54 protein-coding genes, 1 other RNA gene, 2 riboswitches and 2 other annotated features (1 of these 59 running past the window's edge) are annotated in these 57,671 nt (G+C 37.2%); of the genes, 46 read left to right on the forward strand and 9 right to left on the reverse strand.

Features of this window, described 5'->3' with window-relative positions:
* Positions 1-644 precede the first annotated feature (644 nt).
* The 3 genes from B1B04_RS18155 (at position 645) to B1B04_RS26485 (ending at position 1,889) form a co-directional block, all read left to right on the forward strand.
* Positions 645-1,034, forward strand: a complete 390-nt coding sequence (locus tag B1B04_RS18155) for a GNAT family N-acetyltransferase (RefSeq protein ID WP_427483609.1) — start codon at positions 645-647, stop codon at positions 1,032-1,034.
* Positions 1,035-1,066: 32 nt separating this feature from the next.
* Positions 1,067-1,507: a PhzF family phenazine biosynthesis protein gene (locus B1B04_RS26480; RefSeq protein ID WP_254864984.1), complete on the forward strand. Its 441-nt coding sequence runs from the start codon at positions 1,067-1,069 to the stop codon at positions 1,505-1,507.
* 64 nt (positions 1,508-1,571) lie between these two features.
* A complete protein-coding gene (locus B1B04_RS26485; RefSeq protein ID WP_254864985.1) occupies positions 1,572-1,889 on the forward strand; it encodes a PhzF family phenazine biosynthesis protein in 318 nt (105 codons plus the stop codon).
* 386 nt (positions 1,890-2,275) lie between these two features.
* Here B1B04_RS26485 and B1B04_RS18165 read toward each other — a convergent pair whose 3' ends face one another.
* Complete coding sequence (locus B1B04_RS18165) at positions 2,276-2,722, reverse strand: MarR family winged helix-turn-helix transcriptional regulator (protein ID WP_079562815.1); 447 nt, start codon at positions 2,720-2,722, stop codon at positions 2,276-2,278.
* A 205-nt stretch (positions 2,723-2,927) separates the two neighbouring features.
* Here B1B04_RS18165 and B1B04_RS18170 point away from each other — a divergent pair, with 205 nt between their 5' ends.
* The 6 genes from B1B04_RS18170 to B1B04_RS18195 all read left to right on the forward strand — a co-directional run bounded on the left by B1B04_RS18170 (position 2,928) and on the right by B1B04_RS18195 (position 9,862).
* A complete protein-coding gene (locus B1B04_RS18170) occupies positions 2,928-4,184 on the forward strand; it encodes an MFS transporter (protein WP_079562816.1) in 1,257 nt (418 codons plus the stop codon).
* A 429-nt stretch (positions 4,185-4,613) separates the two neighbouring features.
* Positions 4,614-5,705: a carbohydrate kinase gene (locus B1B04_RS18175; protein WP_079562817.1), complete on the forward strand. Its 1,092-nt coding sequence runs from the start codon at positions 4,614-4,616 to the stop codon at positions 5,703-5,705.
* Positions 5,706-5,709: 4 nt separating this feature from the next.
* On the forward strand, positions 5,710-6,627 hold the full coding sequence (locus tag B1B04_RS18180; RefSeq protein ID WP_079562818.1) for a pseudouridine-5'-phosphate glycosidase: 918 nt from the start codon (positions 5,710-5,712) through the stop codon (positions 6,625-6,627).
* Between the two features lie 208 nt (positions 6,628-6,835).
* Positions 6,836-9,031 (forward strand): RelA/SpoT family protein, encoded by a 2,196-nt coding sequence (locus B1B04_RS18185; RefSeq protein ID WP_079562819.1) that lies wholly within the window; start codon positions 6,836-6,838, stop codon positions 9,029-9,031.
* A gap of 101 nt (positions 9,032-9,132) precedes the next feature.
* On the forward strand, positions 9,133-9,573 hold the full coding sequence (gene dtd / locus B1B04_RS18190; protein WP_079562820.1) for a D-aminoacyl-tRNA deacylase: 441 nt from the start codon (positions 9,133-9,135) through the stop codon (positions 9,571-9,573).
* 70 nt (positions 9,574-9,643) lie between these two features.
* Positions 9,644-9,862, forward strand: coding sequence for a DUF2642 domain-containing protein (locus B1B04_RS18195; protein WP_240518333.1), 219 nt, complete (start codon positions 9,644-9,646; stop codon positions 9,860-9,862).
* 306 nt (positions 9,863-10,168) lie between these two features.
* Here B1B04_RS18195 and B1B04_RS18200 read toward each other — a convergent pair whose 3' ends face one another.
* Positions 10,169-11,752 carry an N-acetylmuramoyl-L-alanine amidase family protein gene (locus B1B04_RS18200; protein ID WP_079562821.1) on the reverse strand — a complete coding sequence of 528 codons (1,584 nt, stop codon included), beginning with the start codon at positions 11,750-11,752 and terminating at the stop codon, positions 10,169-10,171.
* 164 nt (positions 11,753-11,916) lie between these two features.
* Positions 11,917-12,158, forward strand: a binding site (T-box leader).
* 116 nt (positions 12,159-12,274) lie between these two features.
* On the opposite strand from B1B04_RS18200, the gene hisS reads away from it, so the two are divergent.
* The 18 genes from hisS to B1B04_RS26250 all read left to right on the forward strand — a co-directional run bounded on the left by hisS (position 12,275) and on the right by B1B04_RS26250 (position 29,022).
* Positions 12,275-13,540: a histidine--tRNA ligase gene (gene hisS / locus B1B04_RS18205; RefSeq protein WP_079562822.1), complete on the forward strand. Its 1,266-nt coding sequence runs from the start codon at positions 12,275-12,277 to the stop codon at positions 13,538-13,540.
* A 332-nt stretch (positions 13,541-13,872) separates the two neighbouring features.
* Positions 13,873-15,642, forward strand: coding sequence for an aspartate--tRNA ligase (gene aspS / locus B1B04_RS18210; protein ID WP_079562823.1), 1,770 nt, complete (start codon positions 13,873-13,875; stop codon positions 15,640-15,642).
* A 138-nt stretch (positions 15,643-15,780) separates the two neighbouring features.
* A non-coding RNA gene (ssrS, locus tag B1B04_RS18215) (6S RNA) lies at positions 15,781-15,980 on the forward strand.
* A 320-nt stretch (positions 15,981-16,300) separates the two neighbouring features.
* Entirely contained in the window at positions 16,301-17,458 is a 1,158-nt protein-coding gene (gene nagA / locus B1B04_RS18220) for an N-acetylglucosamine-6-phosphate deacetylase (RefSeq protein ID WP_079562824.1), read from the forward strand.
* A 31-nt stretch (positions 17,459-17,489) separates the two neighbouring features.
* Entirely contained in the window at positions 17,490-18,212 is a 723-nt protein-coding gene (locus B1B04_RS18225) for a GntR family transcriptional regulator (RefSeq protein ID WP_079562891.1), read from the forward strand.
* Between the two features lie 4 nt (positions 18,213-18,216).
* On the forward strand, positions 18,217-18,936 hold the full coding sequence (locus B1B04_RS18230) for a sugar isomerase domain-containing protein (protein WP_079562825.1): 720 nt from the start codon (positions 18,217-18,219) through the stop codon (positions 18,934-18,936).
* 18 nt (positions 18,937-18,954) lie between these two features.
* Positions 18,955-19,224, forward strand: coding sequence for an HPr family phosphocarrier protein (locus tag B1B04_RS18235; RefSeq protein WP_079562826.1), 270 nt, complete (start codon positions 18,955-18,957; stop codon positions 19,222-19,224).
* Between the two features lie 110 nt (positions 19,225-19,334).
* Complete coding sequence (locus B1B04_RS18240) at positions 19,335-20,510, forward strand: GNAT family N-acetyltransferase (protein WP_079562827.1); 1,176 nt, start codon at positions 19,335-19,337, stop codon at positions 20,508-20,510.
* A gap of 458 nt (positions 20,511-20,968) precedes the next feature.
* Entirely contained in the window at positions 20,969-21,277 is a 309-nt protein-coding gene (locus B1B04_RS18245; RefSeq protein WP_079562828.1) for a PTS sugar transporter subunit IIB, read from the forward strand.
* Positions 21,278-21,290: 13 nt separating this feature from the next.
* Positions 21,291-21,611: a PTS lactose/cellobiose transporter subunit IIA gene (locus B1B04_RS18250; RefSeq protein ID WP_079562829.1), complete on the forward strand. Its 321-nt coding sequence runs from the start codon at positions 21,291-21,293 to the stop codon at positions 21,609-21,611.
* Positions 21,612-21,656: 45 nt separating this feature from the next.
* A complete protein-coding gene (locus B1B04_RS18255; RefSeq protein ID WP_079562830.1) occupies positions 21,657-22,985 on the forward strand; it encodes a PTS sugar transporter subunit IIC in 1,329 nt (442 codons plus the stop codon).
* A 26-nt stretch (positions 22,986-23,011) separates the two neighbouring features.
* The gene (locus B1B04_RS18260) at positions 23,012-24,094 is read left to right on the forward strand and encodes a DUF871 domain-containing protein (RefSeq protein ID WP_079562831.1); all 1,083 of its coding nucleotides are present in this window, start codon (positions 23,012-23,014) and stop codon (positions 24,092-24,094) included.
* A gap of 343 nt (positions 24,095-24,437) precedes the next feature.
* The gene (locus B1B04_RS18265) at positions 24,438-25,412 is read left to right on the forward strand and encodes an N-acetylglucosamine kinase (protein WP_079562832.1); all 975 of its coding nucleotides are present in this window, start codon (positions 24,438-24,440) and stop codon (positions 25,410-25,412) included.
* Positions 25,413-25,775: 363 nt separating this feature from the next.
* Positions 25,776-26,537, forward strand: a complete 762-nt coding sequence (locus B1B04_RS18270; RefSeq protein ID WP_079562833.1) for a tRNA threonylcarbamoyladenosine dehydratase — start codon at positions 25,776-25,778, stop codon at positions 26,535-26,537.
* Positions 26,538-26,879: 342 nt separating this feature from the next.
* The gene (locus tag B1B04_RS18275; protein WP_240518334.1) at positions 26,880-27,269 is read left to right on the forward strand and encodes a hypothetical protein; all 390 of its coding nucleotides are present in this window, start codon (positions 26,880-26,882) and stop codon (positions 27,267-27,269) included.
* Positions 27,270-27,483: 214 nt separating this feature from the next.
* Positions 27,484-28,002, forward strand: a complete 519-nt coding sequence (locus B1B04_RS18280) for a hypothetical protein (protein ID WP_079562834.1) — start codon at positions 27,484-27,486, stop codon at positions 28,000-28,002.
* 318 nt (positions 28,003-28,320) lie between these two features.
* Positions 28,321-28,692, forward strand: coding sequence for a hypothetical protein (locus tag B1B04_RS26245; RefSeq protein WP_240518335.1), 372 nt, complete (start codon positions 28,321-28,323; stop codon positions 28,690-28,692).
* A 30-nt stretch (positions 28,693-28,722) separates the two neighbouring features.
* On the forward strand, positions 28,723-29,022 hold the full coding sequence (locus B1B04_RS26250) for a hypothetical protein (protein WP_240518336.1): 300 nt from the start codon (positions 28,723-28,725) through the stop codon (positions 29,020-29,022).
* Positions 29,023-29,155: 133 nt separating this feature from the next.
* Here B1B04_RS26250 and B1B04_RS18290 read toward each other — a convergent pair whose 3' ends face one another.
* Complete coding sequence (locus B1B04_RS18290; protein ID WP_079562835.1) at positions 29,156-30,445, reverse strand: replication-associated recombination protein A; 1,290 nt, start codon at positions 30,443-30,445, stop codon at positions 29,156-29,158.
* A gap of 256 nt (positions 30,446-30,701) precedes the next feature.
* Between B1B04_RS18290 and cymR the strand changes: the two genes are divergently transcribed.
* The 4 genes from cymR (at position 30,702) to B1B04_RS18310 (ending at position 34,533) form a co-directional block, all read left to right on the forward strand.
* Positions 30,702-31,121: a cysteine metabolism transcriptional regulator CymR gene (gene cymR, locus B1B04_RS18295; RefSeq protein WP_053484768.1), complete on the forward strand. Its 420-nt coding sequence runs from the start codon at positions 30,702-30,704 to the stop codon at positions 31,119-31,121.
* A gap of 82 nt (positions 31,122-31,203) precedes the next feature.
* Positions 31,204-32,352, forward strand: a complete 1,149-nt coding sequence (locus B1B04_RS18300; protein WP_079562836.1) for a cysteine desulfurase family protein — start codon at positions 31,204-31,206, stop codon at positions 32,350-32,352.
* A gap of 313 nt (positions 32,353-32,665) precedes the next feature.
* Entirely contained in the window at positions 32,666-33,790 is a 1,125-nt protein-coding gene (gene mnmA, locus B1B04_RS18305; RefSeq protein ID WP_079562837.1) for a tRNA 2-thiouridine(34) synthase MnmA, read from the forward strand.
* Between the two features lie 83 nt (positions 33,791-33,873).
* A complete protein-coding gene (locus B1B04_RS18310) occupies positions 33,874-34,533 on the forward strand; it encodes a tetratricopeptide repeat protein (protein ID WP_079562838.1) in 660 nt (219 codons plus the stop codon).
* A gap of 137 nt (positions 34,534-34,670) precedes the next feature.
* Here B1B04_RS18310 and B1B04_RS18315 read toward each other — a convergent pair whose 3' ends face one another.
* From B1B04_RS18315 to hisA, 3 genes are all read right to left on the reverse strand, one after another.
* Positions 34,671-34,961, reverse strand: a complete 291-nt coding sequence (locus tag B1B04_RS18315) for a 3-isopropylmalate dehydrogenase (protein WP_079562839.1) — start codon at positions 34,959-34,961, stop codon at positions 34,671-34,673.
* Between the two features lie 165 nt (positions 34,962-35,126).
* Positions 35,127-35,870 carry a GTP pyrophosphokinase gene (locus tag B1B04_RS18320; RefSeq protein WP_079562840.1) on the reverse strand — a complete coding sequence of 248 codons (744 nt, stop codon included), beginning with the start codon at positions 35,868-35,870 and terminating at the stop codon, positions 35,127-35,129.
* 254 nt (positions 35,871-36,124) lie between these two features.
* Positions 36,125-36,892, reverse strand: coding sequence for a phosphoribosylformimino-5-aminoimidazole carboxamide ribotide isomerase (gene hisA / locus B1B04_RS18325; protein WP_079562893.1), 768 nt, complete (start codon positions 36,890-36,892; stop codon positions 36,125-36,127).
* 438 nt (positions 36,893-37,330) lie between these two features.
* Here hisA and recD2 point away from each other — a divergent pair, with 438 nt between their 5' ends.
* Positions 37,331-39,763 (forward strand): SF1B family DNA helicase RecD2, encoded by a 2,433-nt coding sequence (gene recD2, locus B1B04_RS18330; protein ID WP_079562841.1) that lies wholly within the window; start codon positions 37,331-37,333, stop codon positions 39,761-39,763.
* Positions 39,764-39,818: 55 nt separating this feature from the next.
* Here the strand turns inward: recD2 and B1B04_RS18335 are convergent, their stop codons facing one another.
* Complete coding sequence (locus B1B04_RS18335) at positions 39,819-40,007, reverse strand: hypothetical protein (RefSeq protein WP_079562842.1); 189 nt, start codon at positions 40,005-40,007, stop codon at positions 39,819-39,821.
* Between the two features lie 343 nt (positions 40,008-40,350).
* On the opposite strand from B1B04_RS18335, the gene hpaB reads away from it, so the two are divergent.
* Positions 40,351-41,787, forward strand: coding sequence for a 4-hydroxyphenylacetate 3-monooxygenase, oxygenase component (gene hpaB / locus B1B04_RS18340; RefSeq protein ID WP_079562843.1), 1,437 nt, complete (start codon positions 40,351-40,353; stop codon positions 41,785-41,787).
* Between the two features lie 89 nt (positions 41,788-41,876).
* On the opposite strand, the gene B1B04_RS18345 is transcribed toward hpaB, so the two are convergent.
* Positions 41,877-42,650 carry a magnesium transporter gene (locus B1B04_RS18345; RefSeq protein WP_079562844.1) on the reverse strand — a complete coding sequence of 258 codons (774 nt, stop codon included), beginning with the start codon at positions 42,648-42,650 and terminating at the stop codon, positions 41,877-41,879.
* 19 nt (positions 42,651-42,669) lie between these two features.
* Entirely contained in the window at positions 42,670-43,386 is a 717-nt protein-coding gene (locus tag B1B04_RS18350; protein ID WP_481817190.1) for an MgtC/SapB family protein, read from the reverse strand.
* Positions 43,387-43,738: 352 nt separating this feature from the next.
* A riboswitch (M-box (ykoK) riboswitch) is annotated at positions 43,739-43,914 on the reverse strand.
* Between the two features lie 679 nt (positions 43,915-44,593).
* Positions 44,594-44,768: riboswitch (M-box (ykoK) riboswitch) on the forward strand.
* Between the two features lie 251 nt (positions 44,769-45,019).
* Here B1B04_RS18350 and B1B04_RS18355 point away from each other — a divergent pair.
* The 13 genes from B1B04_RS18355 to B1B04_RS18415 form a co-directional block, all read left to right on the forward strand.
* Positions 45,020-45,946 carry a magnesium transporter CorA family protein gene (locus B1B04_RS18355; protein WP_079562845.1) on the forward strand — a complete coding sequence of 309 codons (927 nt, stop codon included), beginning with the start codon at positions 45,020-45,022 and terminating at the stop codon, positions 45,944-45,946.
* 21 nt (positions 45,947-45,967) lie between these two features.
* The gene (locus B1B04_RS18360; RefSeq protein ID WP_079562846.1) at positions 45,968-46,918 is read left to right on the forward strand and encodes a magnesium transporter CorA family protein; all 951 of its coding nucleotides are present in this window, start codon (positions 45,968-45,970) and stop codon (positions 46,916-46,918) included.
* A 38-nt stretch (positions 46,919-46,956) separates the two neighbouring features.
* Complete coding sequence (locus B1B04_RS18365; protein ID WP_079562847.1) at positions 46,957-47,910, forward strand: magnesium transporter CorA family protein; 954 nt, start codon at positions 46,957-46,959, stop codon at positions 47,908-47,910.
* Positions 47,911-48,024: 114 nt separating this feature from the next.
* Positions 48,025-48,239, forward strand: a binding site (T-box leader).
* A gap of 77 nt (positions 48,240-48,316) precedes the next feature.
* Entirely contained in the window at positions 48,317-50,977 is a 2,661-nt protein-coding gene (alaS, locus tag B1B04_RS18370) for an alanine--tRNA ligase (RefSeq protein ID WP_079562848.1), read from the forward strand.
* Positions 50,978-51,362: 385 nt separating this feature from the next.
* The gene (locus B1B04_RS18375) at positions 51,363-51,629 is read left to right on the forward strand and encodes an IreB family regulatory phosphoprotein (protein WP_004226839.1); all 267 of its coding nucleotides are present in this window, start codon (positions 51,363-51,365) and stop codon (positions 51,627-51,629) included.
* 2 nt (positions 51,630-51,631) lie between these two features.
* Positions 51,632-52,048 (forward strand): Holliday junction resolvase RuvX, encoded by a 417-nt coding sequence (ruvX, locus tag B1B04_RS18380; RefSeq protein WP_079562849.1) that lies wholly within the window; start codon positions 51,632-51,634, stop codon positions 52,046-52,048.
* A gap of 17 nt (positions 52,049-52,065) precedes the next feature.
* A complete protein-coding gene (locus B1B04_RS18385; RefSeq protein WP_049667728.1) occupies positions 52,066-52,374 on the forward strand; it encodes a DUF1292 domain-containing protein in 309 nt (102 codons plus the stop codon).
* 585 nt (positions 52,375-52,959) lie between these two features.
* Entirely contained in the window at positions 52,960-53,487 is a 528-nt protein-coding gene (locus B1B04_RS18390) for a DUF1292 domain-containing protein (RefSeq protein WP_079562850.1), read from the forward strand.
* A 320-nt stretch (positions 53,488-53,807) separates the two neighbouring features.
* Positions 53,808-54,617 (forward strand): MetQ/NlpA family ABC transporter substrate-binding protein, encoded by an 810-nt coding sequence (locus tag B1B04_RS18395; RefSeq protein WP_079562851.1) that lies wholly within the window; start codon positions 53,808-53,810, stop codon positions 54,615-54,617.
* Between the two features lie 47 nt (positions 54,618-54,664).
* Complete coding sequence (locus tag B1B04_RS18400; protein ID WP_079562852.1) at positions 54,665-55,744, forward strand: methionine ABC transporter ATP-binding protein; 1,080 nt, start codon at positions 54,665-54,667, stop codon at positions 55,742-55,744.
* Positions 55,686-56,339 carry a methionine ABC transporter permease gene (locus B1B04_RS18405; RefSeq protein ID WP_079562853.1) on the forward strand — a complete coding sequence of 218 codons (654 nt, stop codon included), beginning with the start codon at positions 55,686-55,688 and terminating at the stop codon, positions 56,337-56,339. The genes B1B04_RS18400 and B1B04_RS18405 overlap by 59 nt, the downstream gene beginning before the upstream one ends.
* A 12-nt stretch (positions 56,340-56,351) precedes the next feature.
* A complete protein-coding gene (locus B1B04_RS18410) occupies positions 56,352-57,188 on the forward strand; it encodes a MetQ/NlpA family ABC transporter substrate-binding protein (RefSeq protein ID WP_079562854.1) in 837 nt (278 codons plus the stop codon).
* A gap of 79 nt (positions 57,189-57,267) precedes the next feature.
* On the forward strand, positions 57,268-57,671 hold the 5' portion of the coding sequence (locus B1B04_RS18415) for an LLM class flavin-dependent oxidoreductase (protein WP_079562855.1). It continues 940 nt past the right edge of the window; the window shows 404 of its 1,344 coding nt (coding positions 1-404); its start codon is at positions 57,268-57,270; the stop codon falls past the right edge of the window.

Below are 57,671 nucleotides of genomic sequence, written 5' to 3' on the forward strand. Positions count from 1 at the left end.
AAGAGCTGCCCGACCTATTCTTCACCTCTACTATATAAAAAAATAGTAGTACGAACCAATGCCTTGGTCTGCACTACTAATCTTAGTATGTTTTTCTTTATTGAATTAATGGAGCAGGTTTGTTTAATAAGAAATTATTTGGATAATTGTGGTGATGTATGAATTAAGGAGGGATAGATACGGTGAATATATTTCCATTTCTCGGTTTAATTGTATTAGTATTAGTATTTGTATTAGCTAGCTTATTAAGCCCCAAAAATAAAATGAACTCCACTAAAAAGAAGTTATATCTTTTAAGTCTCATTTCAACTGTTATTTTTGCTTTCATACCTACGGGTGGCTATCAAGTCGATAGTAACGGGTATCTTTACTTCGGTTTTCCTGCTGAGAGTTTTGTATATCGTGGTGGATTGGTTTTCACATTTAGTTCTTTGGGATTATTGTTTAATTTTTTTCTATTTTATTGGTTTTTTAAGCTATTACTATATCTATGGAGAGTATTAAAGGTACGAGTAAAGATGTGAATTCAGACTTATATTTGTAAATCATCTTATTTAGCTAACGGAGCAGTTTAGTTGAAGAAGACAGCTCTATACTGTAAATGTAAAATCAATGAAAAGTCAAAGGGGGGATAACGAATGAATATGCAATTTTTAAGTTTTTCCGAAAGACCAATTAAAGGCACTGAACTTATGATGCTCTATAAAGACGCAGGTTGGTGGGAAGAAAGAAAAGAGAAAGATATTGAAAATATGTTAAAACAGGATATTTCAATTGGTGTGTGGATTGACGATAATCTTATAGGCTTCGCAAGAGCTGTTTCAGACGGTAAATTTAGGGCGTACATTGAAGATGTAGTTATACATAATGAATTTCAAAAGGCAGGAATAGGAACGAAACTTGTATCAAAATTGTTGGACGAACTTTCTCATATTGATGTAATTAGCTTATTTTGTGGAGAAGAATTAATTTCGTTTTACGAGAAAAATAACTTTAAGTTCAGTAAGTCTCAATATGTATTGCATAAAAAATGAAACATATCTTGTTAAACTAACAGATGCTTTAGTTGAATAAGATAGACAATCCAGCAGCAACAATCTTTGAGAAAACAGCCATTTATAAAGAGATTAATCGATATAGTAAGTATTACAAACATTTTAAATTCAGAAGTAAGGGAGAGTTGGCTTTGTCCTATTATGTAATTGATGCTTTTACTGACACAAAATTTGGCGGTAATCCAGCAGGTGTCGTAATCAATGAAAATTTAGATGAAGAGTTTATGCAGAAATTTGCTGAAGAAGTTCGTTTTTCAGAAACAGCATTTATTAAAAAAATAGACAGTAAAAATTTTGACATAAAATTTTTTACTCCGACTGCATATGTTGAACTTTGTGGACATGCAACTATTGCATCCTTCCAGGCATTATTCGATAGTGGTGCTATTGAAGATAATAATACATATTTTATGAAAACACTCGCCGGCACACTTGCTGTTGAAGTGAATTAATCCTTTATCATGATGGAGCAAGCTGAACCTCAGTTAGGAAAAATATTCGATTGATTATAATTGTTTGTCTGACCTTTTTAAAATTGATAAATGCCAAATAGGAGATATAAATTACAATTTAGTGCCTCAAGCTGCAAGTACAGGTCTTTGGGATATAATGCTTCCGATAAAAACAAAGGATGATTTGTATGCTTTAAATCCTGATTTTAAGGCACTTGCTGAATATACAAAAATCAATAAAGTGGGGGGCGTTCATGCATTTACGCTCGACACAAAAGAAGGGATAGCAGAGAGTAGAAATTTTTGCCCACTCTTTGGTATTGATGAAGAAGCTGCAACAGGTACTTCAAATGGGGCGCTTAACTTATTATCTTTTTCATAACCACATACTAAATGAATTTAATCAAGAGTACTTGTTCCTTCAAGGGCATAGTATGGGTAGACCATCAAACATTGTTACAAAATTAATTAAAAAGAATAATCCAAGAGTTATGGTAGGCGGGAAAGCAATCATTTTGTCAAAGGGGAACTATGCTAGGGGTATTTAAATGTTGAAGTGAAAGTGATTTCCGTTCCAGGCTACTCGCTTTTCTGTGGGCGAGCGTCGAGAAACTTCGCTTTCGCACAGAAAACATCGGCTCCGTGGAGGGTCTCGCTCTCACTGCTAGAGGCATTGCTCTGCGATGAAAGCGAAGCGACAGCAACAACAAAGCGCTCAGTCGGAACGGAAATCACCCCTCGTATTGCAAGGGGTAATTAATGTCTTTTTTATTCTTCATCATAAGATTGAATTATTTTTTGGATGGATTTCAGGGTTTCATAAAAATCCTCGTATTTCTCTAAGCCAATATCATTAATAATTCTTTCTTGAATATCTTCCCAGATGGGAGCAGCCTCGTTTAATTTTTCAACCCCTTTTTCAGTCAGAGTAATGACCTTCGTCCGAGCATCTTGCGGATCTTTCGTTATGTCTACATAGCCATTTTGCTTTAACAAGTTAATATTGCGTGTAATAGTTGTTTGATCGAGTAGCAAAATATCACCTAGTTGACTTATGGAAACTGATTGTTGATGATCGATATTTGCTAGCATGGAGTATTGTGTAACTTTTAAGCCAGTGGGCTGTAATAATTTATCATACAAGTGTGTCACGACTCTTGTTTTTTTTCGAAGGTTTGCACATACACATATTTGTGTGTAATCTATATTCTTCATTGCTCCGTACTCCTTTTTGAGTGAGTTCAATATTATAGTAGCCTTATTGGTTTATTTTGTTTAGATGGATAATGTTTCTTGACAGTGATAAAAGTAGTTATTTAGAATATATATGTATATACATATATTTTTGGGTTGTAAATGTAATTGTATCTTTCACATTAAAGAGTACACTAAAAATCTTCCAGGAAATGAAGGTGTTAAGATGAAGCGTATTCATTATAGCTGGTTTATTTTAATTATAACCTTTTTCTCAATTATTGTTGCAGGAATTACTATGTCATCATCAGGGGTGTTCATAGACTCCTTTGAAAAAGAATTTAATTGGGATCGATCTTTAATTGCTTTAGCGTTTGCAGTGAGTCTATTTTTATATGGATTTTCAGGCCCGTTTATGGCGGCGTTACTAGAAATAATTGGTTTAAAGAAAATGATGCTAGGTGCGATGGCTACATTATTCATAGGCATGTTGCTTACACTTTTCATGACACAATCATGGCAGTTAATCATTATATGGGGCGGTATTATTGGCTTAGGAGCAAGTCTTTTTTTAACTGTGTTAAGTCCTTATGTAGCTAATAATTGGTTTGTGAAAAGTAGAGGATTGGCAGTAGGAATATTAACGGCGAGTACTGCAACAGGGCAGTTAATTCTCCTCCCTATATTGGCAATTATTATTGAGCATTATTCTTGGCGATGGGCGATTGGACTAATTCTCATCCTAAGTTTTGGTATGTTCATCACTATTTCTATTTTTATTAAAAATAAACCACAAGATATTGGAATTCTTCCTTATGGAATGGAAGAAAATCTTGAAATCCAACAAGAGAATCATAAGAAAAATCCGATTAGTATTGCTTTTAATGGTTTACTTGAGGCTATAAAGAGGAAAGAATTTCGGTTATTAGCGGGGAGTTTTTTTATTTGTGGGCTTTCGACTAGTGGGTTAATTGGTACTCATTTTGTTTCTTACTGTATTAGTTTTGGTGTCCCGTTAGTAACTGCTGCATCTTTCCTTTCTTTTATGGGAGTGTTTAATCTTGTTGGCGCTACTTTATCAGGGTGGTTGTCTGACCGTTTTGATAATCGATGGTTATTGTTTTGGTATTACCTTTTAAGAGGAACGTCTTTGCTTTTACTCCCGTTTGCATTAATGCAAGGGTCGTTCACTTTACTGACAATCTTTACAATATTTTATGGATTAGATTGGATTGCTACAGTGCCTCCAACGATTAGTATTTCTAGACAAATTTTTGGTACAAATAAAAGTGGCATTATTTATGGGTGGATTTTCGCTTCTCATCAAGCAGGAGCCGCAGTTGCCGCTTATGGTGGAGGCCTGATCTACAAGTTCTTCAATTCATATACTTGGGCCTTTTTCCTAGCTGGGGTGTTCTGTGCATTGGCAAGCTTATTTGTCATCATCGTGAAAAAACAAACACCGCATCAAGCCAATATTTGATAATCTATAATTAGTTGAACTGATAATATTTATTGGTAGTAGGCTTTTCGGCATAAAGAAGTGGTTGATTTCCGTTCCGACTGAGCGCTTTGCCGCTGCCGCTTCGCTTTCGCATAGAGCAAAGCTTCCTGAGGGCGTCCGATGAGCCGCTTCACTCGCTCTGCTCGCTCTAGGGTCTCATCTGTGACGCTAATTCCCGTGGAGTCGCTCAGCCTCCACTCCAACCAGCCATTTCACTTAGTATGTATCTTCTGGCATATTACTCTAGTTTATCATGTTACCACAAAACTAATAGATCTAACAACATGAAGTTGAAGCCAATATTATAACAGCTTCAACTTTTTTGTTTAAATCTAAAATGGAAAAATTTTTTTGACATCATTCAAACAAAAGTTTATAATATAAACAAATATAACAAAAGGTGATGCTATGAATGAAAGAGAACAGGCGGTCCTTGCTTTAATTCGCCAGAATCCGTTTATGTCTCAGCAAGAGATGGCAGATAAGATGAAACTATCTCGACCAGTCCTTGCCAATTTAGTGTCGAGCTTAACGAAGCAGGGGAAAATTGTAGGTCGTGCATATATTTTGCCTGAGGAAAATGAAGTTATTTGTATCGGTGGAGCCAATCTCGACCGAAAGTTTCATGTCAAAGGGAATGTCCAATTCAGTACGTCCAATCCTGCAAGCTCTTCATTTAGTGTAGGTGGTGTTGGACGAAACATTGCTGAAAACTTAGGCAGATTAAATCATCAGGTAACATTGTTAACTACCGCTGGCAAAGATGCTGATTGGCAAGTAATCCAAGAAGCGTCAGAGCCATTTATGAATTTACGTTATGTAGAACAGTTACCGGATGTTTCGACGGGTTCCTATACCGCGATTATGGATGAGCAGGGTGAGCTGGCACTAGCAGTAGCGAACATGGATGTATACGAGCTTTTATTGCCAAGTTTGCTAAATAAACATGAGGCAATGCTGATGAATGCGGGCTGCTTTATTATGGATTTAAATTGTCCAAAGGAAACAGTGGCTTACATTCAGCAGGTGTCAATTGCCCGTGATATTCCATTTGTCATCGTGCCGGTATCTTCGCCGAAAATGAATCGATTACCAGATACGTTGCAAGGTGTAACATGGTTTATTTGTAACACAGATGAAGCAGAGACGATTGTTGGTCATACAATCGAAAACTCAACGCATTATGAAAAGGCTTTACAGCAACTTCTTACATTAGGTGCTGAGCATGTCATTATTACAGCTGGTAGTAAGGGTGTGTATGCAGCTTCCACTACAACGAAGCCAAGTCATTTCGTAGCTAAAGCTATAGAAAAAATTGAAGATGTGACAGGTGCAGGAGATGCCTTTGTCAGTGCTGTAATCCATAGCTGGCTTACTGGCCAATCTTTTGCAACATGTATTGATGCAGGCTTAACAAATGCCAAAAATACTCTTGCATCGCCATATACCGTAAGACCTGAATTATCAGTTGATTTGTTAAACAGTGAAATGGAGGAATAACAACATGAAAGAATTCATCGTATTATCAGAAGAAGTAAAAGCAGGACAAGCGAAAGGTTTACCAATCGTAGCATTAGAATCAACAATTATTTCTCACGGAATGCCATATCCACAAAATGTGAAAACAGCACGAGAAGTAGAACAAATTATTCGTGATAATGGTGCAGTACCTGCAACTATTGCATTAATTGATGGGAAAATCAAAATTGGTTTATCAGATGAAGAACTTGAAATGTTCGGTAATTCACAAGGTGTAGCAAAAGCATCTCGTCGTGACTTAGGCTATCTTTTAGCAACAAAAAAATTAGGAGCGACAACTGTAGCTGCAACAATGATTTGTGCGGAGCTTGCTGATATCGAAATTTTTGTAACTGGCGGTATCGGTGGCGTACACCGTGGTGCTGAAACAACAATGGATATTTCAGCAGACTTAGAAGAATTAGCGCAAACAAATGTTGCTGTAATTTGTGCGGGTGCGAAGTCCATTTTAGATATTGGTTTAACTTTAGAATACCTTGAAACTAAAGGTGTACCAGTCGTTGGATACGGTACAGATGAACTTCCAGCATTCTACACACGTCAAAGCGGTTTTGATGTAAACTTCAAGATTGATACGCCAGAGGAAGTGGCAGAGATGCTACGTGCAAAATGGCAATTAGGCTTAAAAGGTGGAGCAGTCATTGCTAACCCAATTCCAGAGTCTGAAGCACTTGAACATTCATTCATTACAGAAATCATTGAAAAAGCTCTAGTAGAAGCAGAAGAAAACGGAATTCAAGGTAAAAACGTAACACCATTCTTACTTGGAAAAGTTAAAGAATTAACAGAAGGTAAAAGCCTTGATGCCAATATTGCATTGGTAAAAAATAATGCAGTAGTTGGGTCGAAAATTGCTGTAGCGTATAATAAATTAAACTCATAAACTTTTGTACAGAAAAAGAGACTCTTTGCGAAATATAAAATTCGCAAAGGGTCTTTTTATTCATTTGAGGGGATATTTTTCCAATTTTCACATTGTTCACGAGAATAACTAAACAAAATGACACAGTTACTTTACAATAGCCCATTAAATTTTATACAATTAAGTTTATATCTAATCTGAAAAATTTGACGAGCAAGGTGGACATGTTATGGCGAAAGAGCAAATTTTGACTCCCGAGGACGTTTTTGAGTTAGTCAAATCCTACATGAATGATGAAAATGTCGCATTCGTGAAAAAAGCATATGAATTAGCAAGGGATGCCCATATTGAGCAATTCCGAAGCTCAGGTGAACCGTATATTATTCACCCAGTGCAAGTAGCTGGTATTTTAGCTGAATTACAAATGGATCCAGAAACAGTTGCGGCTGGTTTTTTACATGATGTTGTCGAGGATACGGATTTTACGCGCGACGACTTAGTTCGTGAATTCGGCGAAGAGGTTGCAATACTTGTAGATGGTGTAACAAAGCTTGGGAAAATTAAATATTTATCTAAAGAAGCGCAACAAGCAGAAAATCATCGAAAAATGTTTGTAGCGATGGCGCAGGATATTCGTGTCATTTTAATTAAACTGGCAGACCGTCTACATAATATGCGCACATTAAAGCATTTACCTGCAGAAAAACAACGCCGTATTTCTAAAGAAACACTTGAAATTTTTGCACCACTTGCGCATCGTCTTGGGATTTCGACTGTTAAATGGGAGCTTGAGGATACAGCACTTCGTTATTTGAACCCGCAGCAATATTATCGCATTGTCAGTCTTATGAAGAAAAAACGTGATGAGCGTGAAGCATATTTAGACAATGTCATGACTGAAATGAAGTCACAGCTTACAGAGGTTGAAATTGAAGCGGATATTTATGGTCGCCCAAAACATATTTACAGTATTTATCGTAAAATGGTGTTACAAAAGAAACAATTCAACGAGATTTATGATTTATTAGCCATTCGTGTACTTGTCGATAGTATTAAAGATTGCTATGCCGTACTTGGGATTGTGCATACATTATGGAAGCCGATGCCTGGCCGTTTTAAAGATTATATTGCGATGCCAAAACAAAACCTATACCAATCATTGCATACAACAGTAATTGGTCCTTATGGTGATCCATTAGAAGTACAAATCCGTACAAAGGAAATGCATAAAATTGCAGAGTACGGGATTGCAGCGCATTGGGCATATAAAGAAGGTAAAAAAGTTGATAACGAAAAACAAAATGTCGACCAAAAATTAACATGGTTCCGAGAAATTTTAGAATTCCAAAACGAATCATCGAATGCTGAAGAATTTATGGAATCTTTAAAATTTGATTTATTCTCTGATATGGTCTATGTTTTCACACCTGAAGGGGATGTCATTGAATTACCGGCAGGCTCTGTACCTATCGACTTCGCATATCGTGTGCACTCAGAAGTCGGAAATCGTACAATTGGCGCGAAAATCAATGGTAAAATGGTGCCGCTTGATACACCGTTAAAAACGGGAGATATTATTGAAATTTTAACTTCAAAGCAATCATTTGGTCCGAGCCGTGATTGGCTGAAAATAGCCCAATCCTCACAGGCCAAAAATAAAATAAAGCAGTTTTTCAAACGTCATCTTCGTGAAGAAAATATCATCAAGGGCAAAGAGATGATAGAAAAGGAAATCCGTGCACAAGATTTTGACGTGAAAGAAACAATGTCAGCCGAAAATTTGAAGCGTGTATGCGAAAAATTTAACTATACAAATGAAGAAGACTTATATGCTGCTGTCGGTGTGAATGGAATTACAGCTCAGCAAGTTGCTAATCGTCTAGCTGAAAAGCGCCGCAAAGAGCGTGAACAAGAAGAAGCTCTTGAGAAAATTGAACAAAAAATGAAAAACCCTATTCCTCAAAAACGGACGGAATCGGGTGTTATCGTAAAAGACATTGACAATATGCTTATTCGACTATCTCGTTGTTGTACGCCAGTTCCTGGAGATGAAATTGTAGGCTTCATTACAAAAGGTAGAGGTGTTTCAGTACACCGTGCAGACTGCCCAAATATCCAAGTAGAAGATGAGCAGGAGCGTTTAATAGAAGTAGAGTGGGAACACGGACTTACTCCAGAGAGAAAAGAATATCCTGTCGATATTGAAGTTTCAGCTTTCGATCGACCAGGCATTTTAAATGAAATCATGCAAATTGTTAGCGAAACGAAAACGAATATTTTAGCAGTAAGTGGTCGTGCAGATCGCGATAAAATGGCAACGATTCATTTAACAATTTCGATTTCAAATATTTCACATCTGCATAAAGTAGTGGAGCGTATTAAGCAAACACCTGATATATATTCAGTACAACGTGTTATTAACTAATCGATTTCTTTGTTAAATGAATGGTTGGGCAGTAGCAACTTTGTTATGTACCGAAAAATGATACTTCTGGTGCATATAATGAGGAATTGAGGTTTTAAAAAATGAAAGTAGTTTTACAACGTAGTAAAGCAGCCTCTGTTACGGTTGACGGAAAAGTAACGGGAGCTATTGATAGCGGCTATGTTCTTCTAGTGGGCATTACACACGAGGACACGCAAGAAAATGTTGAATATTTAGCAAAAAAAGTAGCTAATCTTCGCCTATGGGAAGATATTGATGGGAAAATGAATCATTCCATTTTAGAGCATGGAGGGGCTATTTTGTCCGTCTCACAATTTACATTGTATGGGGATGCAAAAAAGGGGAATCGTCCAAGTTTTACAAATGCAGCAAGACCAGAAGTTGCGGAACCGTTATGGGAGGCTTTTAATAATGCCTTACGCGAACACGGTTTGCATGTGGAAACGGGAATATTTGGTGCAATGATGGACGTTGCACTTACAAATGATGGCCCAATTACGATACTTCTTGAGTCTAAATAAATGGTACGTTTCCTATAATTTCTTCATACATTTAATAGTATGGTTAGTTTTGTAGGAGGGAAGTGTGTTAATGGTGACTCAGGGAGAACGCATATCGAATCCATATTTATACGAAACGCTAAATCTGATGATTGGTCAGGCAATAGTAGTGCAAACAGAGAAAAATATCCATCAAGGAAAATTAATCTCTGTATTACCTGACAATATCGTTGTAGAGTTTAGTCGTACTCCATTGTTCATTCGTCTAAAGGAAATCGTGTGGGTGACGTTGGCAAAGAGGGAAAAATAAGCGCATTAAGGTCTCTATACTCAGAGAATATGAGTTAGAGGCCCTTTTTGTTTAACTAGTAGTTAGTGAATGTCGATATTCATTTACAATACAGTGCCAAACCACCGTGTTTTTAATCGATTTCAGTTCCAACAGCTTATTTACACTTCTAAAAAGAAAACGTCATATTTGTTTGATAATCAAAAATAAGCTGCAAAGGAATGATAACTCTAGGTTCCTTAGCAGCTTATTTATATTGCCTAACGGACAGTAATTTAGTCGCACCGAAAGCGACACGTCATTCAGTCCCAATAATTAAGTTTCACTTTATTGATTCTCGTTAAAGTAATCTAAAACGCCTTGGTAGATGCCGAGAGTAGCTTGTTCCCGGTATTTAGCGGTTGTAATAACACGTTCCTCGCTACCATTACTTAAGTAGCCCAGCTCAACAAGGACAGCTTTTTGACGATTTTCTCGTAGAACTAAATAATTTCCTTGTTGGGTACCACGATTTTTTAAATCGATTTTATTTGAGAGTCCATTATTTATTGCCTCTGCAAGACCTTGTTGATTACTATTCATATAATATGAGGTGAAACCATTAATGGAGCTATCGTCAGTTGCATCATAATGTATACTGATAAAAGTATCTGCCTCATATTGGTGTGCAATTGAAACGCGTTTGCGGAGGTCAACATATTCATCTGATTCTCTTGTCATGACAACATTTGCTCCAGCAGCACTCAACTTTGAAGCAAGAAGAGATGCAGTTTTCAATGTAATTTCTTTTTCGTCGGTTCCACGTTGTCCAGTTGTACCGTGATCATTCCCACCATGTCCTGCATCTACAATAATCGTTAACCCATTTAAAGTACCTTTCTTGCGTGGTTTCGATTTTTCCTTTTTGGTAGGAGTAGCAGCTTTGCTCGACGAAGAAGTCGTAACGACCCAGTTCGCTACAAAAGCAGTTTTTTCATCTATTTGTATTTCATAAAAATCATTTTTAGCGCCTACAATAGGGTAGGTTTCACCAGCGTCTACGCGTTCAACAACATCAGCAACTGTTGATGCATCTGTCCGTAAGTTTGTCCCATTATAAATGATTGTGACAGATTCAAGCTCTGAGGAAGTAGAAGAAGATTTTGATGCCGTACTTTTTATATTTGAAAAAGTACCATAAAAGCTATAAACCCAACCTGTTTTTTTATTGTTATATTGAATTTGTACCCAGTTATGTTCTTGAGCTAGCACCTTAAAGGCTTGGCCATTTGAAACAGTTCCTATTTTGCTAGCATTTAAGTCTGGCTTTTGGCGCACATTAAGAGCATCCACTAAAACTGTAAATGTTGTATCTTTGTTGACTTTTTTTGTGGATACTTCGACTTTAGGTTCATCAGCCTCAGCTTTTACCTTTTTTTCAGGTAGAGCATTGATCGTCACATAGTCAGTGGATACCCAACCAACTAGCCCATTCCAATCTATTTTCGCCCATTCACCATTTTTTGCAATAAGGTTAGCTTGGTCGCCTGTTGATAATTGTCCAAGAACTGCTGAAGATATGTCAGGCTCAGTACGGATATTTAGACGATCGACTTGTGAAATCAACGTTTGATCAGCCACTTGCTTATCGTCTATCGAAGCGGTTAGCCAGGATGCTACCCAACCTTCGTACTTGCCTGCTTTTACTTGTATCCAATCGCCCTCACGACCAATAGAAGTTAATGGGTCACCCTCATCTAATGTCGTAATAATTGGATAAGACAGTCCAGGTCCCTCACGTAAATGAAGAATCGTTCCAGTTACTTTTAAATCACTGGAGTCGGCTAGTGCTCTTTGAACAGAGTGACTTGGAAATGCAAACGTTAGCACTAGTACGAAGATGATTAGAATATGTAAAAGTTTTGTCCTCATCAGATTCCTCCTATTCTTGTTCTATTTTACCATGCTTTAGTAATAGAATTCGTGGGAAAAAGGTAACGGAATTTGTTATTTTAACGAATGTAATGTAAAAAAAACAAAAACAGTTGACATTGCCTTTTGTTGTGACTAACATAAAGGGTAATCAAAAAAATGATTAACCGCTTATGACCAAGCAAGTAGCGTATACCTCTATTGGAGAAGAGAGGGAAAGACCTAGGCTGAAATCTTTCCTACAAAAATGTATAACGTGAATAACACTTGAGAGGCTTTTTTCTGAAAAGTAGTGCTTAGTAGGAAAAAACGGAATCGGCCGTTATCCGATCAGGAGGAGGACGCATGTATTTGATGCGTCAACTAGGGTGGAACCGCGGAAGCTTATACAGCTCTCGTCCCTTGCATTACGCAAGGAGGCGAGGGCTTTTTTATTGGACAAATTTTAAGGAATTCATACTTAAAATGAAGAAAGTCCAGAAGACAGCTTGCTCATAAGCAATTTACAAAGGAGGTATTTCTATGAGTTTTAAAGTGCCACGAGGGACGCAAGATATTTTGCCTGGTCAATCTGAAAAATGGCAGAAGGTAGAAGCGGTTATCCGTGATATTTGCCGTGTCTATCGTTACAACGAAATTCGCACACCCATTTTTGAACAAACAGATTTATTTGCACGTGGTGTCGGTGAAACAACAGATGTTGTTCAAAAAGAAATGTATACATTTGAAGATCGCGGTGGCCGTTCGTTAACATTACGTCCGGAAAATACAGCTGGAGTAGTTCGTTCTTATGTTGAGCATAAAATGTTTGGTGCACCTGATCAGCCAGTAAAGCTTTCATATTTAGGACCTATGTTCCGCTATGAACGTCAACAAGCAGGGCGCTACCGTCAATTTGTTCAATTTGGAGTAGAAGCCATTGGTTCAGCGGATCCAGCTATCGATGCAGAAGTAATCGCGCTAGCAATGGATGTCTACGGTTCAGCTGGTTTAAAAGATTTAAAATTAGTCATTAATTCACTTGGTGACAAAGATACACGTGACTCACACCGTACAGCACTGCTACAACACTTCGAACCACATATTCATGAGTTTTGTTCGGATTGCCAAAATCGTTTGCAAAAAAATCCACTACGAATTTTGGACTGTAAGGTAGACCGTGAGCACCCATTAATGAAATCTGCACCAGCATTAACTGATTTCCTAACAGAGGAATCAGCAACATATTTCGCACAAGTTAAAACGTATTTAGATACGCTGGGAATTTCATATGAGGTTGATCCAAACCTTGTAAGGGGTCTTGATTATTACAATCATACGACTTTTGAAATTATGTCAACGGCTTCTGGCTTTGGAGCGATTACTACACTTTGTGGTGGTGGGCGCTACAATGGCCTTGTACAAGAAATTGGTGGACCAGATGTACCAGGTATCGGGTTCGCATTAAGTATTGAACGCTTGTTGCTAGCACTTGAAGCTGAAGGTGTTGAATTAGACACAGCATCAGGACTTGATGTCTATATGATCGCTATGGGCGAAGACGCGAAACTAAAAACAGTAGAATTAACAAGTACCTTCCGTGCAAAGGGCATTTCAGCTGAGATGGATTATTTAGATCGCAAAATGAAAGCTCAAATGAAATCTGCAGACCGTTTAGGTGCAAAATATACGATTGTTTTAGGTGAAACAGAGCTTGAAGAGCAAGTAGCTACTGTTAAGCATATGGAATCAGGAGAACAACAAAAAGTAGCGTTCTCAGAATTAGTGAATTACCTTTTAAAACAATAAACGAACACAAGCTGTTAAAACATAAATCGTTTTTATCATTACAGGATTAGCTGTCCAAATGATACAAATATCTACGTCGTTTTGGACAGTTAATTCATTTAACAATGAACGGATATCTAATTTTCCATGGCATCAATTCTCTACTTAGTAGGAAGTGTATGCTACATATTTAAAATAACCGGTCCATCATCAAAAGTTAGGGATGACATATTGTAAAAACATATGTCAAGTGGATAAGTGAAACTGGACGCCCCCAGGAAAGCGCCAGGTGGAACGGAAATCAACCCTAAGTTATGGTGATGAGCCAAATAAATTTTGGAGGAATTAAATAAATGGCAACAAGAACACATGCTAGTAACGAGCTTTCAGAAGCATTACAAGGTGAAAAAGTCGTATTAAAAGGTTGGGTACAACGTCGTCGTGACCTAGGTGGTTTAATTTTCATTGATTTACGTGACCGTACTGGAATCACACAGGTAGTGTTTAGCCCTGACGTAGCAGAAGCACATGCTTTAGCTGATAAAGTACGTAGTGAATATGTAATTGAAATAGAAGGAACAGTGATCCTTCGTTCAGAAGACCAAATCAACCCAAATGTACCGAACGGTAAAATTGAAGTAGAAGCAACAAAATTAATCGTCATTAATACAGCAAAAACAACACCATTCCAAATTGAAGATCGCACAGACGTATCCGAAGATTTACGTTTAAAATATCGTTATCTTGACCTACGTCGTCCGGTTATGTTTGATACATTCAAAATGCGTTCGGACGTTACGCGTACAATTCGAAACTTTTTACAAAACGAAGGCTTCTTAGAAGTAGAAACACCAATTTTAACAAAATCATCTCCAGAAGGGGCTCGTGACTATTTAGTACCATCACGTGTACATGAAGGTGAATTTTATGCATTACCACAATCACCACAGCTATTTAAGCAATTATTAATGGTGTCAGGTTTTGAAAAATACTTCCAAATCGCACGTTGTTTCCGTGATGAAGACTTACGTGCTGACCGTCAACCAGAGTTTACACAAGTTGACATTGAAACAAGCTTTTTAACGCAAGAAGAAATTATTGAAATGAACGAACGCTTAATCCAAGCAGTTATGAAAGAAGTAAAAGGCATTGATATTCCTGCTCCATTCCAACGTATGAAATATCAAGAAGCAATGGATCGTTACGGTTCTGATAAACCAGACGTACGTTTTGGTTTAGAGCTTGTTGATTTAAATGACATTTTTGATGGCTGTGATTTCAAAGTATTTGCTGATACAGTGGCACAAGGCAAACAAGTAAAGAGTATTAACATTAAAGGTGCAGCAGATAAATACTCTCGTAAAGACATGGACGAGCTAACAAAATTTGTTGGTATTTACGGAGCAAAAGGTCTTGCTTGGTTAAAAGTAACGGAAGAAGGCTTAAACGGACCGATTGCAAAATTCTTTGACGATGCATTAGCAGCTGCTTTAATCGAACGTATGAAAGCAGAAGTGGGCGATATTTTAGTATTTGTAGCTGATCAAGCATCTGTTGTAGCAGCTTCATTAGGTGCTCTTCGTACGAAATTAGGTCAAGAATTAGGCTTAATAGATGAATCACAATTTGCGTTCCTATGGATTACAGATTGGCCATTATTAGAGTACTCTGAAGAAGATGGTCGCTATAAAGCAGCACACCATCCATTCACGCGTCCATTTGACGAAGACATTCAATTAATGGAAACAGATCCTTCTGCAGTCCGCGCACAAGCATACGATATCGTATTAAACGGTTATGAGCTTGGTGGAGGTTCATTACGTATTTATGAGCGTGAATTACAAGAAAAAATGTTTAATTTACTTGGTTTCACAGAAGAAGAAGCAAGAGCTCAATTTGGCTACTTATTAGAAGCATTTGAATACGGTGTACCACCACATGGAGGTCTTGCATTTGGTCTTGACCGCTTCGTAATGCTACTTGCTGGCCGCACTAACTTACGTGACACAATTGCATTCCCGAAAACGGCAAGTGCTAGCTGCTTAATGACAAACGCACCTAGTGAAGTGTCTCCTGATCAATTAAGCGAGTTAAGCTTAGCCATCAAACCATTCAGAAAATAATTTGTACTTCTAAATACCTGGATTCCCTAGCGAAATTTGTCGGGAATCTAGGTATTTTTTGCGTTTTCGCAAGAATACAGATTTTTTTAAGAAAATAGTTTGAATTATCAGAAATATAATGTTATTATAACTGTAATACGAATCCTGATGTGTTTGTCTAATTGCTAGCTCTACTTAACAGTTTTGACCGAACACTATAGAATCGGGAGCCTTCATTTTGTAGTCGCAAACAAGCCCCATGCGGAGCGGGACGTTTAAAGCTGCAAAGCGGGCACCCCCCTGCGAAATGCGGGTTCAAAACGAATGTTTCTTGGCATAACGGCACAATCGGGATTCGTCATACATAGTTATTAAGCAAAAAAGGAGCATTTAAATAGCTCCTTTTTTAGTGTTATTCGAAAAATAACTAGAAGCAGAACAAAGAAATTTAGAGGAGTATTGCGATGATCCTAGGCTTAAAAAAGAACGAAGTGAAAATCGTACCATATGATAGTGAATGGAAAAATGTAATGAATTAACTTAAAAATTTAGAAAATATGAAAAAATCACTTTTTATTTTTGGGAAATCATCATATAATTGGTATAGACAACTATACCGAATAAAAAAGTTGCCTGTAGCTTCGGTCAAGCTCCTCAAAAAACGCTAGGGGGTGATCTATTGAAGAATACGCTGTTAATTTCCAATGTTACGATCGTCAATCATGATGAAGCGCCGTTTAAAGGAGACATTTACATCGATGATGGTAAGATACTTAAAATAAGTCATAACATGTCTGAAAAGGCTGAGCAGTATATAGATGGCAAAGATAATAATTGGTTCCTGTTACCTGGCTATATTGATATGCACATACATGGCTCTGCCGGGCATGACGTGATGGATGCTACGCAATTAGCACTGCATCAAATGGCACGCTCTTTAGTTCAGGAAGGCGTGACAGGCTTCCTTGCTACTACAATGACGCAATCTATAGAAGCAATTGAAAGCGCTTTAGCGAATGTTGGTGAATTTGAAAATAATGAGGATGAGGCGAGCTTATTAGGTATACATGTAGAGGGACCGTATATATCAAAAAAACGGGCAGGCGCACAACCGATAGAATACATTATTTTGCCGTCTACGGAGCAATTTGCATACTGGCAAAAAGTAAGTAAGCAACGTATTAAACAAGTAACTTTTGCCCCTGAGGTAGAAGGAGGCTTTCCGTTTATTGAATCGTTAAAGGATTTAAATGTTATCGCTTCAATTGGCCATTCTGACGCATCCATGGAAGAGGTGGATCGGGCAGTAGTATTGGGAGTAAGGCAGGCTACACATTTATATAACCAAATGCGCCCTTTCCATCATCGTAATCCAGGTGTCGTTGGTGCAGTGCTTTTAGATGATCTAGTAAAGACTGAAATTATTGCAGATTTCGTACATAGTCATCCTCAAGCTATTAAGCTAGCGTATCGTATAAAAGGCGCGAAGGGTATTATCTTAATTACCGATGCGATACGGGCAAAAGGTTTACATCACGGTGATTATGATTTAGGTGGTCAAACCGTTCATGTTTCTAAGGAGGGCGCTCATTTATCTAATGGGGCTTTAGCTGGCAGTGTGCTAACGATGGAGCAAGCAATAAAAAATATGCAAGCAATCACCAATTGCTCATTGCAGGAAATTGTCGCAATGTCCTCTACGAATGCTGCTAAGCAATTACAACTTGCAACGAAAGGTCGTATTGCAGAAGGTTATGATGCAGATTTTGTATTACTAGATGAAAATTTAAATGTACAAAAAACTATTTGTCGGGGTAAAGTTGTATTTGAGAAATGAAAGTAAAGAGGCGATAAGAATGGTACAAGGTTTGTTAGATAAAAATTCTCATATACCTATTTATATACAAATAGAAGAGATCATTAAACAACGTATTTATTTAGAAGAATACAAAATCGGTGAAAATATACCTTCTGAGCGAGAGCTTTCTACGCAGTTTGATGTTAGTAGAATGACTGTTCGTCAATCTATCACAAATTTAGTCAATAGCGGATTGCTGTATCGTGAAAAAGGCAGAGGTACGTATGTTGCTAATCCAAAATTAGAACAACCGTTAAAAGGATTAACAAGTTTCACAGAAGATATGCGGGCTAGAGGGATGGAACCAAGCAGTAAAGTTTTACGCTTTGAGAAAATCGTACCACCAGTTGATATTGCAAGAGATCTCATGTTAGATGCTGGTGAAGAGGTATTCTTCGTTGTACGAATTCGTAGTGCTGATTCCAAACCAATGGCCATCGAAAGAACATATATTCCAGTGAAAATATATCCTGAATTAGATGAAAAGAAAATAATGGGGTCATTATATGCGTTAATTGAAGCAAAGTTCCATCAAAAAATTGGAAACGCTATTCAGCAAATGGAGGCAGCAATTGTTCTAAAAGAAGATAGTAAATTTTTGCAAATTAATCATACTGCACCGGTGTTAATTATTAAACGTACAAGTTATTTATCTGATGGAGTTCCATTTGAGCTTGTGCGAAGTACTTACCGAGCTGATCGATACAAATTCATTAGTGAAATTAAAAGGTGATCCTATGGATGCATATTTTCTAGAAATTCAAAAGATAATGCAAGTCGTCAAAGAGCAAGAATATCCCCAAATAAAAGAAGCCGCACAATTAATTGTACAAAGGCTTCAACGCGGAGGAATCGTCCAATTATTTGGTTGTGGCCATTCGCATCTTTTAGCGCAAGACGTATTTTATCGCGCGGGGGGGCTTGTACCTGTACGTCCTATAATTATTGAACCTTTAACATTACATGCAGGGGCAATGACATCATCAAAAAACGAAAAGGACCCGACGATCATTGAACAGTATAAAGATCATTTTGATTTTCATGAAAATGATGTTTGCATTGTTATTTCAACCTCTGGGAGAAATCAAGCACCTATAGATGTAGCATTTTTAGCGAAAGAAGCAGGAGTACTTGTCATGTCGCTACAATCGCTTGCTTATTGCGAGCAAACGAGCCGTCATCAAAGCGGGAAGCGCTTAGAGGATGTAGTAGATAAAGTGATCAATACGCATATACCAATAGGAGATGGTTTACTGCATCACAATGACATACAGTATGCCCCATCCTCTACAGTTATTGGTTCAATTATATTAAATATATTATTTAGTGAAGTCATTGAGATCATAGCTCTATCTGATGAAGTATTACCCGTTTTTAAAAGCAATAATGTTGACTCGGATTCGTCTCATAATGAGGCTATGATTGCCTATTATCAACATCGAATTAAATTTAGATGACAAGCGGAGGGATATCGTATGAAGAAAACATATAAAATAACAGCGCCGGAGGGACTACATGCTAGACCCGCAGCTTTACTTGTAACAGCAGTCACACCATTTGAGTGTGATGTTCAGTTAACCTATAAAGAGAAATCAGTCAATTTAAAATCAATTATGGGTGTTATGGCACAAGGAGTAGCACCCGAAAGTATTGTAGAAATTTCAGCAGATGGGCCTGATGCTGAGAAACTTTTTCAAACAGTAACAGAATTAATTGTTTCTAAGGGAATTGGGGAAGAATACTAAACATCAAAGGCATTGTTGACTCTCAAGGGCAAACTATAAAGATTCAAGGTAGTCTTTAAGTGTACTTTTAATTGCGAGAATATTCTGTGTGGAAAGGGGGGCTTTTTTCTATGGAAATAAAAATAATCCCACCAAAAGATTATTTACAGGTACATCAATTAAGAGATTATTGTTTTCCTAATAAGTATACTGGCGCGCGTCGGGATGATTTTCATTATTGGGTTGAGCATAGCACAACATTAGGGGCTTACGATGAACATAAAGTAGTTGGACAGCTCCTAATATTGCCACTTAATATGACAATTCATGGTGAAAATTATGAAATGGGTGGAATTGGCTTTGTTGCAACCTATCCTGAGTATCGGCAGCAAGGGATTATCAAAAAGCTTATGACTGAGGCACTGAAGAAAATGCGAGAGAATGGGCAAAGCATTTCTGTGTTAGCACCATTTTCTGTATCCTTTTATCGTTATTTTGGATGGGAATTATTTTTTGAGAAGTTACATTACACGATTCCTCAATCGATGTTTCCTGCTTTCGGAAAGCAATTGGACGTTGTAAAACGTATGAGCTTTGAATGGCCAGAGCGTGATCTTTTTCAGGTGATTAAGGATTTTCATAATGCACAAGCGCTTATCAACAACGGAAGTATGCTTCGAGATGATGCGTGGTGGAAAAGAATAGAGAGAAGGATGCCTGATAGTCATTTTGCGGCATATTTTAACGATGATAAAATTGCAGGTTATATTCGGTATAAAATTAAGGATGAGACGTTTGAGATTCATGATTTTATTGCTGAGGATTTGCTTGCAGAACAAGCGATATGGCGTTTTATAACGTCGCATGCGGCGAGTATAAGTAACATTAAGGGAGTTACTTCTAACAACCATCAATTTGGCTTTTATTTTAAAGAACCTCAGTTTAAAAAGGAAGTTGTTCAAGATGTGATGGTAAGGGTCGTTGACGCTTTGAGGTTTATGCAACATTATCCGTGGGGTGATATTCAGGAGCCGCTATATATTCAAATTGAAGATACGTTTTGTAATTGGAATGAACACGTATTTCAAATAAATAAAAGTGGAGATATCTCGATAATTGAGACTAATTCTATCCTAGAAATGCATATGTTAACATTACCAATTAATCTTTTTTCAGCAATGATGGTTGGCTATTTAACTGTAAAGGATGCGGTTATGTATGCAAATAAACATTTAACTGAAGACATAATTGGTCGATGGCAGCTTGCATTACCCTCTAATAAACCAACATTTTATGAATACTTTTAAGAAAAGCGTTTATGAATGAATAACTATCGGACAATTAGTTCTGAAAATTTAAATTTTTTTAAACTTTTTTCTGGACTATACCACTTAAATGAATCCTTTTAGTAGTCTGGAACAAAGATATAGCCCAGTTTTCAAAACCATTTCTCAAGGAAGAAAATAGTGTAAAAAGGATATTGTGGTATATACCAATAGGTGCTATTCTCAACTTAAGAAAGCGATTTCATACGTCTTTCAGCGAATGGCCAAACATTCGCTGAAGTAGAGGAACTCAGTCTAAGAACGCCACGTCCTGTGGCAATTTATCTGTGCGAAAGCGAAGCGGCAGCAACACACGACTGAGTGACCAACGTCGTGTTGGCCCAAGCCTCCGGCCGATTCCAGACGCAATTATACCAAGGCATAATTGATAAATATAATCGCTAGAAAGACGAACTTAAATCACAAAGAGGAGTGTTTAGATGAAAAACATTATGCTAGTGTGTGTAGCGGGAATGAGTACTAGTTTGCTAGTGTCGAAAATGCAGAAAGCAGCGCAAGAACAAAATATTGAGGCAGATATTTATGCAATTGCTGAAAGTGAGGTCGACAAAGTATTAGCTACTAAAATGGCGGACGTGCTGCTACTAGGTCCGCAAGTCCGTTACTTAAAAGGAGCATTTGAAACAAAATACAAGGAAAATTTTCCGATTGATGTTATTAACATGATGGATTACGGCATGATGAATGGCGAAAATGTTTTAAATCAGGCGTTAAAGTTGATTGGTTAAGGGGGCTATGGCAATGGAAGAAACAGTTTTGATGGAATCTATTATGGGACTGATTGTGCACAGTGGTAATACGAAAAGTGAATGTATGGAGGCAATCCAGCTAGCAAAAAAAGGACAGATTCAGGAAGCAAAGGAAAAAATACAGCTAGCCAATGATTCATTGATTGAAGCTCATCATTCTCAGACGGCTTTACTGTCACAAGAGGCAAGAGGAGAAAAAGTAGAAGTGTCAATGCTGTTAATTCATGCGCAAGATCATTTAATGAATGCCATTACGTTTCGTGATCTAGCATCAGAAATGATTGAGTTGTATGAACGAATCAAAGGGGTGTAGCATCAAGCCTTGATGTCACAATAAAAAGTAAAGGGAGTGTGTGAAATGTTCCGTTTTTTAGAAGAAAAATTTGTGCCGGTTGCAGCTAGGGTAGGGAATCAGCGTCATTTAGTTGCCATTCGAGATGGTTTTATTACAATCATGCCATTGACTATTGTTGGATCACTTGCGGTACTTGTTAATAATTTGCCTATCAAATTTTATCAAAACGCACTTGATGCTATTTGGAAACATGAAACTTGGACACAGTGGGGCGGCAATATTTGGGGAGCGACATTTGGAATTCTCTCACTATTATTAGCCTTTACTATTGCTTACAACCTTGCAAAAAGTTACGACAAGGATGGACTGTCAGCCGGTGTCATCAGTCTTTCCAGTTATATGACATTTGGAACTTTTGCTGAAGGTGGATTAACAGGGTTAACAACAGGTACAGGCGGTTTGTTTATAGCCATTATTGTTGCTTTGCTGTCAACGGAAGTATTTTGTAGATTGTCTGGCAACCCTAAGCTATTAATTAAAATGCCGAATGGTGTACCGCCAGCTGTTTCAAAATCATTCGCCGCATTATTACCTGCAATTATTACAATTGGTTTATTTGCTCTAGTTCGTACAATTATTTCGGCGGGCTTTGATATTCCTGATATTGTCGGTTCATTCTACACAGCAATTCAAGAGCCGTTTATGGGCTTAACGAATACATGGGTTGCGGCTTTAGCTTTAGCATTCATTCCTACGTTTTTATGGACATTAGGTGTTCACGGTGCTAACATTATCGAACCATTTATGCAATCGATAAATTTGCCAGCTATTGAAGCGAATGTAAAAGCCATTTCATCTGGAGAAGTAGCACCATACATCGTAAATAAACCATTCTTTGATGCCTTCATCAATATGGGTGGTTCAGGTACAACAATAGCACTTATAATTGCTATTTTCATTATCGCTAGAAAGAATAAACAATATAATACCGTCGGAAAATTGTCGGCAGCACCAGGCCTTTTCAATATTAATGAACCATTACTTTTCGGTCTTCCAATCGTGTTAAACCCAGTGTTATTTGTACCGTTTATTTTGACACCGATGGTTAACGTAACAATTGCTTTCTTTGCAACAAAGTGGGGCTTTGTGCCGGCAGCTACAGTTTCGCCTCCGTGGACAACGCCACCGATTATTAATGGATTCTTAGCCACTCAATCTTGGCAAGGAGCTGTTCTTAGTATTGTTTTACTGATTGTCGCAGTGTGTATTTATTTACCGTTTATTTCGATGGCAAACCGTATCGCAAAGCAGAATGAACAGCGAGCCGCAGTATCAGAGTCTCAAAACGAACAGCAAGTTACAAAATTAGAAAATCAAAAAGTAGAAGTGTAATTGTGAACTAATGGAGGTATTTGCAATTGAGAAGATTAGGGATTTCACTATATCCTCAGCATAGTACACTAAAAGATATGAAGCGGTATGTTCAGCTCGCTCATGATAATGGTTTTGATCGAATATTTACATGTCTTATGTCGTTAAATAACGATCAGGAGCGACAAAAATTACAACAGATAAACAGATTTGCGCAGCAGCTTGGCTTTGAAATTTCAGCTGATATTGCACCAGCTGTTTTTGAAGATTTAGGCTTAACGTATAAAGATATTGGGTACTTTAAAGAGCATTATCATTTAGCGGCATTGCGCTTAGATATGGGTTTTTCTGGCCAGGAAGAAGCGTTTATGTCCCTCGATGCAAGCAATTTAAAAATAGAGTTAAATATTAGTAACGGTACTAAATATGTAGAAAATATATTATCCTATCAACCGAATAAAGATAATATTATTGGCTGTCATAATTTTTATCCTAGACGTTTTACAGGTCTATCACGCCAACATTTTTTACAAACATCTCAACAATTTAAAGCTAATCATATTCGAACAGCAGCAATGATCTCATCTCAGCATGCAACGTTTGGACCTTGGGAAGAAACCGAGCATGGCTTACCAACATTAGAAGAGCATCGTCATTTGCCAATTACTGTGCAAGCGAAGGATTTATGGCACACTGGCTTAATAGATGATTGTATTATCGGCAATATGTATGCTTCTGAGGAAGAATTACGTGCATTAGGCCAATTAAATCGTCATAAGCTAGAGCTGAAGGTTGAACAGTCTGTTGAAACGTCGATTTTAGAAGAAGCAATCCTTTTTAAGGAGCCGCATTTTAATCGTGGTGATGTTTCGGAGTACGTGATCCGTAGTACGCAGTCTCGTGTTAAGTATAAAAATGGTGACTTCCCTGTACACGATAGCCGCCCATTAACATTGGGGGACGTGACAATCGATAATAATTTAGATGTTCGTTATAAGGGCGAGCTCCAAATTGTTTTAAAGGAAATACCGAATGCCGGGTCAACAAATGTTGTGGCAAGAGTAGTAAAAGAAGAACAATTTTTATTAGCACATATTCAGCCATGGGCATCATTTGGCTTTACGAAATGATTAAAGAAGAAGGGATTAAGCCATTTGTTAATAGGGCTTAATCCCTTTTTTTATGGTTCAGCACCAAAATTCGTGGATGACATTTGTTAAAACATATACTATGCAAATAAGTTGATTGAAGGGAAGCTCTGCTCTGCGAAAGCGAAGCGACAGCAAATGTTTTATCTGTGCGGAAGCGAAGCGACAGCAACAACAACAACAGCAACAAAGCGCCCAATCGGAACGGAAATCAACCACACGTTTTGGGGCGATCCTTTTTTATTTTGATTTACCAATGTTTTCGATAGTGACAACTATATTTAAGCCAGGGCGAAATTGAAAGAGAAGAAAGGAGTAAAGAGATATGTATGTATTAGCGATTGACGGTGGAGGAACGAAAACGTCAGCAGTGATTTGTGATGAACTCGGCAATATTTATGCAAAAGTAGTAACGACTCGAAGTAACCCTACAGCAATGGATGTTCAATATTTTCAGTCAACGATTCATAATATACTGCAAAATTTACAACAACAAGATTCGCAAGTTTTTGCAGCTATTGATAGTTGTTTTGCTGGCATGGCTGGGGTCAAGGAGCTACAGGCAGAAAAAGTTGTAGAAACGATAGTACGCCAATACGTTCCTAAAACAACAAATGTTTTTGTTGATAATGATGCTCTAATTGCACTTTATGCAGGCACACTTGGACAAGCAGGCATTGTGCAAATTGCTGGGACAGGTGCTATCACAATGGGCTACGATCATGAGCATCATTTTCATCGAGTAGGGGGCTGGGGTTATCTTTTTGATGATGAGGGCAGTGGCTATGATTTAGGTGTTCAAGTGCTAAAGGCTATTTTTCAAAGCTATGATGGCCGAGGAGACTCAACAGCGTTGACAGATGTTGTGCTACGATATTTTTCTGTGGAAACTGTACCACAATTAATAGAGTGTATATACGGAGAAGAACATCCTCGGACAGTGATTGCACCGTTAAGTAAATATATTTTTGAAGTGGCAGAAAAAGGAGATCGTGTCGCTACTAAAATCATTGAGGATGCTTGTAAGAACTATTATGTGGCGATTAAAGCATGTTACTCCCATATGGCTTGGAAGGAAGGAGAGGTACCTGTCGTATTAGTGGGAGGCGTTTTTAAGAATGAAGCGTATTTTTTACAAGGATTACAGCAATTTGCACAAGCAGACGGGATACCATTGAAATTTATGGCACCAGTCTTACAACCAATTGGTGGGGCAGTAATCGCGGCTTTCAAGCAAATAAACGTTCAGCCTGGCGCAGATTTTGTGGAATCTTTCTCTAAAAATTATGAACAAGAATGAAAGCGATAAGATGCAAGGCAATTGAATGACTTTTAATCAATTGCCTTGAAATTTCGTCCTCTAGCTTTAAACCGTGTCCAACATATAGATTTTGATGGACTCAATTCAAACTTTACATACTTAAAAGTATTTTGATTAGGAATACTTATTTTTTTTAGTTATAATTTTTTCTTGATGAATATCGTGATAACATGTAAGATAAGTTTGATTTTATCTTAGTATTTAACTAGGTTTACTAATGAAGAAATCAGTGGAAGGTCTTTATCTACCGCTAATTATTCATTTTCACTAATAGTGCTTTATGGGCGATTATATAGTGCTCATTAAAGTGGAATAAAAATTCAATAGACGGAGAGTGTAAGGATGTTACATCAATTTTCACGTAATGAGCTCGCAATAGGAACAGAGGGGCTCGAAAAATTAAAAAATACGACAGTAGCCATTCTTGGTGTAGGCGGTGTAGGTTCATTTGCTGCTGAGGCATGTGCACGAAGTGGTATTGGTCGCATTATATTGGTAGATAAGGATAATGTAGATATTACAAATGTTAATCGTCAATTAGTTGCCTACCTTTCAACGGTCGGAAAATCTAAGTCAGGTGTCATGAAAGAGCGTATTGCTGATATTAATCCAGAATGTGAAGTAATTGATATGCACATGTTTTACACAGAGGAAACATATGAGCAATTTTTCGCACAAGGCATAGATTATGTCATTGATGCAAGTGACACAGTGATGTATAAAATTCATCTTATGAAGGAATGTTTAAAACGAAATATACCGATTATTTCTAGTATGGGTGCGGCCAATAAAATGGATCCTACTCGTTTCAAAATTGCGGATATTTCAAAAACGCATACGGACCCATTGGCTAAAATAATCCGTACGAAATTACGGAAGGACGGTATTCATAAAGGAGTAACGGTTGTTTTCTCGGATGAGAGTCCGATTGTAGTTCGTCCAGATGTAGTGGAGCATGTCGGAAAACCGGATGCAGCTATCCGTAAAGCAAAAATGCCGCCATCTTCCAATGCCTTCGTTCCTTCAGTGGCAGGTTTAATTGCAGCAAGCTGGGTAGTGAATGCAATCGTAAAGGATGTAAAAATTACACGTGTACAAGGCTAATGCACTTTTGATAGTTGGTCGATAAATTCAAAATGATCATCGGTAAAATTAACAATATATATCGATAAACTTAAAAAATTTCTCGATAAAAAATAAAAATGGTATCTTCTAGTAGAAGAACGAAAATCACCATCAGTTATGATGGCGGACCATTTTATGGAAGCAGCTGTCTTGTTGAAGACAGCTGCTTTTTATATGTTACAATAGGAACGTTGTAAAAAAAGAGGTCTAAGATATTTGTTAGGTAGTTAATGAGGGAGAGACGGTCGCCTGAACGGTAGGGCAGCTTCACATTATGACTCCTCCAATATTTGCTGTAGAACCTATAAAAGGAGGCATTTTATGATGGAGCAAATCTATCAAATGGAATATAGAGGCTTAAATCTATTCGATGAAATTAGCACAGTAGAATTAGCTATTGATGAAGAAGGGCAAACAATTCATATTTTTGATGTTGGACAGGTTGTTAGCCCTATTTTTAATTTTGATGTTTCGGCTTACGAGCTATCAGATGGCTTTTACAAAATGGCGGATATACTCCGACATAAACGTATATTGACAAATCAGCAACCGGATAATGAACTAACACTTAGTGAGTGGTTAATTACAAACACTGCCTATTTTTATATACCGCAAAAAAGAATAAAAAAATATGCGCAAGGAAGTATTAAAGAAATAATTGATCGAACGAAAGAGCAATCTTTATTTGATGATTATGTTCAAAGAACATAATTTTACCAGAATAGTTCGCCTAACGTGCTCAAAATGCTATTAATTCACGAAATTGTCTTATTTTTTTCATGTGACCACTTCTCTATTTAGTTTATTGCTATAATTTGAATAAATTCCAATAGATAATAGATCAGTTTGTTTGGAATGTACACGACTGCTTAGGGAAGTAGAAATGGCGTTTAGAAAACAAATGAGAACATCGGAGAGTGGTAAAATGGAGATTCAAGTAATTCGTGATCATTTAGATATTGTAAAACTTCAGCAGCAAATGAATGATATTGTATTTGACTATTTGGATACATCTAATAATTATTCAAAGGCTATGAGAGGACTAAATCCTTTATATACAAAGGTTACAACATATTATAAAGAGTATTTAGACAATAGGGCAGGAGAATTACCAAGTGCCAATACTTATTGGCATTTGTTTATAGATTGTTGTGCAAAGCTTTGCTACTTTTTAGCGGCATCAACTTATTATTCATCTAATGAGTTACAAAAAACACCTGAAAAAGTTGAGCAATTATTAACAATTGCAGCCTATTCTTTACCTAGCATTGACCAGGAGGAGAATGAACAATTATTATCAGCGATTTTCGCACTTTATAGTGAAGTCGTTAAAGATGAAGAGAAAACTGTATCACTGCGAAATGCAGTACTGGAACAAAAAGGTGCAGTCAAACAATGTATGCATCAATTTAAACTATTTGTTGAGCATGAATTTAAAGCATAATATAGGAGTGATTTATCATCACTTATAGAAAATAGAATAACTGTTTAGAATCTGCTTACTTTTTGCGGTTAATCCAGCAATCCTTATAGCACGCTACTTTGCGAGGGATGATTGGGTTTTCTGATTGTTAAAGTTTTGCAGATTTTTTTGTTGTACGAAAATTAAAAAAGGACTTTTTTCTTAAAAGGTATTTATAAATTCTTGTCGAAATATAGTAAAAAATTGAAAATCTATGTGTAAGATTTTTCATCATTATTTTGTTAAAAGAAGTGGCGGCACAATTATGCCGAGGCATAATTGATTGGAGGAGGCTGTTCAATGTTAATAAACGGTATCGAAATCGATTTAGCGAAATTAGAAAAACCACTCTTATTAGTAAGTGAGGATGAGGAATTATTATTTCTACGGCTTATACAACCAACACTCGAACATGAGCTTATTCAATGCGAATTAGCTCTCGCGACAAGAAAATCCATCTCATTAGTTAGAGATTTTTGGTTGGCATTGTATAAAGGTGGAGAAAAATTATATATCAACAGTGAACATGCGCTCCTATATCCAATTCGTTTAATCATATTCGAACTGGTGACACAAGCTGAATACTTTAAACATTTGTCGAAAAAATCTATTGGAGATGAAAGTTTGTCACTTATTTATGCTATTATCCTAGTACAATTTGTCTTACGGTAGATAAAGGAACGGTTTAGTAATAACAAGGAAGTGTATGAGACATTAAAATTATTATATAGAACTACAGATGAAAATGCGGAGGATCAACTCTCTCCGTCAAGGGAGCAATCGATCGGTCAAGCGATTGCTGTAAAAGCAATTCGCTTTGAAGTACGGGAGAACTCTCAGGAATTTGCTAGTCTACTTTATCAAACTTATAATTTTCTTCATTATTTACATGAGGAGCAGAAAGAGACGACTAAATTATCTGCAATTAGAAATATGGAAGAAATATTGAACCGATATTACAATAACCGTTATACAACAAATAAGGAGACTTTTACAGGATGATTGCTTAGTACGCTTCCTGTTATTTTTGAAAGTAAGGAAAAAAATAAGGCACTTCTAGTTCAGATTGAAGTGCCCTACTTTCATGAAAAAATAGTATATTATGATTTTCAGTTAAGCTAATAAAGTAAAGATATTACTTTCCATCCTTATGAAAAGATCTAAGCTTTTCGTAGATTCCTGCCATTCGTTTTTCTTCACCTGCAATAACAGGTTTATAAAATTCTGTGCCCACTAGCGCATCAGGTAAATATTGCTGGTCAACCCAGCCACCAAATGTGCCAATAGGGCTGTTGTGGGGATATTGATAGCCTACATGACCTAAATCTTTTGCTCCCTCATAATGAGCATCGCGTAGATGATGCGGAATATCTCCAGTTTTTCCTTCATGAATGCTGGCAATGGCGGCATCGATGGCTGAAATTGCAGAATTGGATTTGGATGCAAGGCACATTTCAATAACAGCACTTGCAAGCGGGATACGTGCCTCGGGTAGCCCTAAACGCTCAGCCGCTTGAACAGCCGCAAGCATATGCGGTCCAACATCAGGATTGGCAAGTCCTATATCTTCATAAGCCATCACAAGTAAGCGTCGACTAACAGCTACTAAATCACCTATTTCCAATAAATGAGCTAAATAAAACAATGCTGCATTCGTATCACTTCCACGAACCGATTTTTGCAACGCAGATAGTAAATTATAAAAATGAGATCCCTTTTTATCACCATAAACACCAATTCTCCCGATAAGATGCTTAAGAATATGATCAGCAGCAATTGTTCGACCGTCGACTTCATCACTTGCATAATAAAGCGATTCAAGCAAGGTTAATGCCTTCCGAGCGTCACCATTAGCAGCTTCAGCAATTTGTTCAATTTGAGGATCTGTTAAGACAAAATGATGTTTACCTAGCCCGCGTTTCTCATCAGAAAGTGCATTTTTTATAAGTTCGATGATATTTTCTATCGTTAAACGTTGTAGTTGGTAGATTTCTCCGCAACGTGAGCGGATAGCGGGATTTACATCATGGTATGGATTTTCCGTCGTAGCTCCAATTAACACGATTGAGCCATTTTCCACATGTGGCAACAAAGCATCTTGCTGTAATTTATTAAAACGATGAATTTCATCTAAAAAAAGAAGGACTTTTCCTGAGATTCTAGCTTCTTGTACAATATCCTCGACATCCTTTTTACCAGCGCGAGTAGCATTAAGCGCGAAAAAGGGAAGGTTCGAGCTTCCTGCTATGGCATTCGCTATTGACGTTTTGCCGATACCTGGCTCACCAAATAGTAGCATGGATGGGACATGCTCATTTTGAATCATTTTATAAAGAGCGGTAGTAGGACCGATAAAATCTTGGTGTCCTACAATTTCATCAAGGGTTAAAGGACGCATGCGATAAGCGAGTGGTTCATTATGCATTGAAAATTCCCCCTTTCAACTGTTTTTATTGATTTTTAACTTATTTCAGCGGGTGTCACGCAATTATGCCGAGGCATAGTTGATTTGCTGAATGTTTTTTTGCTTAAAATAAAACGATAATAGTATTTTGCCTAACTATACTAAGGCGCAATTAATAGTATATCATAACCTCCTGAGAGTATTTCCGAGTTATACGAGAGGAGATTATGATATACTGTTTGTAGTATTTTTGACTAGACTATTTGAGGGTGATAAAATGAAAATTTCTACAAAAGGCCGTTATGGTCTAACGATCATGATTGAATTAGCAAAGCATTATGGAGAAGGACCTATTCCACTGCGAAAAATTGCTGCAGAAAAGGAGCTTTCTGAGGCATATTTAGAGCAATTAGTTTCACCATTACGTAATTCAGGCTTAGTGAAAAGTGTGCGCGGAGCATATGGTGGATATATGCTAGCAAATCCACCAAGTGAAATTTCTGCGGCTAATGTTATTAGTGTGTTAGAGGGTCCTATTCAACCAGTAGAAGGTATTGAAAATGAAGAAGCTCCTCAGCGAGAATTATGGCTTCGTATTCGTGATGCTGTGAAAAATGTATTAGATACAACGACAATTGAAGATTTAGCACAATATACTGAGGAAAATGTAGCGGAAGGCTATATGTTCTACATTTAAAATGTCTAGGCTAAAGCACATCTCCATGCTCAATGGCATGGAGATGAATCTTTAGCGCTTTTCGTACAAAGGAGTTTTCAACATGAATTCATATATTTATCTCGATCATGCTGCGTCTTCACCAATGAATGACAACGTAATAAACGCTATGACTACAGCAATGCAACAAGTTTATGGGAATGCATCAAGTATTCATGGGATAGGTCGAGAGGCGCGCAAATATTTAGATGATGCACGTGAAATACTTGCCAAATCTATTGGCGCTCAACCTGGGGAAATTATTATAACAAGTGGTGGAACAGAGGCGGATAATACAGCTATTTTTGGCACTGTTTATGCACAGGCTTCTGAAGGGAAGCACATCATTACTACTCAAATTGAACATCACGCGGTGTTACATACTTGTGAAAAACTTGAGCGAGATGGCTTTGATGTGACATATTTACCAGTAGATGAAAATGGACGTGTTTCTGTAGAAGACGTGCGAAATGCATTGCGTGAGGATACAATTTTAGTAACGATTATGTACGGTAATAATGAAGTCGGTACAATTCAACCAATTGCCGAAATTGGTAATTTGCTACGCGAGCATAAGGCTGTTTTCCATACAGATGCTGTTCAAGCATATGGTTTAGAGTCAATTAATGTTGCTGATTTACATGTTGATTTACTAAGTGTTTCCGCACATAAAATTAATGGGCCTAAAGGTATTGGTTTCCTATACCAAAAAGCCGGAATACCATTCACTAGCTATGCATTAGGTGGCGCACATGAGAAAAAACGTCGTGCAGGTACTGAAAATGTGCCCGCAGTGATTGGCTTTGCAACTGCAGTGCAAATTGCGAATGAGTTGCGAGAAGAGAAGCGTGCGCTATACAATCGCTTTAAGCAAATTATGCTGGATGTTTTCACGAAGGAAAATCTAGCATTTCATGTGAATGGAGAGTTAGAAAATACGCTCCCACACGTTTTAAATGTAAGTTTTTCTGGTATGGAAGTAGAGTCATTCCTTGTAAATCTTGATATGGCAGGTATTTGCGTATCTAGTGGTTCTGCATGCACTGCTGGCTCCATTGATCCATCACACGTATTAGTTGCGATGTTTGGTCAAGATACAGAGGAATTACGTAACTCGATTCGTTTTAGCTTCGGACAAGGTTTAACAGAAGCTGATGCACAACATGCGGCAGAAAAAACAGCAGAGATTGTGAAAAGACTCGCGAAAAAGTAGTTTGCTGAAAAATTCAGGCGTGTTGATTAGGAAAAAACAGGCTTATTATTGAGCGATAAAATCTTTGTTAATATTTTGCTAATGTATACCCATTTTAACTGATTGTAGCGGAGGAAGCGGCTCGACGCTCGCCTGCAGGAAGCTTTGCTCTGTGCGAAAGCGAAGCGTCAGCGACAAATGTTTTCTGCAAAGCGGGTAGCCCGTAGCGGAAATCAGAGCCTTCTAATTAATTGAAGTGGATAAAAATGGTAAATTAACACGCTTGAAAAATTATATATTTAATAGAAATTGAATAAAAGAAAAGGTGACCATAATGAAAGAAACACGTGACCCCTCACAAATTCGTGTTGTTGTCGGCATGTCGGGTGGGGTAGATTCTTCGGTTGCTGCATATTTACTGAAACAACAAGGATATGAAGTAATCGGGATATTTATGAAAAACTGGGATGATACAGACGAAAATGGCGTTTGTACAGCTACAGAAGACTATGATGATGTTATTAAAGTATGTAATCAAATCGGTATTCCTTACTATGCTGTGAATTTTGAAAAGCAATATTGGGATAAGGTTTTCACTTACTTTTTAGAAGAATATAAAGCAGGACGTACACCAAATCCTGATGTTATGTGTAATAAGGAAATTAAATTTAAAGCGTTTTTAGAGCACGCGATGGATCTTGGAGCTGATTATTTAGCGACAGGTCACTATGCTCGAGTTGATCGAAGTGGTGATGGCGAAGTAAAAATGCTTCGTGGTATTGATAATAATAAAGATCAAACGTATTTCTTAAACCAATTATCACAGGAACAATTGTCGCATGTAATGTTCCCAATTGGACATATTGAGAAAAAGGAAGTCCGTAAAATTGCGGAGGAAGCTGGGTTAGCTACAGCGAAGAAAAAAGATTCAACAGGAATTTGCTTTATTGGAGAGCGTAATTTCAAAGAATTCTTAAGTAAATATTTACCAGCTCAACCTGGTAAAATGGAAACGATGGATGGTGTCGTAATGGGCCAGCATGATGGATTAATGTACTATACGCTTGGTCAACGTCATGGTCTTGGAATTGGTGGTGACGGTGAACCTTGGTTCGTGTTAGGAAAAGATTTGGAGCGCAATGTGCTGCTAGTTGGACAAGGTTTTAATAATGATTCATTATTTTCTACTTCACTGACTGCTGTGAAAATGAGCTATGCTTCGACAAAAAAATTGCCCGGGAAATTTTCATGCACAGCAAAATTCCGTTATCGTCAAACAGATACACCAGTAGAAGTGGAAATTTTAGAAGATGGACGTACACATATTACGTTTGCTGAGCCGGTACGTGCGATTACACCTGGACAAGCTGTAGTACTATATGACGGTGAAGAATGTTTAGGTGGCGGTACAATCGACGAAGTCTTTAAAAATAACAAAAAACTAACATATGTAGGTTAATTAGCGAAAAGACTGCTTATACTACTTTTCTGAAGCGTATAGAATTAAAGCAGTCTTTCGCTACATAGAGGTGAAGAAAAACAATGAATTTTAACGAGCAGGGCATTCAAGCCTTTCAAGAAAAGCGCTACGAGGATGCTGCACAACTTTTTACACAAGCAATTGAAGCAGAGCCAGGAAACCCAATTGGTTATGTGAATTTTGGAAATCTCTTAGCGGTCTTAGAGGATACTGAACGTGCAGAACGTTTCTTTCAAAAAGCAATCACTGTTGATGAAACGGCAGCAACTGCTTACTATGGCTTAGCAAATTTATATTATAACGCTGAACGCTATGCGGAGGCAGTAAAGCTTTATGAACAAGCGCTAAAGCATAAAATTGAAGGCGCAGATGTGTATTATATGATGGGCAAATGCTTTGAGCGAATGGAAAATCCGAAGCTTGCTCTGCCATATTTACAACGAGCTTCAGAACTTGCACCAGAAGACACACAGATTCGTCTAGCATATGCAATCGTGCTATGTGCGCTAGAAATGTTCGTAGAAGGTAAAAAAGAATTAGATTATCTGATCGAACAGGATTGGAATAACGCAGATGCACATTACAATTTGGGTGTGCTATATGCGGTATCTACTGAGCAAACAAAAGATGCTATGTACCACCTAAAACAAGCCTTTACGTTACAGCCCGAATACGACCAAGCACGTTATCTTTATGATATGATTGCACAACGATTTAATTAAAAAAAGTTTTTAAAACATGAAAAGGATGCCGAAAATACATTGGCATCCTTTTGTGTTGCTGAACAATGAGATAAAGCTGTCATATTATTAAAAGGCTGTTAGCCAACTAACGCCTCTGAACGTATAAGTACTTTACTTCACAAATTTACCCTTTTAATTTCTTTTACTACTGTTATTAAAATTGCAATTACCAATACGATCACGCCATTAATCATCAGAAAGTACCCTATTTGTAAACCATAAAACATTGCAAAGGGATCATTAATAATAGCTATTGCTAATAAACTTCCTGCGCCACCAAACGCTATAGCTAAACCTAATATAGTTAAGGCGGCAGAATATACACTTTTCTTCTTTAAAAACACAAAGAATCCTATTATGTTGGCGATAATTGTAAGTATAAACATAAGTATTGTGAAGAAATCCATTGTTTCACGCCCTTTAATTATTCGTACTTTTGTTAATTCCTATTTAAATTGTCCAATAATTACAATTTTTTATAAGTAGCTACTTTTGAATCAACAAAGTTTCATTTAATTGTCTTGTAGACAAACTGAAAGGATGCCAATATTATTTCGGCATCCTTGTTGATTTTAGTCTTTATTGTCCTTTGAAGGATAATCAAATGGTAGTTGATAAATATATTGTGCTAAATGTGCAATTGGAGCAGCATCTAATAATGAAGGTTCTGCTTCGTTCTCTTTTAAAATATTAATTTCTCTATTCAGTCGTTCCATCTTTCGATCCAGCTCAGCTACTTGAATAGCAGCTTCCTTCAATTCAAAACGGATATGTTCAGGTACTTCCTTGTTGTATTTGTAATAGATTTTATGTTCAAGGCTAGCCCAGAAGTCCATTGCAATGGTACGAATTTGAATTTCGGCATATACCTTCTCCATACGATCAGACATAAATATGGGGATTTTTATTATCAGATGCAAGCTTTGATAACCATTCCCCTTTGGCGATGCAATATAATCTTTTACCTCTACAACTTCAATATCATTTTGTGCCTGTATCATCGCACTCACTTTATAAATATCTTCTACAAAGGAGCATGTAATTCTGATACCTGCAATATCACGAATGTTATCACGAATCGTTTCAATAGATGGCTCAAGGTTATTTTTCTTCATTTTTAATAAGATACTTTTGGGTGATTTTACTCGAGTTGATAAATGCTCAATCGGATTATATTCATGAATTAGCTGAAATTCTTCTTGTAAAATATTTAATTTCGTTTCTATTTCCTGCAAGGCGAATTTATAGACTAAAAAGAAGCGTGTTAATTCTGTTTGTAAAGTTTTTAGAGTAGTTGCTTCAAGTTCATTTTTCATGTTTCATAAAATCCTTTCTTTTAATAATGTGCGCTAACGAAGTAATAATATTATTTAACATTATCAATAATAGCTTATCAAAAATAGCTACTAAATAGAAATAAGTGCTCTGAATCTATGTATAGTATTCCTATTTCATAAATTTACATTGTAAAATTAAAAAAAAGGGGATGTTTAGTCCCCTTAGTTTAACGATAATTTAAATATTTAAAGATTTTGAAAACTTTAGTATCATTTGTTCATCATCAAGCTGATCATAATACCCCGTCTTTTTTGCAATAATCCACCACGTCTGAATAAGGTAAATTTCCACCAAAAATTGAAAGAGCGCTACCTATCGTAACGTGAAGCTTACCATTTGAAATATTTTTAAATCGCTTTAAGTCGTCTAAAGATCGAACGCCACCAGCATATGTTGTTGGAATCGTTGTCCAAGTAGCTAAATCATGCACTAAACATTCCTGCATACCGCCTTTTTTTCCTTCCACATCAACAGCGTGAATAAGTAGTTCATCACAGAAATTTTCGATAAATGCTATAGACTCAGCATTTACTTCAAAATCACTAAACTTTGTCCATTTATCAGTAACAACAAACCATTTTTCATCGCGCATACGGCAGCTTAAGTCGATAACAAGATGTTTTTTACCAATATTTCGTACTAATTGCTTGAGTCGATCTAAATGGAGCTTACCATCATTGAATATAAATGATGTGACAATAACATGAGTAGCGCCTGCATCGATAAACTTTTTTGCATTTTCTGTCGTGATGGCGCCGCCAACCTGCAATCCTTGAGGATATGCTGCTAATGCTGCGAATGCGGCCTCTTCGTTTCCATCACCTAACATGATGACATGACCACCTGTTAATTGATCCTTGGCAAACATTTTTGCATAATAACTAGAGTCATGATTTGAAATAAAGTTCTCGATAACTTCTTGATCTTTATGACCTAGTGTGCTGCCAACAATTTGTTTTACTTTGCCATCGTGTAAATCGATGCAAGGTCTAAATTCCATTAGCTTCACAATCCTTCCGTACAATAAGTTCACCTATATAATAGCATGGAAAGGTTGATAATAACTGTGAATTGTCAGTTATCGAAATATTCTTTAAGTAAGTGTTTTTGTAGCGAACGAAAATGGTCCACTAACAGAAGTATCCCGTTGTATCCAGACATTCGATAAATAGAGGAACTTAGGATAGAACTTCACATCCAGTAAAAATGCCATGTCCTTTGCCATTACCGAAATGACCGCATTGTGTCTGCCCTCATGCAAATCAACACAAAGTCACTTCCAGGCGCATTGCTTATCTGTGCGAAAGCAAAGCGACAGCAACAATTGTATCGAGGCATACGTGATTAAAATTTAGTGAATTCTCTTTTTAAACGATTTTTCAAGTTACGGTGTGGTAAAATATAATGATTGAAATGAACGGGAAAGGACGAACCGAAAATGGCAGATAATCTTGATTTATTTGAACTAAATAAATTTTTTATACTCGGACGTCCAATCGTCTCTATTTTCCATAATGCACAAAATATGTACTCGATAGTTCGTGTGAAAATTCAAGAGACCAACTTACAGTATGAAGATAAGGAAATAATTGTTGTTGGATATTTTCCTCCTTTACAAATGGATGAACAATATCGTTTTACAGGATTATTGAAGCAACATCCAAAATATGGTGTTCAATTTCAAATTGAGACGTTTACAAAGGAAGTGCCAGCAACAGAGCAAGGAATTATTCATTACTTATCGAGTGATTTGTTTGTTGGAATCGGAAGAAAAACTGCTGAAACAATCGTAGAGAAGCTAGGCGCAAATGCGTTACGTCTTATTTTAGAGGATCCAAATGCGCTTGATGCTGTACCTCGTTTATCTGCTGAAAAAAAAGAGGTTATTCATCGGACGATTGAACAAAATCTAGGCTTAGAACGAGTGATGATTCAACTTAATGAATGGGGTTTCGGACCACAGCTCGGCATGAAAATTTACCAAACGTATCGGACAGAGGCAATAGAATTATTAACTGAAAATCCATATCGCTTAATTGAAGATGTAGAAGGTGTAGGTTTCTTTCGTGCCGATGAACTAGGTTCTAAATTGGGTATTACCGGCAATCATCCAGACCGTATTAAGGCGGCGATTCTACATACTCTCAATACTGCAGCATTATCGGATGGGCATGTGTATTTAGATGCTGAAAATGTTTTACCACTTGTAAAAGATATGCTTGAGCAGAGCCAACGAGAGGAAATTCCCTTTGAGACTATTTCTAAAGCTTGCATCGAATTGCGTGAGGAAAGTAAAATCTGTGGGGAAGAAACGAGACTCTATTTGCCATCCCTATATTTCTCGGAAGTAGGAATTGCATCAAAAATAGTAGCTTTAATCGAACGTAACAAGAAGGCTGAACATTTTAGTAAGGACGAAATACGCAAAGCAATTGGTGAAACAGAAGAGCTGCTCAATGTTACATATGCTGAGACACAAGCGAATGCTATACAACAAGCGCTAAACTCAGCCGTTATGATTTTAACTGGTGGACCAGGTACAGGTAAAACAACTGTTGTTCGGGGAGTAGTAGAAGTGTATGCAAAGCTACACGGACTATCATTAAACCCGAAGGAATATGCACAAAAAGAAGAGCCTTTTCCGATTATTTTATGTGCTCCAACAGGACGTGCAGCCAAGCGTTTGTCGGAATCGACAGAGCTTCCCGCAATGACGATTCATCGATTGCTAGGCTTTACTGGTCAGGAAAAAGAGGAAGAAACTGAGCGTGAGGTTACAGGGAAACTCATTATTGTAGACGAAATGTCGATGGTCGATACTTGGCTCGCGCATCAATTATTAAAATCCTTGCATGAGGATGTACAAGTTGTATTTGTTGGCGATCAAGATCAGCTTCCGCCAGTAGGACCAGGACAGGTGTTAAAGGATTTGTTGACTTCCGGTCAAATACCTACTGTCGAATTAACAGATGTTTATCGACAGGCCGAGGGCTCGACTATTATTGAACTTGCTCACCAAATTAAACGAGGAAATATTACAAATGACCTAACGTTAAAAACGTCCGATCGTTCATTTATTAAAGCCGCATCAGATCAAGTAGCAAGCGTTGTCACTCAAGTTGTGAAAAGTGCAGTTGCGAAAGGGCAAGAAATCCGAAATATCCAAGTGCTGGCACCAATGTACAAAGGTCCAGCAGGAATAGATAATTTAAATAGAATGATTCAGGAGCTTATTAATCCAAACGAAACGGGTACTAGAAAAGAGCTTGTCTTTGGGGATGTCACATATCGAATAAAGGATAAAGTCTTACAGCTTGTCAATCAACCCGAAAGTAATGTTTTTAATGGTGATATGGGTGAGGTAATTAGTATTATCAAGGCCAAGGAAACAATTGAGAAACAAGATTTGCTTGTTGTATCATTCGACGGTATTGAAGTAACTTATCAACGTAGTGACCTCAATCAATTGACACTTGCCTACTGTTGTTCTATTCATAAATCGCAAGGCTCTGAGTTCCAAACGGTTATTATGCCGGTTGTACGAGGGTATTCTAAAATGCTGCGTCGTAATTTGCTATATACAGGTATTACGCGTGCGAAAAATTTCTTAATTTTATGTGGTGAGCCTGATGTGCTAGCAGATGGCTTACAGCGTACAGATGATTTGCAGCGATTTACGTCTCTACGTGCAAGGCTCAATCCAATGGATATTGTAGAGGAAATTGAAGAAGTAGAAACGAATCCAGTAAACGAAGATTTACAAAATGAAAAACAAGCCATTGATTTTAAGCTAACTGTAGAAACAGAATCATATATCCATCCATTAATTGGCATGGATGGTATCTCGCCATATGATTTCTTAGATGAGTAAAATACAAAACCCGGTCAATTCTGAATTGATCGGGTTTAGTTGTACGATTTTTTAATTAGTGAATACCAACTAAGTGATGTTTTACTACTTCATATGCTTGGCACACATTTTTAAATTGATCTTTTTCTTTGGCAATCAAATCTGAAGCAATAGAAAATAAAAGATTCTCTTCATTATGATCCTCCATTTTGTTCATTAAAGCAGCTTCCATTTGAGCTACGTACGAGAGGATTTGTTTATTCATATATATTCTCCTTTTATTAAAAAGATGTTTTCGTTTTGGTTTCGAAGCTATCTTACACCTGCATAAATAAAAAATCTAGCAATTCTGTACTAGTCAAAGTAGACTTTTTTGTGAATGTGTCGCAAAAATGAACTTGTTTAAAAAGTGCTGATTGAAACCGTTTTTCTCTAAAGTAACTGAAAAATCATGCAATGAAGGCGGATTTTCAACTGTATTTATAAAGTGGTACAGTTTATAAAATTCAAGGTCTGATATAATACAGTTTGCTGAGGCGTAACCTAAATTAGGAAGTTTCATATACTAAATAAGTATAAAAACATTTGTGACGTTTAGGGGTGACTGCATGCCAGTAATTACAGGACAGCAATATATTGACCGTATTGACGCTTTACAAACCTACATTTCGATTGATGGGAAAGTTGTCACAGGGAAAGTGTCGGAGCATCCAGCATTTAAGGGAGTTATGAAGAGTCAGGCAAGGCTTTTTGATTTACAACATGAAGATGCATTGTTCGAGGAGATGACATATGTTTCGCCAACGAGTAATAACCGTGTAGGTATGTCTTTTCTTCAGGCGGTGGCAGTCGAGGATCTTGTGAGAAGACGCAATGCTGTACGACAATGGGCATTATCCAATAATGGCCTTATGGGTAGAAGTCCGGATTACATGAATACAACATTAATGGCTTTAGCATCGGCTGCGGAGTATTTAAAAGATAAGCCAAATTGTTTTCCTCAACATTTATTAAATTTTTATGAGTATGCCCGTGAGAACGATTTAACAATGACGCATACATTCATCGAACCACAAGTAAATCGCCGGAAATTTTATTTTGAAGATGAAGATGTTATTATTGCTGCTAAAATTGTGGAAAAAACGACCGAGGGGTTAGTAATTAAAGGTGCGAGATTACTAGCGACACAGGGAGGAATTACAGATGAACTCCTTGTTATATCAACAAATGGTTATGATGAAGGTAAAGGCTTTGCTTTCTCAATACCAAGTAATACAAAAGGATTAAAGTTTTTATGTAGGCAATCATTTGTCGGCGGGGAATCGGCTTTTGATTATCCATTAAGTAGTCGTTACGAGGAAATGGATGCAATCGTTGTATTTGATAATGTTGTAGTACCGTGGGAACGCGTCTTTTATTATGAGAATATGGAAGTTGCCAATAATTTTTTGAACGTAAGTGGTTTTCAAACATATGGTTTACATCAAGTTCTTACACGTCAAATTGCCAAAACAGAATTTGTCTTAGGTGTTGCACAGTCAATTGTAAATACGATAAATATTGGCGAATACCAACATGTACAGCAAAAGGTTGTTGATATTATCGTGGCATTAGAAACGATGAAGGCTTTACTGTTAAAGTCTGAAATAGAAGCAAAAATAGATGCTTTTGGTTTTCTAAGACCTGACCATGCGACAGTACAAGTAGCTATTCAGATTTTTCCTAAAGTGTATCCGACCTTTACAGAAATTATCCAGTTACTTGGCGCAAGTGGATTAATGTCCATTCCAAGTGAAAAAGCATTTGCAACGGATGACGGCGATCTTGAGCATTATTTGCAGTCTTTTCAAGATGGTGGAGAGGAGCGCGTCAAAAAATTCCGCTTAGCTTGGGATTTAACGATGAGTAGCTTTGGTACACGACAAACACTGTATGAGCGCTTTTTCTTTGGAGACCCTGTCCGTTTAGCTAGCGCGCTTTATAATTCTTACAATAGGGAAGAATTAGTGGATAGAGTCGAAAACTTTTTAAAAAATAATAATTAATTTCGAGGAAGTAACTGTTTAAAAACTAATTTAAACAGTTACTTCTCTTTTATATGAATGGCTGTAAAAAATATATACTATCAATATTTTTATAGATAAGTTAGCACATCATCAAACGTAACGATTCCAAGTAGTTCAAAGTTTTCTGTTACAACGGGGACTGCTAAAAGACCATATTTGCGTATGATTTGGAAGACCTCAGCTTGGCTTGTATTGGCAGTCACTGAAATGATTCCAGAGTTCATAATTTCAGCCATTCGACTCTCTGGTGGAGAAATAATAAGATCTCGTAATGATACGACTCCAAGCAATTGATTATTGAAATCTGTAACATATAAGTAATTAAAAGTTTCTGCATCTGCCTCATTATGCTTTAGGCGGTCAAACACATCAATTACTAAATCATCTTTTGCCATTATTACTACATCTTTTGTCATTAAGGCTCCCGCTGACCCTTTTTCGTATTGAAGTAATTGTTTAATATCATCAGCCTCATCTTTTTCCATTTGTTCTAAATAATAATCAGCTTCTTTATATGATAGTAGTCCCAAAAAATCGGTAGCGTCATCTGAAGGTAATTCATTTAACATCTCCACTGCAAATGGCCGATCAAGCTCCAAAATACATTTTTTCTGCATGGACGGTTCTAGCTCGCTAAAAATATCGCCAAATTCACTAGGAGTTAAAAAAGAATAAATTGTAATGCGTCTTTCCTCGCTGAGTTCTATAAAAAATGTTGCCTGATCCATCGGATGTAAATCTAGGAAGTCCTTTCGGAAGGAATCTTTTTTTTCAGACTTTAAAGATTGCAACATGTAGTATGTGTACTCTTCTTTATACTTGTATTGGTTTAATCTAATCATTTTTTGACACGCCTTTCTATTACAAATTCTCAATTTCAACACTTAGAACGTGATCAATTTTTTTAACATAATAATATATTTCCGTAGTATACTGATCTTCCGGTACAGAAAGAACTAAATCAATTAATTGGTGGCCGTTATCAAGATCTTTGAGCTTGAAATGCCGAATTTTATATTCATCTTTTTTTGATTGTTCGTTTTGCCCTTTATACTTAATCATTTTAATTAATTCGGTCATACGATAATTCGATTCCACGATAATTTTTAATGAAATTTCCTGACGGTTAAGTGTTGATAGGCCTAATGTTTTAATGAGAAGGGGCACAATATTGACTGCACCCATCAAGAGGATGACAGCACAACTTGCTTCTAGATAAAACCCCGCTCCAATCGTAATTCCAAGCGCAGAAGCGGACCAGATTAGTGCAGCGGAAGTAAGGCCAGAAATAACCTCGTTACTTCTTCGCAAAATAACGCCAGCCCCAATGAAACCAACTCCACTTACAATCTGCGCAGCAAGTCGCATTGGATCCATATTCGGATGATTTGCACCTCCAAATTTACCGAATGCTTCTATAGAAACAATTGTTAATAAACAGCTAGCAATAGAGATGACCATACTAGGTCTTATGCCAAGTTGTTTTTGTTTAATCTGTCTGTCAATCCCAATCAGTAATCCGAATAGCAAAGCTAAGATTAGCTTGATTATCATTTCTATTGTCATTGTCATTGTCATTGTCATCGTTAATCACCTCTTCATTTCTTTGTTTAGAATGCCCTTTAAAACAAAAAAAGCTCCCGTAAAAAAAGGGAGCTTTTTGCTTAGAATGTATCTTGTTCGACGTACACATCAAATAAACCTATCTTGATATTTCCAATTTGCAAAAAAACAGAATTGGATGATTGAAGAGAGGGACATATGTGGACTGAACGTTAAAACGCTGCCTTTTGCCATATTCGAATTATTTAAATCTATGAAATGCCATATCGAATAATTGTCCATCACATGTTTCCCCCTTTTTAGTCAAATAAAATAAAAACCCCTCTATCGATTCAAAGAGGGGGTGAAGAGCGCACAAAAAAGCACGTCCGATTCCCCTTGATCGAGTTTTAGCACTATACACCGTAAAGAAATGAAATTCATTTCTTAGCCACCTTATGAAAAGCCTTAATTCGGCAATTCCTGTTCTACCCATGGGCATCTTTCGATATTTCTGGGCAGTGGCCTATGTTTGCATAGGAGCCTCACCTAACGAGGACTTATTGTTTTCAGCATTGTACTCCGAATAATTTTAATTGTCAACAACTGTTCCAAAAACAAAAATCTTAAAATGGTATCAAGGAAATAGTGTATTTTTGGCTCATCATCATATAAGGGAGTTCTGTTGTTTATGCATTTCCCACTTGGATGACGGGATGAGCTGTTTGTAGCATTGACCTCGAAGGGTATTACAGGAAGTATCTCCTTTAGCCTTTGTTTTTCTACTTACCCGTTACAGATTTTCGTCTAGCTCCATTTAAGTCAATTTTTATATTTAGCATACGTTTAAAAAATATCATCCCAAACTTTTATGTATTTCTACTCAAATCAAATGAATTAATAAATTCTAGGATTGTTTTTTGTTTTCAAAGGCTGAACTAAGAATGATAGTGCATCTATACAGGATCAATATTGAAATTGATTAAAAATACATTGAGAGTTGGGGGAAGCGAGCGCCTCAGTCTAACTTTTGTTGCTAAGCAAATCAATTCTTCGCTTGAAAAAACAGCTTAAAAGAACAGAGAATGTGTTGAAAAAAGCAAAACTCTTTACCTGTACTGTATGGGGAAAATTCAGTGAGATTTCCAATTTGGAACAGAAAATTGTGATAAAAAACACTTTGAAAATATTATTAGCCTATTGACAAAATAAAAAATACGGATTAAGATGGCGAAGAAATTAAATAAAACCTCGTTAGGTGAGGCTCCTATACAAACATAGGCCACTGCCCAGAAATATCGAAAGATGCCCATGGGTAGAACAGGAATTGCCGAATTAAGGCTTTTCATAAGGTGGCTAAGAGATTATTTATTTCTTTACGGTGTATAGTGCTAAAACTCGAGTTAGGGGGAATCGAAAGTGCTTGTTGTACTTATTTATTTTATTATGCGCTTTATTAAAACCTCCGGGACTCCTGGAGGTTTTTTTATTTCCAAAAAAAGAACCTTATCGCAGATTGCTATATAGTTTCACCCCTTTTAGCAGAAGAATAAGAGTTCGTTTTTAGAAAGGAGGGGGTCAAAATGGAGAGTCCAAGTATGACCGATGGAGATAGTAGGAGTAAAAAACGTAAATCTGTTTTAGTTCAACAGATTAGGAGGACGATTCAATGCTTAAAATCTATAAAAGAGGCAGAGAAGGGCTGGAAGAACAGCCTAAGATCGTTCAAGGTAGCTGTGTTTATCTCACTGAACCGACAGAAGAAGATATACAGTACGTTACTAATCGCCTTGGGGTACCAACTGACTTTATCAGTGACTCCCTCGATATAGACGAACGATCGCGAGTAGAAAAAAATGGAAATGATTTATTACTAATTATCAATGTACCCTTAAAAATGCCAAATGGTGAAACTATACCATTTAGGACAATTCCAATCGGTATTATTCAAACAAGTGAAGTAATTGTCATAATTTGTCGTAATGATCATCTGGTTTTACAGGAATTTAAAAAAAATCTCGATAAAAGTTTTAATAACAATATAAACGTATCTTTTATTTTACAGCTATTGCTTGTTACAGCTAGTTACTATTTACGTTGTCTCGATGATGTTGATCGAAAAGTTATTGTATCTGAAAAATTAATACAAAAATCAATCAAGAACAGTGAAGTGTATACTTTGCTCAATATAAATAAGAGCCTTGTTTATTTCATAAAGGCACTAAAAGTAAATCTATTGATGATGAGGAAATTGTCAAGAGTACTTGAAATGAATGAAGAAGATGAAAAACGGATGCAAAGCACTCTTAATGAGATGCAACAAGCTCTTGATACATCAAAAATTTACAACGAAAATTTAGGTAATATGATGGATGCATATTCTGCTGCGATTGAAATTAACCTAAGTGTTGTAGTGAAAGTTTTAACTGCATGTACGATTATTTTGACGTTTCCGACGATGGTCGCAACAATTTATGGGATGAATGTCCCGTTACCGAAACAAGATGGTGCATATGCATTAGCAGTACTAATGTCAATCTCTGCAGTCATTAGCTTGTTAACAGGTTGGGTGTTTTATAAAAAACGGCTATTTTAGAAGAGAAAGTGAGGAAAAAAGATGCTTACGATATATCAAAGTAATTCAATAGGTCAATTACAACAGGTATCTGAGATTGTTCACAACACGTTGCTCTATCTTGTGGATCCGACAGATGCTGAAATTTCCCAAATCTCAAATAAACTTAATGTTCCGAAAGATTTTATTCGTGATTCTTTAGACATCAATGAGAGACCTCGGATTGAAAAAGAGGATTCGTCAATGGTCATCATTCTTAATTCTCCTGTTGTGATGAATGAGAAACGTTTGTACGAGGAAATCCCTTATCGTACATTACCAATCGGGATTATTCATGTAAAGGACCATCTAATAATTGTCACAAAAGAAGACAACCCATTATGTAGAGACATATTTTCAGGAAAGTACGGAACATTTCAAACGCATATGAAGACTCGAATAACATTACTTCTATTTGAAGCGATTGCTCAATCGTATCTCGATTTTCTCAAGCGTATAAAAGCACAAGTTGGACGATTACAGCGAGAATTAAAAGAGTCACATAACAATAGAGAGCTTTTCGGTCTGATTCATATTAATAAAAGTTTAGTATATTTCTCAACATCTTTACGAGCTATGCGCAATGTTTTTTTACACCTTTCCAAAGGGCAAGGTATAAAGCTATATGAAGAAGATCAACAAATGTTGCATAATGCGCTAGTAGATATTGAACAAGCGGCGGAAGTAACAGAAATGCGAAGTCTTAGTTTAAGTGGTCTTATGGATGCGTACGCAGCAATCACTCATAATAACCTAAATAGTGTTTTGAAAATACTGACTACTCTTACGCTTGTATTAATGATTCCGACTATAATTGGAAGTATTTTCTCGATGAACGTCCCATTGCCCTATGAAGATCAGCCATTCATGTTCTTAGTAGTTATTGGACTAATGGTAGGAATCAGTGGAAGTTTCTTCTACGTATTTTACAAATCAAAATTTTTACGTTTCTAATATATTCGGATAGTATGTAAGAAAGGTTGTGTTATAAAATGCTTTTAATTAACAAAAGTACCTCAGAAGGTAAGCTTGAACAAACATCAAAAATTGGTTATAACAGCTGGCTTCATCTAGAAGCACCAACAACAAGTGAAATTGAACATGTAGAGGCAGCTCTTGGTGTTCCAAACAATTTTTTAACTGATTCACTTGATATAGAAGAACGCCCGCGAATTGAAGAGCGCAACGGAGCGGTCTTGATAGTTATTCATGTCCCATATGATCAATTAGATGTCGAGAGTTCTGATCAAGACGTGAAGTATCGGACAATCCCAATGGGTATCATACACAAAAAAAATCATATGATAACGATGTGTAGAGAGGAGCTACCTTTTATGAAGGATTTCTTTAACGGCGAAATGACTCTCTGTGAGACACATATGAAAACGCGTAACACTTTAAATATATTAAGTATAACGGCTCGAGCATATATTCGTTTTTTAGCTACAATTGAACGGGAAATCACTTTAGCAGAAAAAGAACTTTCTAAGTCATATCGTAATAGTGAGATGTATACACTCCTTAACTTAAACGAAAGTCTTATATATATGGTAACTTCTCTTAAACAAATGAAATTTACGATGCAAAAAATATTACATGGTAGCTCTATCAAATTAGACGAAGACGATGCAAGTGTTTTAGACGACTTGCTTATTGAATTAGATCAGGCATATGAAGTGACGGAAATTAATCAAATTAATTTAAATAATATTATGGATGCATATGGTAACGTAATTCAAAACAACGTAAGCCAAGTCCTTAAATTACTAGCTTCATTTACAATCATCTTATCGGTGCCTATGTTAATTGCCAGTATTTATGGAATGAATGTACCTCTACCATATCAAAATACATCAAATGCATTTTGGATAGTGATTGTTGTAATGTTCTTGTTAACAGGATTGTCTACTCTCGTTTTTTACAAAAAAAATTATTTCTCACGATAGCCTCGGTGTGAAGGATAATTACCTTGGAGAAAAATTGAGCTTAGTTATGATTAGCAATTATAGTGCCAATTGACAGAAGAACATATTTTTTTTATAATTCTTGTTAGAAAATTGTAAAAAACGATGATGGAAAAAGTACGTATTTGTGCGTGTAAAAGAAAGGGATTTCTTGGCTGAAAAAATCCTCACAATAGCGAATACCGAAAGCTACTCCAGAGTGCAGTTAATCCCTGCCGTTCACTTACGTTACAAGTGCTAAAGAGGTAAGTATACTTTTACTTACAACTAGGGTGGTACCGCGAGATAAATTACAAGTCCTCGTCCCTTTTTTGGGATGAGGGCTTTTTTATGTTTATTTGCGGATTCATCTCGTAATTTTACAAACATATAGGGAGGAACTTTTCAAATGAAAGCAGTAGAAATTCGCCGCATGTATCTAGAATTCTTTAAAGAAAAAGGTCATCATCATGAGCCATCAGCACCACTTGTGCCGATCAATGACCCATCATTACTTTGGATTAACTCAGGTGTTGCAACACTTAAACCATATTTCGATGGTCGTATCATTCCTGAAAATCCGCGTATTACAAATGCCCAAAAATCAATTCGTACAAACGATATTGAAAACGTAGGTAAAACAGCTCGTCACCATACGTTCTTTGAAATGTTAGGTAACTTCTCAATTGGGGATTACTTTAAAAAAGAAGCTATTCATTATGCTTGGGAGTTTTTAACGGATAAAAAATGGATGGGCTTTGATCCAGAACTTTTATCGATTACGATTCATCCTGAAGACCAAGAAGCGTATGACGTTTGGCATAACGAAATTGGTATTCCGGAAGAGCGTTTAATCCGTCTAGAGGGGAACTTCTGGGATATCGGTGAAGGTCCATCAGGTCCTAACTCAGAAATTTTTTATGACCGTGGGGAAGAATATGGTTCAGATGAAACTGATCCAGAAATGTATCCAGGTGGTGAAAATGAACGCTATCTTGAAATTTGGAACTTAGTGTTCTCTCAATTCAACCATAATCCTGATGGCACATATACACCACTTCCAAAGCAAAATATTGATACTGGTATGGGTCTAGAGCGCATCGTATCGGTAGTTCAAAATGTTCCAACGAACTTTGATACTGATTTATTCATGCCTATTATTGAAAAAATCGAGCAGTTGGCAAATCGCAAATACAAACGTCCAGGTGAAGTCGCGCTAAGTGAAATCTTCGGTTCGGAAGAAGATATCAATACACCATTTAAAGTAATCGCTGACCATATTCGTACAGTGGCGTTTGCTATTGGAGATGGTGCTCTTCCTTCAAATGAAGGTCGTGGATATGTATTACGTCGTTTACTACGTCGTGCTGTGCGCTATGCAAAACAAATCGGCATTGAAAAGCCATTTATGTTTGAATTAGTACCAACTGTTGGTGAAATTATGAATGATTTCTACCCAGAAGTAACGGAAAAATGCGAGTTTATCCAACGTGTTATTAAAAACGAAGAACTTCGCTTCCATGAAACATTAGATGGTGGTCTTGCTATCTTTAACGAAGTGGTAGAAGCTCAAAAAGCAGCAGGCCATGACTATATTCCAGGTGCAAATGCATTCCGTTTATATGATACTTATGGTTTCCCAATCGAATTAACAGAAGAGTATGCGGAAGAAGTAGGCATGAAGGTAGATCATGAAGGCTTTGAAGTAGCAATGGAAGAACAACGTGAACGCGCACGTGCAGCTCGTCAAGATGTGGATTCTATGCAAGTACAAAACGAAGTGCTAGCAAACTTGACGGTTGCAAGTGAATTTGTAGGCTATGATACATTAACGACAGACACAGAAGTGGCAGCGATTATTGTCAACGGCCAAGTGTCAAAAGTAGCATCTGAGGGGCAAGAAGCATTAGTTATTTTAACTGAAACACCATTCTATGCTGAAATGGGTGGTCAAATTGCAGATAGCGGTGTGATTGCTAATGATAGCTTTACTGCCATTGTAAAAGATGTACAAAAAGCTCCAAATGGTCAGCCGCTTCATACTGTACTTGTAGAATCTGGAGAAATGCATGTTGAAGATGCTGTAAAAGCATTAGTTAACCGTGATGAACGTAATTTAATTATTAAAAACCATACAGCAACACATATTATGCAACGTGCATTAAAAGATGTACTAGGCGACCATGTTAGCCAAGCTGGGTCATATGTAGGACCTGACCGTTTACGCTTTGACTTCTCTCACTTTGGACAAGTAACAAAAGAGGAATTACAACAAATTGAACGTATTGTAAATGAAAAAGTGTGGGATGATATAGAAGTCGTTATTGAAGAAAAAGGCATCGATGAGGCGAAAGCTATGGGAGCAATGGCACTATTCGGTGAGAAATATGGCGATATCGTTCGCGTTGTTTCAATTGGTGATTACTCTATTGAACTTTGCGGTGGTTTACACGTAAAACGCTCTTCTGAAATTGGTTTCTTCAAAATTGTTTCAGAAGGTGGTATCGGTGCAGGTACTCGTCGTATCGAGGCTGTGACAGGTAAAGTTGCCTATGAAGCTGTAAAAGAGGAAGAAGCTTTATTAAACGAAGCGGCAGCATTATTAAAAGCAAATCCAAAAGATCTTGTGACAAAAGTACAAGCGTTACAAGCTGATTACAAAGATTTACAACGCGAAAATGAAGCATTATCACAAAAAATCGCCAATGCACAAGCAGGGGCTATTGTGGACGCGGCGCAAACTTTTGAGGATGTAACTGTTCTTTCTACTAAAGTTGAAGCAAAGGACAACAATCAACTTCGTCAAATGATGGATGACTTGAAAGCTAAAATGCCTAAGGCTGTTATCGTTCTTGGTGCTGTCGATGGCGAAAAGGTTATGCTATGTGCTGGAGTAACAAAAGATTTAGTTGGTGGCAATTACCATGCCGGAAATATCGTAAAAATGGTAGCAGAAGCATGTGGTGGTAAAGGTGGCGGTCGTCCAGATATGGCGATGGCAGGTGCAAAAGAAGCATCAAAACTTGATGAAGCACTACTTTCTGTGTATGATTATGTTAAATCCATTTAACTTCTTTCAGCGGGTGTCTAAACACCCGCTGAAATAGAGGAACTCAGGCTAAGAACTTCACATCCTGTGAAAACGCCTGAGTGACCAGCATCGTGCTGGGCTAAACCCTCCGGCGGATGTCACGGAATCGGAAAGAAGTTCTTAGGGGATGTTAGCAATCATCGCATCCATGCGATAACGGCTAACTGCCCTGCATCGGTAAAAACGCCACGTCCTGTGGCATTACCGAAATGACCGACATCGTGTCGGCTTAAGCACAAGGTCGATTCCGGACGCAATTATGCCGAGGCATAATTGATAATACGCCAAAACATGTTATAATAAAGAGAAATTGGAGATGAGCTTTTTTGCACATCTCCTTATTTCTGAAAGCGAGGTGCTGGTCATGAGTTCATTTGATCAAACTATGAAATTTAATTTTCCAGAAGAATCAATGGAACAGGAAGTCAAGCAGGTAATGTTGAAGGTACATTCTTCATTAGAGGAAAAGGGATATAACCCTATCAATCAGATTGTCGGTTATTTACTTTCTGGTGATCCGGCGTATATTCCTCGCCATCAGGATGCTCGTAATTTAATTCGCAAGCTTGAGCGTGACGAAATTCTAGAAGAGCTTGTTAAGTTTTATATTAAAAAGAATAACGAGGACTAGAAATGAGAATTATGGGATTAGACGTTGGGTCAAAAACAGTTGGCGTTGCTGCAAGTGATGCTTTAGGGTGGACGGCTCAAGGTATTGAAACCGTAAAGATTGATGAAGCTAACGGTGAGTTCGGCATTGAGCGAATAGCTGAGTTAGTGAAGGAGTACGCTATAACAGAATTTGTTGTAGGATACCCGAAAAACATGAATAATACGGTTGGACCGCGTGGGGAGGCTTCTGAAAACTATAAAAAGCTTTTAGAAGAGACATTTTCACTACCGGTCAAACTTTGGGATGAGCGTTTAACAACGATGGCTGCTGAGCGTATGCTTATCGAAGCAGACGTGAGTCGCAAAAAGCGTAAGCAAGTCATTGATAAAATGGCTGCTGTGATGATTTTACAAGGCTACTTGGATAGCAAAAATTAATTGATGAGGTGACAACCATGGCACAAGAGCATAACCATGAAGAAGAACTACACGTACAACATATTACAGTAATTGACGAGAACGGAAATGAACAGCTTTGTGAAGTAATTCACGTACATGAATCAGCTGAATTCGGCAAATCATACGTATTTTACTCTATGGTAGGCGCAGAAGAAGATGAGGATGGCTCTGTTGAAATCTTCGTATCTTCATTCGTTCCATCTGAAAATGGTGAAGATGGTGAATTAACACCAATCGAAACTGAAGCAGAGTGGGATATGGTAGAAGACGTATTAAACGCATTAGAGGATGAAAACGAAGAATAATCATCGTAGTCATTAACTTCTTTCAGTATTCATCTCTCAACTCTATAGGGGAGAGATGAATACGGGTATAAGTCACTTTTCAGCAAATGTCCTGAAAGAAGTTAAAGCCTCCGGCGGATGTCACGGAATCGGATAGGAGTTCTTTGTGTTTGCACAAAGCCGATTCCGGACGCAATTATGCCGAGGCATAATTGATAAGTTTGGAACAAGGATGGCAACAAGCACTCCTTGTTCCTTTTTTACTTTTGAATACTAAAAGTTGTGGATGACATTTTTATATATGCCTGTATATTGTTGATTGGAGTGGAGGCTGGTCGACTCCTTGTGGCTCATCGGACGCCCCCAGGAAGCTCTGTGCGAAAGCGAAGCGACAGCAACAAATGTTTTAACTGTGCGAAAGCGAAGCGACAGCAACAGTAAAGCGACCGACCGGAACGGAAATCAACTACACGATATGGTGATGAGCCATAAACTGTGAAGTTATGTGAGACTATGGCGAATCCAATGAATTAAAGGTGAAATTTTTATACCACACCTAAATGGCACGTCAGAAACATAATTTAGCCTAATTAAGGAGGAAATTAAATGAACGAGGAAACACAAGAATTTCTGATCATTGGAGAGAATGGCAAGGAGCAAAAGTGTCGTGTTGTTTTCACCTTCGATGCAGAAGAAAAATCATATGTATTGTTTTCGTTAATTGACGAGGATGGGAATGAAATTCCAGGTGACATTTCTGCTATGACATTTGATTATGATGATAACAATGGAGAAATGACAAATTTACAGCCTGTTGAAACAGAGGCAGAATGGGAAATGATTAATGAAGTGGTCCTGACACTTTTAGACGAGTTTGAAGAAGGGCCGCAGCAATTTACAATTACAGATGAGCATGGGGAAGATCAAGTATGTGAGGTTATTCATACATTTTCATCAGAACAATTTGGCAAATCTTATGTACTTTATGTTCTAGCAACGGACGAGCCAATAGAAGATCGAGACATTTTTGCTTCTCAATACGTATCTGGAAATGACGGAACGATTGAAGATTTATTACCAATTGAAACAGAAGAAGAATGGGCATTTGTTGAAGATGTATTAAATGAATTGTAATTAGAACTCTGAGTAGTAACTTGCTACTCAGAGTTTTTTTATTGAGTAACGATTAATATGGAGCGACGCCTGAGAAGTATTAATAGAAAATTTCTATCTATTATGTAAAAACATTCTATATGAAAACTAGATTTATGCATTTTCGAGAAAATCTACGTGTTTTTCGAGAGAGAAATTGATTTCTTGTATTTTGTTTTGTCTGAATTTTTAAATATTTATAAATTAAGTGAGATATCGAACGTTGACCAATCATAAGTAAACAGATAAGATTTGTTTTACATTAAACCAAGTAAGTTTATTTACAAAGGAGGAAATTAAACATGAGGTTAATATGGGGACTGCTAGTCGGTGTATTAGTGATAGGTTTGTTGGTAGGTTGCACAAACAAAGGAGAAGCGAGTAAAGACGAAACAGTAACATTAAAGGTAGGGGCAGCCAATGTACCACATGCGGAAGTATTAGAGTATTTAGCAAAGGATCTTGAAAAAGATGGCGTGAAATTAGACGTTTCCATCTTAAAAGATGCTGTTCAAACAAATCAGCAAACGGCAGATGGTGAACTAGATTTCAATTACTTTCAACACATTCCATTTTTAGAACAGACGAATAATGAAAGTCATTTAGATTTAGTGAGTGTAAAAGGAATTCATATTGAACCATTTGGTGTGTACTCTAAAAAAATCAAAAATATAAATGATTTACCACGAAACGCAAAGGTTTCCGTTCCAAATGATGTCGTCAATTTCTCTCGGGCTTTACTACTATTTCAGAATTATGGACTAATCGAATTGAATAAAGCAAAAGAAAATGATTTTACAATCGAGGATATTACAAAAAACGAAAAAAATATTCAATTTATCGGTGTTGATTCTCAGTTATTAACTCGTTCACTAGATGATGTAGATGCATCGGCAATTAATACGAACTACGCCTTAGAAGGGGGTTATAACCCTGTGGAAGATGCACTTATTATCGAAGGTCCAGAATCGCCATATGTCAATATTATTGCGACGACAAAAGAAAAACAAAATGATCCAGCAATTCAAACGGTTGTTAAATGGTTGACGAGCGAAAAGGCACGTGCTTTTTTTGAAGATCAGTATAAAGGAGCTGTCGTTCCAGCATTTTAAGTCGGGCGTATCAAAAATAAATGAAATGCTAAGGAGGTAGACGTGAAATGATTGAGTTTATCGAAACGACAAAGGAATTTCAGGTAGGAACAACCGTTGTAGCGGCATTAAATCATATTAATTTAACGATTCAAAAGGGTGATGTTTTTGGTGTTATCGGCTTTAGCGGTGCTGGTAAAAGTACATTAATACGGACAGTGAACTTACTGGAGGAACCAACGTCTGGTCGCGTTCTTGTGAATGGCAAGGAGCTGACAACATTAAGTAAAAAGCAGCTTCGCGAGGAAAAGAAAAACATTGGTATGATTTTTCAACACTTCAATCTGCTCCGTTCTAAAACCGTCTTTGAAAATGTTGCGATGCCTTTAGTATTAAGTGGCATTAAAAAATCAAAAATTGAAGATCAAGTAAGTGAAGTTTTGGCATTTGTTGGTTTACAGGACAAAGCCGAGCGTTATATCGATGAACTTTCAGGTGGACAAAAGCAGAGAGTGGGCATTGCTCGTGCACTTGTCACAAAGCCAACAATTTTATTGTGTGATGAGGCGACCTCCGCTCTTGATCCACAAACGACTAAATCTATATTGGAGCTACTCAAGAAAGTCAATATTGAGTACAACATTACCATTTTAATGATTACACATGAAATGGAAGTCATAAGGGACATTTGCAATCGTGTAGCTGTTATGGAAAACGGAAAAGTTATCGAAACAGGCAGTGTACTTAGAATTTTTTCTTCACCGCAAGAGGAGACAACTAAAAACTTTGTACAATCGGTAGTTCGAGATGAAATTCCACAATCTGTCTACGAGCAACTTAAAACGATAGATCATTCTAAAAAAATTTATAACTTGAAATTTATAGGTGTAGACGTTGGGCAACCAGTTGTCTCTCAAGTAGCAAAAAAGTTTGATGTTGATGTAAATGTATTGTTTGGCAATATTACAGAGCTACAAGGGATTCCCTTTGGTAATTTAATCGTTGAACTAGTTGGCGTAGACAAGGAAATAGAAAAGGCACATCAATTTATTCGAACGAAAGATATTCAAATAGAGGAGGTTATTGCACATGAAGGTGAGCTCACAAATCATTATCGACGCAGTGTTAGACACGCTGTACATGGTTAGTATTTCGTTATTTTTTGGTGCGATTTTAGGCTTTATTTTAGGGATTACTTTAGTTGTGACGAGAAAAGGGCATATTCTTGAAAATACAATGATTTTCTCAATCATCAATCCCATCGTCAATACCTTGCGCTCCATTCCGTTCATTATTTTGCTTGTTGCTATCATTCCATTTACACGCTTGCTCGTTGGAACAGCAATAGGTACGACAGCTGCCATTGTGCCACTCGTCTTGCATATCGGTCCATATATATCAAGATTAATAGAAAATTCATTATTGGAAGTGGATGAAGGCATTATTGAAGCAGCAAAGGCAATGGGTGCATCTCCACTTCAAATTATTCAAAAGTTTTTACTACCTGAAGCTTTCCCCTCTTTAATATTAAGTGTGACGACGGCAACAATTGGGCTTATTGGGGCGACTGCAATGGCAGGGGCAGTTGGAGGAGGTGGCCTTGGTGATGTAGCCATTACTTACGGCTATCAACGCTTTGACAATGTCACGATTTTAGTCACGGTGGTGATTCTAGTAGTACTCGTACAAATCATTCAAAGTATTGGAAATAGTCTTGAACGAAAATTACGCAGGGTGTCATAAAGGAGAATTAATATGAGGAAACTAAATTATTTTTTCGGTTTAATAACATTACTGTTCCTACTAGTTGCTTGTGCAAAAGCAGATGAAAAAGATGCTGTGAAGGTTGGAATCCGTAGCTCGGAATTGAAAACATGGGAGTTTATAAAAAAACAGGCTGCTAAGGAAGATATAAATCTCGATTTAGTGACATTCTCAGCACAATATGATCCGAACCAAGCATTGGCGGAGGGGGAGGTTGATATGAATGCATTTCAGCATGTCGCTTACTTAAATTTATTTAATACGAGTAACGATACAGAATTACAGGCAATCGGCACAACGATCATGGCTCCGATAGGCTTATATTCTAACAAATATAAATCCTTCGATGATATCAAAGAGGGCTCCAAAATTGCTGTACCAAAAGATCCTTCTAACTGGGGTAGAGCGTTACTGCTGTTACAGGAGAATGGATTACTGACGGTTACGGATAATTTTGATGGCAACGGTGGAGAGGATCGGATTAAAGATAATCCGAAAAAATTGAACATTTTACCAGTAGATGGTGCGACGACACCGAGGGTTATGGAGGATGCCGATTTTGCGATCATTAATAATGGGGTTGCTGTCGAAGCAGGACTGCTATTGAAAGATGCCATTATTCATGAGAATGTAACGGCGAAACCATTTATTAATGTCATTGTGGCAAGGCCCGAAGATAAGGACAATGAGACATTGAAAAAAATTATTGATATTTATCAGCGTGAAGAGACGGCTACATTCATTAAAGATATTTCTAAAGGGAATTATATTCCGGTGAAAATGCCTTTAGATGAATTAGCTACATGGAAGGAATTTTACCTTCATTGACCAACACTTTATTTACCTAATGCCTTTGTTTATATATGGATAGTGAGATTGATTCATATGAAAGGGAGATGACGACAAAATGACTAAGAAAAAAGAGTTAAAGCTTGCATTATATTTAATTGGGGCAGGTATGCATATTGCAGCTTGGAAGCATCCTTTAGCAAAAGTTAATGCAAGCATCGATATTAAAGCTTTGCAAAAGGTGGCGCAAATTGCTGAAAAGGGTAAGTTTGATATTGCCTTTGTTGCGGATAGTTTAGCAATCAATCATGAATCACATCCACATATTTTAAATCGCTTTGATCCTCTAATACAGATTACAGCTTTGGCAGCTGCGACAACAAAAATTGGCCTTGGTGCCACTGCATCAACCACATATAGTGAGCCATATGTATTAGCGCGACAGCTAATGTCCGTAGACCATATTAGTGATGGGAGAGTAGGTTGGAATCTAGTGACAACAGCAGATGCCACAGGAGAGAC

Source organism: Lysinibacillus sp. KCTC 33748 (assembly GCF_002237755.1).
GTDB lineage: Bacteria > Bacillota > Bacilli > Bacillales_A > Planococcaceae > Lysinibacillus.

Bases quoted from the DNA above. Each gene is read 5' to 3' on its own strand.
- B1B04_RS18155 (WP_427483609.1), top strand. From the start codon at position 645: ATGCAATTTTTAAGTTTTTCCGAAAGACCAATTAAAGGCACTGAACTT.
- B1B04_RS18165 (WP_079562815.1), bottom strand. From the start codon at position 2,722: ATGAAGAATATAGATTACACACAAATATGTGTATGTGCAAACCTTCGA.
- B1B04_RS18170 (WP_079562816.1), top strand. From the start codon at position 2,928: ATGAAGCGTATTCATTATAGCTGGTTTATTTTAATTATAACCTTTTTC.
- B1B04_RS18175 (WP_079562817.1), top strand. From the start codon at position 4,614: ATGAATGAAAGAGAACAGGCGGTCCTTGCTTTAATTCGCCAGAATCCG.
- B1B04_RS18180 (WP_079562818.1), top strand. From the start codon at position 5,710: ATGAAAGAATTCATCGTATTATCAGAAGAAGTAAAAGCAGGACAAGCG.
- B1B04_RS18185 (WP_079562819.1), top strand. From the start codon at position 6,836: ATGGCGAAAGAGCAAATTTTGACTCCCGAGGACGTTTTTGAGTTAGTC.
- dtd (WP_079562820.1), top strand. From the start codon at position 9,133: ATGAAAGTAGTTTTACAACGTAGTAAAGCAGCCTCTGTTACGGTTGAC.
- B1B04_RS18195 (WP_240518333.1), top strand. From the start codon at position 9,644: ATGGTGACTCAGGGAGAACGCATATCGAATCCATATTTATACGAAACG.
- B1B04_RS18200 (WP_079562821.1), bottom strand. From the start codon at position 11,752: ATGAGGACAAAACTTTTACATATTCTAATCATCTTCGTACTAGTGCTA.
- hisS (WP_079562822.1), top strand. From the start codon at position 12,275: ATGAGTTTTAAAGTGCCACGAGGGACGCAAGATATTTTGCCTGGTCAA.
- aspS (WP_079562823.1), top strand. From the start codon at position 13,873: ATGGCAACAAGAACACATGCTAGTAACGAGCTTTCAGAAGCATTACAA.
- B1B04_RS18230 (WP_079562825.1), top strand. From the start codon at position 18,217: ATGGATGCATATTTTCTAGAAATTCAAAAGATAATGCAAGTCGTCAAA.
- B1B04_RS18235 (WP_079562826.1), top strand. From the start codon at position 18,955: ATGAAGAAAACATATAAAATAACAGCGCCGGAGGGACTACATGCTAGA.
- B1B04_RS18240 (WP_079562827.1), top strand. From the start codon at position 19,335: ATGGAAATAAAAATAATCCCACCAAAAGATTATTTACAGGTACATCAA.
- B1B04_RS18245 (WP_079562828.1), top strand. From the start codon at position 20,969: ATGAAAAACATTATGCTAGTGTGTGTAGCGGGAATGAGTACTAGTTTG.
- B1B04_RS18250 (WP_079562829.1), top strand. From the start codon at position 21,291: ATGGAAGAAACAGTTTTGATGGAATCTATTATGGGACTGATTGTGCAC.
- B1B04_RS18255 (WP_079562830.1), top strand. From the start codon at position 21,657: ATGTTCCGTTTTTTAGAAGAAAAATTTGTGCCGGTTGCAGCTAGGGTA.
- B1B04_RS18265 (WP_079562832.1), top strand. From the start codon at position 24,438: ATGTATGTATTAGCGATTGACGGTGGAGGAACGAAAACGTCAGCAGTG.
- B1B04_RS18270 (WP_079562833.1), top strand. From the start codon at position 25,776: ATGTTACATCAATTTTCACGTAATGAGCTCGCAATAGGAACAGAGGGG.
- B1B04_RS18275 (WP_240518334.1), top strand. From the start codon at position 26,880: ATGATGGAGCAAATCTATCAAATGGAATATAGAGGCTTAAATCTATTC.
- B1B04_RS18280 (WP_079562834.1), top strand. From the start codon at position 27,484: ATGGAGATTCAAGTAATTCGTGATCATTTAGATATTGTAAAACTTCAG.
- B1B04_RS26245 (WP_240518335.1), top strand. From the start codon at position 28,321: ATGTTAATAAACGGTATCGAAATCGATTTAGCGAAATTAGAAAAACCA.
- B1B04_RS18290 (WP_079562835.1), bottom strand. From the start codon at position 30,445: ATGCATAATGAACCACTCGCTTATCGCATGCGTCCTTTAACCCTTGAT.
- cymR (WP_053484768.1), top strand. From the start codon at position 30,702: ATGAAAATTTCTACAAAAGGCCGTTATGGTCTAACGATCATGATTGAA.
- B1B04_RS18300 (WP_079562836.1), top strand. From the start codon at position 31,204: ATGAATTCATATATTTATCTCGATCATGCTGCGTCTTCACCAATGAAT.
- mnmA (WP_079562837.1), top strand. From the start codon at position 32,666: ATGAAAGAAACACGTGACCCCTCACAAATTCGTGTTGTTGTCGGCATG.
- B1B04_RS18310 (WP_079562838.1), top strand. From the start codon at position 33,874: ATGAATTTTAACGAGCAGGGCATTCAAGCCTTTCAAGAAAAGCGCTAC.
- B1B04_RS18315 (WP_079562839.1), bottom strand. From the start codon at position 34,961: ATGGATTTCTTCACAATACTTATGTTTATACTTACAATTATCGCCAAC.
- B1B04_RS18320 (WP_079562840.1), bottom strand. From the start codon at position 35,870: ATGAAAAATGAACTTGAAGCAACTACTCTAAAAACTTTACAAACAGAA.
- hisA (WP_079562893.1), bottom strand. From the start codon at position 36,892: ATGGAATTTAGACCTTGCATCGATTTACACGATGGCAAAGTAAAACAA.
- recD2 (WP_079562841.1), top strand. From the start codon at position 37,331: ATGGCAGATAATCTTGATTTATTTGAACTAAATAAATTTTTTATACTC.
- B1B04_RS18335 (WP_079562842.1), bottom strand. From the start codon at position 40,007: ATGAATAAACAAATCCTCTCGTACGTAGCTCAAATGGAAGCTGCTTTA.
- hpaB (WP_079562843.1), top strand. From the start codon at position 40,351: ATGCCAGTAATTACAGGACAGCAATATATTGACCGTATTGACGCTTTA.
- B1B04_RS18345 (WP_079562844.1), bottom strand. From the start codon at position 42,650: ATGATTAGATTAAACCAATACAAGTATAAAGAAGAGTACACATACTAC.
- B1B04_RS18350 (WP_481817190.1), bottom strand. From the start codon at position 43,386: ATGACAATGACAATGACAATAGAAATGATAATCAAGCTAATCTTAGCT.
- B1B04_RS18355 (WP_079562845.1), top strand. From the start codon at position 45,020: ATGCTTAAAATCTATAAAAGAGGCAGAGAAGGGCTGGAAGAACAGCCT.
- B1B04_RS18360 (WP_079562846.1), top strand. From the start codon at position 45,968: ATGCTTACGATATATCAAAGTAATTCAATAGGTCAATTACAACAGGTA.
- B1B04_RS18365 (WP_079562847.1), top strand. From the start codon at position 46,957: ATGCTTTTAATTAACAAAAGTACCTCAGAAGGTAAGCTTGAACAAACA.
- alaS (WP_079562848.1), top strand. From the start codon at position 48,317: ATGAAAGCAGTAGAAATTCGCCGCATGTATCTAGAATTCTTTAAAGAA.
- B1B04_RS18375 (WP_004226839.1), top strand. From the start codon at position 51,363: ATGAGTTCATTTGATCAAACTATGAAATTTAATTTTCCAGAAGAATCA.
- ruvX (WP_079562849.1), top strand. From the start codon at position 51,632: ATGAGAATTATGGGATTAGACGTTGGGTCAAAAACAGTTGGCGTTGCT.
- B1B04_RS18385 (WP_049667728.1), top strand. From the start codon at position 52,066: ATGGCACAAGAGCATAACCATGAAGAAGAACTACACGTACAACATATT.
- B1B04_RS18390 (WP_079562850.1), top strand. From the start codon at position 52,960: ATGAACGAGGAAACACAAGAATTTCTGATCATTGGAGAGAATGGCAAG.
- B1B04_RS18395 (WP_079562851.1), top strand. From the start codon at position 53,808: ATGAGGTTAATATGGGGACTGCTAGTCGGTGTATTAGTGATAGGTTTG.
- B1B04_RS18400 (WP_079562852.1), top strand. From the start codon at position 54,665: ATGATTGAGTTTATCGAAACGACAAAGGAATTTCAGGTAGGAACAACC.
- B1B04_RS18405 (WP_079562853.1), top strand. From the start codon at position 55,686: ATGAAGGTGAGCTCACAAATCATTATCGACGCAGTGTTAGACACGCTG.
- B1B04_RS18410 (WP_079562854.1), top strand. From the start codon at position 56,352: ATGAGGAAACTAAATTATTTTTTCGGTTTAATAACATTACTGTTCCTA.